Below are 56,877 nucleotides of genomic sequence, written 5' to 3' on the forward strand. Positions count from 1 at the left end.
TGCCGTTTCCACACCGTCTGCCATGGCCCGAACACCTCCGACGGCAGGTCACGCCACGGAATCCCGGTCCGGTATCGATAGATGATCGCTTCGACAACCTGCCGGTTGTTGCAGAACGGACGCCCTTGCCGCCCAACGTTTGACGGCAACAACGGCTCGATCCGCTCCCACTGCGCATCACTGAGCGACTCACACCTAGAACTCATCCACCGATCATCAGCGACCGATCACCCAATCATTAGGAGACACGCCCTAGCTCGAGGTGGCCGTGAACTGCATGGCCACGCTGACCGCTGACATGCGAGCGCCGATGGGTGCGGTCGGACTGACCTTGATTTGGATGCACAAGTTCTCACTCGCCGAAGCCGCGAGCGGCCGTGCGGTGCTGATGATGTTCACCGGTGCCCCGGTCGAGAGCGCCTGGCTGCTGATCTGAGTGCCGCTGGTGCAGGTCTGGCTCCCGGCCGAGCCGGACACCGAACCGCCGGCATAGGCGGTAAGGGTCATGTTCTGTGCGAGAATCGCGGCGCTTGCGGAGCCGTACGTGGCCGTTCCGGCATCGGCAGTCGTCGCGTTGGCGACGTAGGTGAAGTTCACCATGCCGGTGTTCTGCACCGGGAGCATGCCGGCGACGCTGCCGCCCTGCGCCAGGTTGAGCTGGTTGAGGGCGGTGAACGCGTACGTCGGCCGGTTGCCGTTCAGCTTCATCTCGATGGATCCGGTGGAGAAGACGCCGGTGGCGGCGTTGACCGAGGTCGACCACTGGGCAAGGGTGCCGGCGGCACCGAGGCCGAGGATCATGCCGAGCGAGGCGAGGGCACGCAGCCGGATCCAGCCGGTCCGCGACAGCCGAAGCTGCTGTCGGCTGGGCAGTTTGGTCTTGGGGTGTGACGACATCGCGCTGCTCTTCTTCATTGGGCGTGACTTCTCTGCTGGTTCGAATACGCCGGGCGGTGGGCGCCTGCGTGTTGGGCGACGGGGTGATGGGCGACGGGGTGGTTGATGACGGGAATCGGCGCGGTGGTCTCCGCATCGCCGGGCCACGCGGCCCAGGGCGCGGGTTCCCGATGCATCGGTGCCTGCTGGACCGCTGTGCCGGCCAGCGGCACCCGGTACGGCGAGGCCGTGGCGTGTGGCGGCGGGCCCGTGGGGGCCGGGTAGCCGGTCGGCGCGGGCGGGATCACCGGCGGTTGTTGCGACGGAGGCAGCACGCGGGGGCCGATGGCCGTCGCCGGCTGCGGTTCCACGGGCGGTGCCGAGGCCGCGTCCGGTGCGGCAGGCTGCTCCTCGCGCCCACGCCGGACCCGGTCGCGGGCGGACGTGCCGAACGCGTACAGGCCATAAAGCACCAGGGCGCCGGCCCCGAGCTTGATGACCAACGACTTGTCCTTGCCGTTCAGCGCGGAGTTCACCCGGCCGAGGTACGGCACCGCGTACCAGAGCCGGCCGCGCACGTTGTCGGGATGCAGCGTCCACGGGTCGCGCGACGGGTTGTTGTCGCCCCGGGTTTTGATCTGCATCTGGCCGTCGGCTGTGTAGGTGATCTCGTCGATGCGATGGGTGACGATCTCCGGGGCGTCGGGTCGGTTGAAGGTGATGACCTCACCGGCACGAAGTTCCTTGGGGTCCACCGGCTTCGAGACGACGAGCGTCCCCGGCGGGTACTTGGGCTCCATCGACCCGGTGAGGATCGTGTACGCCGTCGCACCGCCCAGGCGAGGAGCCACCACCACAGCCATCAGCACGGCGAATGCAGCCATGAACAGTGCTGCCGATCCGATCGTGCGGGCCCACCACCAGACGCTGGTCTCGTCGTCTGCGTTGGTGGCCGCCGCGCGCGCATCGGTCGACGCGCGCGCGGCGGGGGTCTGGGTGGTGGTCATCGTCATGCCTGCGCTGCGCCGAACGTGAACGTGTAGGTGCCGTTCTGATTGGCCGCGATGTTGGACGGCGCGGTCGCCGCGATGCACAGCACCTCGGAAGCACCCGCGGCGAGCTGACGTGCGGTCGTGCTGGCGCTGGTGATCGAGCCGTTGAACAGCTCGGTGCCCGGAGTGCCGGTCGGCGTGCAGGCGCCGGTGCTGGAGACGACCGCCACCCGCAGGTTCAGCGGCGGCGGGGTGGTGCCGGCGGTCGCTGCGACCGTGTTGAGCTGGTAGGTCACCTTGACGGTGCCGGTGTTGAAGACCTGGAGCGGAACCTGCACGCTCGTGCCGGACGTCATGTCCGCGGCGGCCAGCGACGACAGGTCGAGCTGCGTGGTCCCGCCGGAATCGGCGGAGATGGCCAGTCGGCCCGTCTTGACGGTGGTGGCTGCGCCCGGGGTGCTGGAGGCGGTCCAGAGGGCGCCGGTCTGCAGGACGGAGAACAATGCCCCGACCAGCAGAACCAGCGCCCCTGCGAGCGCCCACTTGTGAGTGGACTTCACGGGTTTCCTTTACGGACTGGTGGAGATCAGTTCTGCGTGAGCGTCAGAGCGAGACCGCTGACATTGACCGACTGGTCCTGCGAACCGGTGGCCGACTGGTCGAACGACAGCACGCCGCCCGCGGTGACCTGCTGGTTGTTGTTGGCCTCGGTCAGGTTGGTCAGGGTGCCGCCGATGGCATCCGGGGTGAAGGTCAGGCCGGCCGGCAGGCCGCTGGCGCCCGCGTTGGTGACCGCCGCGGTGGCCTTCAGGTTGGTGCCCTTGATGCCCAGGGTGTACGTGCCGGACAGGTGCACCGCATCGCCGGGTGAGAGGGTCATGGTGGCCGGGTCGAACGCACCGGTGCCGCCGGCCGACCAGGTCCAGGCCGGGGCCGAGGTCGCGGTGACGGTCAGGTGACCCGACTGGGCGGTGCCGCCGCCGGTCGAGGGCGACGAGGCCGACCAGGCCGCCATAGATCCGGCGCCGCCGGCCAGGATGAGTGCTGCTGCGCCGCAGGCGACTGCGCCCTTGGTGGACTTCTTCATGTGGTTTTCCTTACTTTGGTGGTAGCCCCGCATGCGGAGCAGGAGAGTGCCGCCCGGCCACTAGGGACGGCGCGGGGCGACCGCACGCGCGGTCATTCGGCTGTGGTGGGTCCTAGGCCGGCCCACCACAGCCGAAGTTTGAAATGTGTTGCCGGAGTTGGCGTTTAGTGAACGTTGCCCTGAACGGTCGGGCTGTGCAGCTCGCCGGCGAAGGTGCCGCCCGCCTGTACCTTCAGGCCGGCCTGGGTGCCACCTAGGCTGCTCGTGTCGAGACTGCCCGTGTTGCAGCCGCCGCCGAGGCTGCCGAGGCCCAGACCGCCGAGGCTGCCGCTGCTGCTTCCGGTGCAATCACCGCCGGTGCTGCCGCCCTCGGCCGGATCGGTCGGCGCGACCTCTTCCAGTGCCAGCGACCAGTCCGGGGCGATGTCGAAGCCCTGAGCGGTCTCCGACTGCGGAATGCCGATGTAGAGCTTGACGTCGACCGCCTGGTCCTTGGTGAGCCGCTTGGTCTGATTGATCAGGATGCCGGGGTCGCCCACGCCGCTCTGTACGGTCGCGGTATTGCCCGCGTTGGTGTTGAGCGTGGCGTGGAAGGTGGCCGAGCCGTCCGGCGTCACCGACCAGTTGCCCGCGTACACCTGAAGCTTGGCCGCGGTGTCGCAGTTGTTGCGGGCCTTGAACTCGGCCTGCAGGTCGTTGATGTCGCCGGGAACCGGGACGACGTTGTTCCAGGTGATCACCGAACTGGTGCCCCAGGTAGTGCCGCCGTCCTGCGAGTATTGGAGGCAGTTGTCCGGAAGGTTGTCGCCGACGGCCGCGTTCGCCGTGCCGGCGCCGAGTCCGACGATTGCTGCCGCGGCGCCGCCCGTGATAGCGAGGACTGCGGCGCCTGTGGAAATTCGTGAGATCAAAGCCATGGCGAAGATCATGGGGCGGCGGTCGTGAGACCGTCTGTACCCCGAACTGGGGACAGAAATACGACCCAATAGGTACATTAGGCCACCTGTGAGTTAAGAATTTCTAACAATTTTGGCCATCTTTCGCGCCTGCGCGCTCTGTCTCAAGTGGGTCATCTGACCCATTCGGTTGACGGCCTGACCTGTGGTTTCGTCGCGTTGACGCGCCGCGAAGTATCTGACATATGAGCCGCATCTCAATCGCATATTCGAGTGATTCAAGTCACTTAAATTCCCTCGAACGACTGGGGCTCCTGACCTAGTTCTGTGATGTAAATCATATCGTTCTGGACCCTCTATGTTCCACTGGCTGGAACAAGGCTCGCAGGTCGATAGTTGTACACATCGAGAACTTGAGCGCATCAGACTCAATTTGGTTGACATTCGAACCGGGTGGCATACAGACTTGAGCGAGTGCGGCTGAGGTCTTGAACCTGGACATCAACGAGACGGTTGGTCGATACCGCCGTCGGACACAAGGAGAAACACATGGCTCGTGCAGTAGGAATCGACTTGGGCACCACCAACTCGGCCATCGCCGTGCTGGAGGGTGGCGAACCGGCGGTCATCGCGAACGCCGAGGGCGCCCGGACCACCCCGTCGATCGTCGCCTTCGCCCGCAATGGCGAGGTGCTGGTCGGTCAGCCCGCGAAGAACCAGGCGGTCACCAACGTCGACCGCACCATCCGCTCCGTCAAGCGCCACATCGGCGAGGGCGACTGGAGCGTCTCGATCGACGACAAGAACTACACCCCGCAGGAGATCAGCGCCCGCACGCTGATGAAGCTCAAGCGCGATGCCGAGTCGTACCTCGGTGAGGACGTGACCGATGCGGTCATCACCGTCCCCGCGTACTTCAACGACGCCCAGCGTCAGGCCACCAAGGAAGCCGGCCAGATCGCCGGCCTCAACGTGCTGCGTATCGTCAACGAGCCGACCGCGGCCGCGCTGGCCTACGGCTTGGACAAGGGCGAGAAGGAACAGACCATCCTGGTCTTCGACCTCGGTGGCGGCACCTTCGACGTCTCCCTGCTCGAGATCGGCGACGGCGTCGTCGAGGTCCGTGCGACCTCCGGCGACAACCACCTCGGCGGCGACGACTGGGATCAGCGCATCGTCGACTGGCTCGTCGACAAGTTCAAGGCGGCCAACGGCATCGACCTGACCAAGGACAAGATGGCGATGCAGCGGCTGCGGGAAGCGGCCGAGAAGGCGAAGATCGAGCTGTCCTCGGGACAGAGCACCTCGATCAACCTGCCGTACATCACGGTGGACGCCGACAAGAACCCGCTCTTCCTGGAAGAGAACCTGTCGCGCAGCGAGTTCCAGAAGATCACCTCGGACCTGCTCGAGCGCACCCGTGCGCCGTTCCAGGCCGTGATCAAGGACGCCGGCATCTCCGTCAGCGACATCGATCATGTTGTGCTGGTGGGTGGTTCGACCCGTATGCCGGCCGTCACCGAGCTGGTCAAGGAGCTCACCGGCGGCAAGGAGCCCAACAAGGGCGTCAACCCCGATGAGGTCGTGGCCGTCGGTGCCGCACTGCAGGCCGGTGTGCTGCGCGGTGACGTCAAGGACGTGCTGCTGCTGGATGTCACCCCGCTGAGCCTCGGTATCGAGACCAAGGGCGGCGTGATGCACAAGCTGATCGAGCGCAACACCACCATCCCGACCAAGCGGTCGGAGACCTACACCACGGCCGAGGACAACCAGCCGTCGGTGATGATCCAGGTCTATCAGGGTGAGCGCGAGATCGCGGCGCACAACAAGCTGCTCGGCAGCTTCGAGCTGGCCGGCATCGCCCCGGCTCCGCAGGGTGTCCCGCAGATCGAGGTGACCTTCGACATCGACGCCAACGGCATCGTGCACGTCACCGCGAAGGACAAGGGCACCGGCAAGGAGAACACCATCCGGATCCAGGACGGCTCGGGCTTGAGCAAGGACGAGATCGACCGGATGATCAAGGATGCCGAGGCGCACGCCGCCGAGGACAAGGCGCGTCGCGAGGAGGCCGAGACCCGCAACCAGGCCGAGTCGTTGGTCCACACCACCGAGAAGTTCCTCAAGGACAACGAGGACAAGGTGCCGGCCGACGGCAAGGCGAAGGTGGAGGCGGCGATCGCGGACACCAAGAAGGCGCTCGAGGGCACCGACCTGGCCGCGGTGAAGTCGGCGGTCGAGAAGCTTGCCACCGAGTCGCAGGAGCTGGGCCAGGCGCTGTACGCAGCGGCCGCGGCCGAGAACCCGGGTGCGGCCGAGGGCGGTGCCCAGGCCGGTGACAACGACGTCGTCGACGCCGAGGTCGTGGACGAGGGAAGTGACGAGGCAGCCAAGTGACTTCACCGCATGAGGACGAGCAGGAGCCGGTAACCGTTTCGGATCGGCGCCGGATCGACCCCGAGAGCGGAGACGTTCGCGAGGACGCAGCAGGGGAGGCCGGGGTGCAGACCCCGGCCGGCCCGGCCGCTGACGGAGCTTCGGTACCGGCGGATCAGGTCGATCAGCTCGCCGAGCTGACGTCGGATCTGCAGCGCCTGCAGGCCGACTTCGCCAACTACCGGCGGCGCGCCGAGAAGGAGCGCCTCGGTTCGGTGGAGTTCGGCAAGGCGTCCGTCGCCGAGCAGCTGCTGCCGATCCTGGACGATCTGGACCGCGCACGTCAGCACGGCGACCTCGAGGAGGGGCCGTTGCGGGCGATCGCCGACAAGCTCATCGACACCCTCTCGGGTGTGGGGCTGCGCGAATTCGGTGCGCCGGGCGAACCGTTCGACCCGGCGTTGCACGAGGCGGTGCAGCACGACGGCGACGGGGCCAATCCTGTGATCGGCACGGTGTACCGCAAGGGCTATCGGGTCGGCGAGCGGGTGCTGCGGCACGCGATGGTGGTCGTCATCGACGCCGCCGGATCCGGAACCGAAGCGTCTGTGCCCCCTGCAGAATCACAGCCAGAATCAAACAACAACTGAGTACGAAGAAGGAGGTGACGCCCAGTGGCACCACAACGTGAGTGGCTCGAACACGACTACTACAAGGAGCTGGGCGTTACTCGCGAAGCTTCGTCGGACGAGATCAAGAAGGCGTACCGCCGGCTGGCACGCGAACTGCACCCGGATGCCAACCCGGGTGACACCGCGGCCGAGGAGCGCTTCAAGCGGGTATCGGAGGCGCATAGCGTCCTGTCCGATCCGGCCAAGCGCAAGGAGTACGACGAAACCCGAAACATGTTCGGCGGCGGTGGTTTCCGGGCCGGTAACGGCGCTGGGGCGGCCGGCGGACGGTTCGGGGGCGGCGGCTTCAGCGGCGGCGGTGCCGGTGGTGCGGAGTTCAACATCAACGACCTGTTCGGTGATGGTGCCGCGGCCGCCAGCGGCGGCGCCGGGCTCGGCGACCTCTTCGGCGGGCTGTTCAACCGGCAGCCCCGGTCGGGCGGGACCCGCCCGCGCCGCGGCAACGATCTCGAGACCGAGACGACGCTCTCATTCCGAGATGCCGTCCAGGGTGTGACGATGCCGATCACCCTGACCAGCCCGTCGCCGTGCACCACGTGTCACGGCAGCGGCGCCAAGCCGGGGACGAGTCCGCGAGTCTGCCCGACCTGCAACGGTTCTGGAGCGGTCAGCCGCAACCAGGGTGCGTTCGGGTTCAGCGAGCCCTGCCCCGATTGCCTCGGGACCGGGTCCAAGATCGACGACCCGTGCCCCGACTGCAACGGCAACGGCGTGATGGTGCGGACCCGCACGATCAACGTCCGCATCCCGCCGGGCATTGAGGACGGCGGCCGGATCCGGCTCGCCGGACAGGGCGAGGCGGGACTGCGCGGGGCGCCCTCGGGCGACCTGTACGTCTCGGTCAAGGTCAACACCGACAAGCTGTTCACCCGGAGCGGCCATGACCTGAAAGTCACGCTGCCGGTGAGCTTCTCGGAGCTGGTGCTGGGGACCACGGTGTCCGTGCCGACGCTCGACGGGACCGTCGGGGTCAAGATCCCGGCAGGTACCGCCGACGGCCGGACCCTGCGGGTTCGCGGCCGCGGTGCGCCCAAGCGCGCCGGCGGTGCCGGCGACCTGCTGGTGACCGTCAAGGTCGCCGTGCCGACGGGGCTGGACGAGGCGTCGACCGAGGCGCTGCGCAAGTACGCGGCCGCCGAGAAGGCGTCGGGATACGACCCGCGAGCGGATTGGGGCCGGTGATGTCCGGGAAGCAGGATTCGGAACCGACGGGCCGGGCGGGAGCCTCAGCCCCGCGGGCGTCGGGTTCTGCGCAGCGGACGTTCATGATCTCGGTCGCCGCGGAGCTGTCCGGCATGCATGCGCAGACGCTGCGGACCTATGACCGGCTCGGGCTGGTCACCCCGCAGCGCGCCGCGGGCGGCGGGCGCCGGTACTCCCAGCGCGACGTCGACCTGCTGCGCGAGGTGCAGCGCCTCTCGCAGGACGAGGGCGTCAACCTCGCTGGCGTGAAACGCATCATCGAACTGACCAACCAGGTCGATGCGCTGCAATCACGGATCACCGAACTCGAGCACGAGCTGTCGGCGCGGCGCAACGCCGCCCGCGGATCGGCTCTGGTCCCGGTCGAGCGCACCAGCGCCCTGGTCGTCTGGCAGCCGCGTAAGCGCAAGGGCGACTGAGAACCGACAAGCGAGTAACGACAGAGCCCGGGCCGGCAGTGATATTCACTGCCGGCCCGGGCTTTTCGTCGTTCCGATGTCGGTCGATCCGATATCAGTAGGGGTCGTGCTGGATGAAACTGCCGCGAACGCCGGCCAGGATCAGGCCCTGCTTGGTGCGTTCGATCATCTTCGGCGAGCCGGCAAGCAGCACCTGATGATTGGACCAATCGCCGGTGTTGAGCACCGCGTCGACCAGTTGCCCGTGAATCCGGCGGAACCGGTAGCGGTCCAGATCGGCCAACCCCTCCAGCCACCACGGGTCGGTCTCCTGTTCGGAGACGAGTGTGACCCGCAGCCACGGATTGACCGCGGCGATGCGCGCGAGCGTGGGGGTGTCGAAGAGCTCGCCGGGATAGCGAGTGCCGTAGTACAGGTGCACCCGCGGGCCGTCGCCGCGTTTGGACAACTCCAGGATCAGCGCCCGCAGGGGCGCGATTCCGGTGCCGCCGGCCACCATCAGGACGTCCCGCCGACTGTTCGGGATCGGGTTGCCGGCGTAATCGACGTCATCGGTGGTCTGCACCGACATAGAGCCGTGGCTCTGCGACAGGGTCCACACATCGCCGACCGCGGTCTGGCCGACGATGGACGTGCTGACCGCGCCGGCGTCAACGGCTCGAACATGGAATTCCAGCTCCCGCTGCGGGTTCGCCGGGGTGGAGGGGGACAGCAGGCGCCAGACGCGCGGAATCTGCGGCACCTGTACCTCCAGCGATTGTCCGGCGCGGTAGGTCAGCGGTCGGTCGGCGAGCAGCTGAACCACCGCCTGACCCCGCGAAACCGGGTATTTGGCAACGACTTTCGCATGCCAGACCGCCGGCCCGGGCGCCGACTGCGCTGCACCGCTCATCACGCCGGTGGTGAGCATCAGCGCGTGGGTCACCACGGCTTCGATCTCTTCGTCCCACGCCGGGCCCAGCGCCCGCGCGATCGCGCCCATCAATGCGGTGTAGAAGTATCGGTAGTGCACGTCGATGACGCCGAACTTGCGGTGATCGCGACCCAACTGGCTGAGGAAGTCCAGCAACGCGGTGTGGTCGGGCTGCTCGGCGATCGACCGGAAGACGAAACGCAGCGCGCGCACCAGCACCTCGCGCTGATGCGTCATCGACGCCGGGAACAGATCGCGCAGTCCGGGATCGATGGACCAGAGCCGGAAGTAGACATCGCTGGCGAAGCCGTCGGGGTCGGCGTCCATCGCGGAAATCACGCGCAGCAGGGGGTGCTGATCGTGACTGCCCACGGCCGCAGACCTCCTATCTCGCCCGGTAAAGGCTAGCGCGTCAATGCCCCGATGACAGCTCTGCCTGACGCAATTCCGCCAGCCGCGCATGCACCAGCGGCACCGTCGAGGCACCCTCGCCGCTCGCCGCGGCCACGCGCTTCATCGATCCGGAGCGCACATCGCCGGCCGCGAAGATGCCGGGCACCGTCGTCTCCAGTGGCGCGGGCGGGCAGCCATCGACCCAGCGATCGGCGGGCACCTCGCGCCCGGTGAGCACGAATCCGTGCCCGTCACGCAGCACTTCGGCGGGGATCCAGTCGCAGTGCGGTGCGGCGCCGATCAGCAGGAACAGCCCGTCGGCTGGCACCTGTTCGGCGTGCCGAGTGGCGGTGTCGCACAGCGTCAGCCACTCCAGCCGACCGTCGCCGCCGGCGTCGATCACCTCGGTGCCCGGGCGGACCACGATCCGCGGGTTGGCGTCGATCTCCCGTACCAGATAGTCCGACATGGTCTCGGCGAGACTGTTGCGCCGGATCACGATGGTGACCGAGTCGGCGAACCGCGCCAGATGCACGGCAGCCTGGCCCGCGGAGTTGCCGCCGCCGACGACGAACGTGTGGCGCCCGCGCATCTCGCGGGCCGCGCTGGAGGCGGCGCCGTAGTAGACGCCGGAGCCGACCAGATTCTCGACCGCCGGGACCGGCAGCCGGCGATAGGCGACGCCGGTGGAGATCACGATGGTGCGGGCGCAGATCCGGGCGGTGCCGGCCACCACGTGGTGATGATCGAACTCGGGTCCGGACACCTCGACCGCCGTCGCGCCGCGTCCGGTGTAGAAGCGGGCGCCGAAGCGGCTCGCCTGCACGCGCGCCCGCTGCGCCAGCCGCATGCCGGAGACACCGCGGGGGAAACCGAGGTAATTCCGGATCATCGAACTGGTGCCGGCCTGGCCGCCGATCGCCTCCGACTCGATCACGATCGTCGAAAGCCCCTCGGAGGCGCCGTAGACCGCCGCCGCCAGACCGGCGGGACCGGCGCCCACCACCACCAGGTCGGCCACGTCGGTGTCGGGAATGTCGTCCGGGCTGCCGTACCACTGCTCGGCGACCTCGGCGACGGTCGGCGCGAACATCACCCGGCGCCCGCGCCAGGCGACGATCGGGTAGCGGATGTCGTCCGTCGACTCGAGCTCGAGCGACTCGATCAGTGCCCGGCCCGCCCTGCTGTCCGGGGTCGACGTCTTGGTCGGGACGCCCATGCGGTCCAGGAAGTCGCGGATCGCGGCCGTCGATGCGCGCGTCGGCGCGACCAGATGGACGGCGACGACCTCCGGCGTGGCGACCGACCAGCCCCAGTCCGACAGGTAGTCGACGATCGCGGCGTGAAACTCCTCGTCGCGCAGACCCTGGGGAATCGACACGTAGCTGTCGAGCTGGCCCTCGGCGAGCGCCTCCTGCATCACCGGCAGTACCGAGGAGAACTGCGCCATCGGGATCGCGGCGAGCCGTCGGGCGGTCGGCACGATGCGGTGCACCTTGTGCAGCAGCTGCCGGCCGGTGCAGTCGGCGATATCCGCCTCGGCGATCACCAGGGCGATGGGGACATGCTGCGTGACAAGCGTTTTGATGGTGTGGATGGTGTCGTCTGCATCGGCGGTGTCGACCACGGTGTAGTCGCGGCCGTAGCGGGAACGGATCTCGTCGACCAGGACGTTCCGGTGCTCCGGGGTGACCGCGACGATGATCGCCGGGCTCGGTCGGTCGATGCCCTCTTCGTGGCCTGGTGCCATCAGCGGTCCTTGTTGCTGCGGGCCGTCGTCGAATGCAAGGCGAGTCCGGCGCGCAACGCGCCCGCGGCCTCGATCATCGCGTCGCGTCCGGGCAGGCCGAACCGAGTGGCGCTCGCAAAACCGTGAATCAGACTGGGATGGCGCCGAATAACCACCGGCACACCGGCTTCGGCGAGGGCCCGGCCGAATGCCTCGCCCTCGTCGCGCAGCATGTCGAAGCCGGCCGTCGCGATATAGGACGGTGGAAAGTCGGCGAGATCCGGTGCCAGAGCCGGCGATATCCGCGGGTCGGTCACATCGACGCCGGGCATGTACATCGACATGAACCAGTCGATGACCTCGTGACTGAGGATGAGCCCGTCGGCGACCGAGGTATACGACGGATACACGCGGGTGCGGTCGGTCGCCGGATAGAACATCACCGTGTACGCCGGCTTGTGCTCGGCCAGCGCGCCGAGGACGGCGGTGATGTTGCCGCCGGCGCTGTCGCCGGAGACCGCGATCCGGTCGGGCGCGATGCCGAAGGCCTCGGCATGCTCGCGCACATGGTCGTAGGCGGCCATCGCGTCGTCGATTGCGGCAGGGAATGGATGTTCGGGCGCCATCCGGTAGTCGACCGAGATCACCTGCACGCCCGCGTAGGCCGCGAAATGCCGGTTGACCGTGTCGTGCGACTTCGGGCTGCCGAGCGCGAATCCGCCGCCGTGGAAATACAGCAGGACCGCCGGATCGTCGAGCGGCTGGCGCGGCACGTACTGCAGTGCCGGAATCGGCCCCGCGGGCCCCGGGATATCGATGCGTCCGACGGTCGCGACCGACGGGCGGCTGCCGAGGACCGCGGCGGCGGACAGCGATCGCCGGGCCTGGCGCACGGCCTTCATCGGATCCGCGAGGTCCAGACGGTCGGTGAGCGGGTACCGCGTCGCCCACTGCATCCGGCGATCGAGCGTCTGGCCGTCCCACCTTACTCGGCTCATCAGATTGCCAATCCGACTCGGAGTGCACCCGCCGCTTCCACCACGGCCTCCTTGCCGCCCAACCCTTTTCGGGTGAAGCTGGCGAATCCGTGGATGAACCGCGGGTAGTGGCGTTTGACCACGGGCACCCCGGCTGCGGCGAGCCGGTCGGCGAACGCCTGGCCCTCGTCGCGCAGCGGGTCGAAACCGGCCGTGGCCACATAGCTCGGCGGCATGCCCGCGACGTCGTCGGCATGCAGCGGCGAGACTCGCGGATCGGTGCGGTCGACATCGGCGGGCGCGTAGTGATCGGCGAACCAGCGCATCATGCCGTTGGTCAGGAAGTAGCCATTGGCGAACTCGCGACGCGACGGATGCTCCTCGGCGATATCGGTGACCGGGTAGAACATCAGCGCGAAGGCCGGCTTCACCTCGCGGTCCCGGGTCGCCAATGCGACTGCCGCGGTGAGGTTGCCGCCTGCGCTGTCGCCGCCGAGGGCGATCCGGGCGGTATCGATCCCCAGCGAATCGGCGTGCGCGACAACATGGTCGAACGCGGCGACGGCATCGTCGAACGCGGCCGGGAACGGGTGCTCGGGCGCCATGCGATAGTCGATCGACAGCACCTGGACGCCGGCGTGCAAGGCCAGCAGGCGGCAGGTCGAGTCGGCCGACTCGGGTGCGCCGACCACCCAGCCGCCGCCGTGGAAGTAGATGAGGATCGGCATGCGATCGGGCGCGGGCAGCACCTCGGGCGTGTAGTGCAGGGCGCGGATCGTGCCGCCGGGGCCGGCGAACTCGACCTCACGCACCGGCACCGCGGGCCGCACACCGGCGGCGGCACTGGCCCGCTTGATCGAGCGGCGTGCCAGGTCGGTGCGCGTCATCAGCACCTGTTCGTTGCGTGTGAGGGTGGCTCCGGCGGCGATCGCCCGCATCGGCAGGGTGGGCTTGGGCATGGGGACAGCCTAGGCGGCACCACCCGAGCGGTCACTCAGTTCGCGGTCATCGGCGACGAACCACAGTTGCCGTCCGCGATTGGATTCCAGGACGTAGTCGCGCAGGGCGGTGCTGCGGGCCAGGTAGGGCGTGATGTCACCGACGATGGCCACCCGCATCCGGTAGTTGAGCAGCTTCTGCGTGAACAGCCCGGCGACCTTGGTGCTCAGGTCGAAGAAGTCCGGATCGAGCCGGCCGACCGGGATCGCGATCATCTCGGCACCCGTGCCGTAGGTGGAACCGAGCAGATCGGTGGCGTCGGCCTCGGTGCGCAGCAGCGGGCCGTCGGCCGGTACGTGGTGCACGACGATGCTCATGGGTCGAACGCTACTGCCGCGCAACGGTGTTCGTCGAGCGAATATCGGCCGACGCGAAAGCCGGTTTCGCGCATCATTGTCCGTCATTGCGGGCAGACTGTCAGCCATGACGAAGCAGCGGTTGGCAGTGGTGTTGGGCGGCGGGGGTTCCGCCGGAATCGGCTGGATGTCAGGCGTCATCCGGGGACTCGCGGCGTCCGGGGTCGACCTGTCGGGCGCCGACCAGATCATCGGCACGTCGGCCGGCTCGGTGGTCGGCACCTGGCTGGCGGCCGGTGTCGACATGGCCGACCACGCCGAGTCGCCACCGGTCGCGGCCGCCGCATCGGGGCATGACGTGGGCTGGATGCAGAAGGTCTTCGAGATCATGACGCGCTATCCGGACGATCCGACCGAGGCCCGCCGCCAGCTGGGCGCGTTCGCCCGGTCGGCCGAGGTGATGAGCGAAGCCACGCAGCTGGAACGGATCGGATCGCGGCTGCCGTCCCCGGACTGGCCGAGCGCGCCGGACGGTCCGCTGCAGATCACCGCGGTCGACTGCGAATCGGGCGGCCTGTCCGTCTTCGACGCCGCGAGCGGGGTGCCGCTGGTGCGCGCGATCGCGGCCAGCTGCGCGGTGCCCGGCGTCTACCCGCCGGTGACGATCGGCGAGTCGGTGTACATGGACGGCGGCATGCGGTCCGGCACGAACGCCGACCTGGCCCGCCCGTCCGAGGCCGTGGTGGTGCTGCAGCCGCTCGCCCATCTGACCCCGAGCGAGAACTTGCAGAACGAGCTGGCCCGGGTCGACGCCGACCGGCAGATCGTCGTCGGTCCCGATGCCGATTCGATCGCCGCATTCGGTACCGATCCGCTGCGTGCGGAATCGTGGGGGCCGTCCCACCAGGCCGGCCGGGCGCAGGGCGCAGCCCTGGCGGCACAGTGGACGCAATCCTGATCGGGCTGGCTAGCCGCTGCACACCGGCCGGATGACGTCGATCCCGCCGGTGGTGGGGGACGTGAGGAAGACGCAGGTGCTCAGGCCGGCCCCGGTGATGGCCGCCCGAACCCGTTGCCACTGCCCGGTCGTGAGCGCGGGAGTCCGGGAGAGCACGAAGCCCGATACGCGGTACGGATCGGTGACGACCGCCCACGAATAGTCCGTGGCGAGTCCGACGACCACGTAGTTGGTGGGTCCGTGCAATTGCTCCTGCGTCGGCACACCCGGAAAGCTCACATGCAGCTGTGCGTGCGTCGTCGCGTCGTTGACGGTGGCTGTTCCGGTGATCGTGTTGGGGGTGTTGGACCACGTCGTGCATCGATTGCGCACCGAGATGTTGCCGTGCGGGTCCAGTGCGTAGTGCGCCTGCGTGTCGCGCGCGCACACCAGATTGAAATACGCTGGGACAGCTGCCAATTGATGCCAGGTGCCGAGATATCTCGGTAGCTGGAGGGCCGCGACCGGGGCCGGCGGCTGCGCTGTGGCCGCCGGTGCGGTGATCGCTCCGATTGCCGCGACGACCGCCAATGCGGCCGCCAGGGAGATGCCGTGTGCGAACTTCTTCATGGGAACCATCCGTTCTCGATGAGGCCCGGCGGGCCGGACCATGCCGTCGATACCTGTCTTGGGTGGTTCGATGCAGCAGGTGGGGTCGGATGGGTGACCTCGACTACGGCGTCACGCCGATCGCGGACGCGCAGTATCGCCAGACTTCGTCGCGCTGGGCTTCGGTGAACCGCGTCGCCTGACGGTAATGCGTTGGCCGGGAGCGTCGGTCGTGCCAGAACAGGCCGGACGGCGGAGGCGGCGATGTCGCGGTCAGCCACACCGCCGTGTCGGCCGCCTGATCCGCGTTCCGCAGGAACGCCCGGGTCATGGTCCGGAAACGGGGAAGCGACTGGGCCAGGCCGGGAGTGTCCGCCCAGCCCGGGTGCATGGTCGCGACGACGCATCCGTCCTCGGACCAACGTTCGCCGAGCACCGGGGTCAGTGCGACCTGAATGCGCTTGGTGCGGGCGTACGCGGTGGCGGCCCGGTATCGGCCGAGGCGATACTCGGGATCCGCCCGCGGAAGCGGCTGGGTGTACATGCCGCCGGACGACATGAACACGACCCTGGAACTCGTGGCCGCCGCCAGCAGCGGCCGCGCGAGTTCGGTCATCAGGATGGGCCCCAGAACATGCGTCGCGAGCGTGAGCTCATGCCCGTCGCGCGTCTGAGAACGCGTCGGCGGCATGACGCCCGCGTTGTGCACGATCGCGTCGATTCGTGGTGTCCGGGCGGCGATTCGAGCGACGAAATCCCGTACCTCCGCGCGACCGGACACATCGCAGCGCTCGACGACGAGGTCGGCGTCTGGTTGACCGGCAAGGAGCTCGCGCCGCGCCGATTCGCCGCGCTCCTCGTCCCGTACCGCCATCACGACCGTCGCGCCCAGTTGCGCCAACGATCCGGCGATCGCCTTGCCGATCCCCGAATTGGCGCCGGTGACAACCGTTGTGGCGCCCACGAGCGCGTCGGGTGGCGGGTCGTCGTCGGGCCAGAGGCGGCTGCGAAATGCGAAACCCAGACTCGAGTACCCGGGCGCGATGGTCCGGTCGAGCACATCATCAACCACTGCGGCGGCACGGTGTCCGGTCACGTCAGGTCAACCCGACCGTGATGACCGGCTGCCCGGTCGGTCGGGACGAGCCGGCACCGGGCTCGACGGTGACGGTGACGGACGTCGCCGTGTCGAGCTTCGGGATGACCTCGCCGCCCGGCGGGGGCATGGTGGTCGCACCCATCGTGCCGGCCAGGCGCGGTTCCCGATCCGGCTGCATGAACCACATCTGATAGACGTGACCGGGTGGCGGCGGCGGGATATTGGTCATCGACACCACGAGGGCGTTCGATTGCGCGGATGCCGCAACGGTGATCGTTCCGCCGGCCACGTCGGCCACCACGGTGCGCCGGTCCGGGCTGGACATGACCTGTGCGACTGACGGCGCGCTCGGTGTGTGGTCGGTGAATTGCCCAGTGGCGACCGCGATTCCGAACACGATGAGCACGGCCGCGGCCGCGGCCAGCAGCACGCGGGGCAGCGTGAACCGAGATCGCTGCGCCCGTCGGCCGGCCAGCTCGTCGCCGGTGTCTTTCGAGTCGCCGTCATCGACGGCGGCCAGGACGTTCACCCGAAGACGGCGCGGCGGTGCCAGAGTGTCCCGGTATCCGACGCGGGACATCGTTTCGTGGGTATCGGCGACGATGCGTCGAAACGCGTGAACCGTCGCGGAGTCCGCGGAACCGAGGCGGCCGACGATCTCGCGCCGTTCGGTCTCCGAGACGGCGTCGAGGGCATATGGGTACGCGAGATCCAGGAGGTCGTCGGCGTTGCGGCTCTCGGTGTCGTTGTCAGGCATCGGTATTCACCCCGAGACAGTTCTTCAGTCGGATCAGGCCGTCCCGGATCCGGGATTTGATCGTGGGCAGCGGCACGTCGAGATGCTCGGCCACCTCTCGGTAGGTGTGCCCGCTGTAGTAGGCCAGTCCGATCACCTCTCGTTGGGTGACCGTCAGACTGTCGAGGCAGTCGATGACCTGTTGTTCGTCGAGGTTCTGGGCAACCTGTTCGGCGACGGCGTCGTGCTCACGGCCGAGGTTCGCGCTGGCATATGCGTGGTGCCGGTCCGCTGCTGATTGCTCCGACCGGACACGGTCGACGCTGCGACGATGCGCCAGCGTCAACAGCCAGCCCATGGGGCTGCCGTGGGCCGGGTCGTATTTCTCGGCCGCCGATGTCCACACCTGCAGATACACCTCCTGCGCCACCTCCTCGGCCATCGTGGAATTGCGCAGGATCCGCGATGCCAGGCCGAACACCCGGCCGCACGTGTCGTCGTAGAACTGCACGAAGGCATCACGATCGCCGTCGGCGATCGCGCCCAGCGAACTGATCAGTCGGGATGTCAGCGGGTCGGGGTCGCGGTGGTGGCCCGGGACCGCACACGCCACGTACTCCTCGTCGGTGTCGGATGGCTTGTCGGTGCGCTCAGAAAAATTCAATCTTCTTCCCTCCTCACCGATCCAGCACGAAGTGGTGCACATCGAGATAGCCGGACGCGAATCCCGCTTCTGAGTATGCGAGGTAGAGGCGCCACATCCGCCGGAATACCCGATCGAAACCGAGCGCTTCGGCGCCGCTTGCATGAGCGGTGAAGCGCTGCGACCACAGCCGCAGGGTGTGCGCGTAGTCCGGTCCGAAGCTTCGGACATCGTGGATGTGCAAAGACGTGTGTCGGGTGGTCATCTCCTGCAGGAGTTCCACCGACGGCAGAAACCCGCCCGGGAAGATGTATTTGTGCACCCAGGTGTAGCTGTCGCGACTCGCGAGCATCCGATCGTGCGGCATCGTGATGGCCTGCAGCGCGATGCGGCCGTTCGGACGCAGCAGCCGGTCGAGAGTTCGTAGATAGGTCGGCAGATGGTGGTACCCGACCGCCTCGATCATTTCGACCGAGACGATCGCGTCGTACTGATCGCGCACGTCGCGGTAGTCCTGGAGTTCGACGGTGATCTGCTGCGAAAGCCCCGCCGCCGCGATGCGCTCACGGGCCAGCAGCTGTTGTTCGCGGGACAGCGTGATCGTGTGGACATGTGCGCCGCGCCGAGCCGCCCGGATCGCCAATTCGCCCCAGCCGGTTCCGATCTCCAGCAATCTGGACCCTGCGGTCACCCCGGCGGCATCGAGGAGTTCGTCGAACTTTCGGCCCTGGGCGTTGCCCAGATCATTCCACTCCGGCCGGCGCGCGACGCGGTCGAAGAGCGCCGACGAATAGGTCATCGTGTCGTCCAGGAACAGACTGAAGAACTCATTCGACAGGTCATAGTGGTGACTCACGTTGGCGCGTGCGCCCGCGCGGGTTCCGCGTTGGCTGCGGGGCTTGCGCGGGAGGCATATCGCGCGCAGATGTTGCAGTGGCGCCGGGACCACCGTGGCGATTCGAGTCGCCAGCAGAGTGAGGACGCCCGCCAGGTCGGGAGCCGACCAGTCACCCGCCATGTAGGCCTCACCGAAACCGATGAGTCCGCTGTCGGCGACCCGCGCGAAGAAGTCGTCCGAGCGGTGGATGAGCATCCGTGGCCCGGCGGCGTCGGACATCGAACCTGCGCCGAGGACCGATCCATCCGGAAACTCGACGCGGACCGGCAGCTCACGGACCATGCGACGGAAAAGCGCGGCCGCGACGGGGCGGCCCATGGTGGCACGAAGGCCGCATGGAACCGTGGCAACCGCGGTCCACCGCGTCGACGCATTCGCGTTGTGGTGGGCCAATCGAGCGTCGTCGGTCGTCATCGGAGGTTCTCCTGAGGTAGCGAACGTGGTTGAAGGGGGAGACGGCGGAGCCACAGACGGATTCCCTGCCAACGGATTCGCAGCGCGACAAGCATGGGGGCGATCGGCATGCGCAGCACGGTCCGCGCCACTGTCCAGTTGTCGGCCGGCGTGGATCGGCCGGTCATGCTCGCCGTGAAAAGGGTTACCCCGGAGGGGTTTTCGAGCGTTATCACCAGACCGAGCCGATCGCTCGGTTCCGGCAGGTGCAACCGGTACGTTCCGGAGACCGCGTTGAACGGGGACACGTAGAACGCCTTGGCGACCGTCGCGTTTCCCTTGCTGTCGGGGAGCACCAGGTACCGGTGACGTTCGCCATAGGTGTTGTGGACCTCGGCGACCACGCAGACGAGCGTGCCCGCGCCGTCGTGGCACCAGTACACCGTCAGCGGGTTGAACACGACACCGAGAACCCGGGGGTTGGTGAGCATCCGGACCCGGCCGCCGCGGAGATCGATCCCTTCCGACGCCAGGTAGCCGTCGATGTTGGTCCGCAGGCTCGCGGTCGGATCGCCGAGATGGTCGGCCGTACGGAACCGCGCGAACGGCCGCAACAACGGCGGCAGCTCCGGCAGCGCATCGAGGTCGACCAGCCAGCTGTAGCCGCGATAGCAGAATTCGTGCCGAATGGGGTGGTGGCGGACGTGGCGGATCCGGGTCCGCACGATCGCCGGCGCGGTCATGACTTGCTCCGCGCGTACGACGGCACCGACGCCGGGGCAAGCCACGAACCGCCGAGCCGGGCGGCTGCAACCGCGCCGGACAAGGCGCCGTCTTCGTGAAAGCCCCAGCCGTGATAGGCGCCCGCGAACACGATCCGTTCATCGCCGAGCTCGGGGAGACGCTGCTGAGCCGCCACGAAATCGGGTGAGTACTGCGGATGTTCGTAGACCATCGACTCGATCACGGCATCCGGGTCGACGCGATCCCCGTCGCCGAGGGTGACGACGAAGTGCCGGTCGGTGTGGCCGCTCAACCTCTGCAGTCGGTTCAGGTCGTAGCTCACCAGCACCCGGTCGGGCCGGCTGCTGCAGCCCGGAAGGCGATAGTTCCAGGACGCGCGCGCCCCGGACCGCCGCGGCAGCACCGACGTGTCGGTGTGCAGGATCGTGCTGTTGGTCGAATAGTCCAGTGCCCCAAGAATTTCGCGCTCGGCAGCGCTGGGTTCCGCAAGAAGGCGCAGGGCGTCCGCCGGATGCGTCGCCACCACGGCGGCATCGAAGAACCGGATTCGATCGGCGTCGTCGCGCACGGCGACACCGTCCGCCGTGCGCGTCACCGTCCGCACCGGCACACCGGGATGCACCGCGTGCAGATGGGCGGCGATCGCGGTCACGTACTGCGCCGAGCCCCCGGAGACCGTGCGCCAGGTCGGGGAGCCGAACACGGTGAGCATCCCGTGGTGTTCGAGGAAGGTGAGCAGATAGCGAACCGGATAGTTCAGCGCATCGTTCGGCGGACACGACCACACGGCAGCGACCAGCGGAACCATGAAGTGGTTGGTGAAATAGGCGGTGAATCGGCCATCGGTCAAGAAGTCTCCGAGCGTCCGGAGCGCGCTCGTGTCGGAGGCGGGATCACGGGCGAGCTCGGCACGTGCCAGGCGATGGAACCGCGGAACCTCGGCAAGCATGCGCAGGTACCGACGGCGGACGACCGAACGAGGCTCGGCGAACAGCCCGCGCAGCCCCTTGGCGCCGGCGTATTCCAGACCGCAGCCGTCGCAGCGCACCGACATCGACATGTCGGACTCCTGCGTGACGACGCCGAGTTCGTCGAACAGCCGCATCAGCGTCGGATAGGTGCGGTCGTTGTGCACGATAAACCCGGAATCCACACCGAGGGTGGGTGATTCGCTCGATCGTGCGGTGACACGGTGCGTGTGGGCGTGTCCGCCGAGACGCGGCTGCGCCTCGAACAGCGTCACCTCCGCGTGTCGTGCCAGCACCCAGGCTGCCGTCAGGCCGGAGACTCCGCTGCCGATCACCGCGATCCGTCGCTGCGGCGGCTGGTTCGTCTCGGTCATGCACGGTATTCGCCGCCGGCCGAGCCCTGGATGGGTGTGACCTGCGACATAGCGATGGCCCGGCCGCGTTGACGGCCGGGCCATCGGAACCGATGACGAAAAGCCGGGTGAATGGCAGGTCCTAGCCGGCCGGCGGCATCAACACGGTGTCGACCAGGTACACCGTGGCGTTGGCGGTGTGGACTCCGCCGCAGATGACCGAGGCGTCGTTCACCTTGAGGTTGTCGCCGCTGCCGGTGACCGTGACGGTTCCGCCTTCGACCGTCTTGTGTGTGCCGTCGACCTGCGAAGGGCTGAGCTGACCAGGCACGACGTGGTAGGTGAGAATCTTCGTCAGCTCGGCCGAGTTGGTCTTCAGACCATCGATGGTCGCTTTGTCGATCTTCGCGAATGCGTCGTCGACCGGGGCGAACACCGTGAACTGGCCGCCGTTGAGCGTATCGACCAGGTTGACCTGCGGGTTGAGCTTGCCGGAGACCGCGGAGGTGAGCGTGGTCAGCATCGGGTTGTTCGATGCGGCCACCGCCACCGGCGATGTCGACATGCCGGTCACCGAACCCGGCCCCGTCGGGACCTTGGCCGCGTAGGCCGCGCAACCCGGTCCGACCAGATCGGCGGCGGGATTCGCAGACATCCCGGTCATGGCCGAGGAGCTCATGGCTGTTGAATTCATCTGCGAGCTGGACGATGCGGATGAGTCCGAGGAATTGGATGAACAAGCTGACATGCCCACCACGGTCGCCGCCGCCAGGGCGATAACGGCCGCGGACCTGGACTGGATCTTTCTCATGAGATAACTCCCTTGTTGTCGACCGCGGACCCCTCACCGGTCAGCGCTGTCGGGAGGTATTCGGTGTCGGCGCGCAGCGGGATGGGTGTCGGTGCGAAACCGGGTGCAACAGCGCGGCTTTTCGCAGATGCACCAAGCCGCGACCGTCTCCGGTCCGAATACCTTGCATGCTCACGTTGGTGCTGATCGGCTTGGTCGGCGGAATGATCACGGGAATCTCGCCGTGCATACTTCCGGTGCTGCCGGTGGTCTTCTTCGCGGGGACGCAGAACGCCCCATCTGACCGGGCGGACGTGCGGGTCGACGGCGATCGCGGTGGCGGCGATCGCAGTGGGTCTGTCAGCAGCAGGCTTCGAAAGATATACGACCGACTGCATCCCTACCGCGTGATAGCCGGTCTGGTGCTGAGCTTTTCGGTGGTGACCCTGGTCGGCTCCGCGGTGTTGTCGCTACTGCATCTGCCGCAGGACTCCGTGCGATGGGCAGGCCTTGTGGTGCTGACGCTCATTGGATTGGGCCTGATATTCCCCCGGGTCGAGGAGTTGCTCGAGCGTCCGTTCTCGCGGTTGCCGCAGTGGTCCGTCGGCGGCGGCAAGAGTGGTTTCGGTCTCGGTCTGGCCCTGGGGGTGCTCTATGTGCCCTGCGCCGGACCGGTGCTGGCCGCGATCGTCGTCGCCGGCGCCACGGGGCACCTCGGATTGCCCACGATCGTGTTGACGCTGTCGTTCGCCGGCGGAGTCGCGTTGCCGTTGCTCATCTTCACCTTCGCCGGACAACGGGTCGCCGGTCGGATCAATGCCTTTCGCCGCCGCCAACGAGGCCTTCGCGTCGCCGGCGGCCTGGTCATGATCGCGTTGGCGGTCGGGCTGGTTCTCAACCTTCCCGCTGTCCTGCAGCGGGCCATTCCCGACTACACGAATTCTTTGCAGGCCGCGGTGGGGGACCCGGCGAAACTGCAGGGCCGACTGGATCTCGGCGGGATAGTGACAGACCAGAACCGGGAACTGTCGAACTGCACCGATGGGGCCGCCGACCTCCAGAGTTGTGGCACGGCACCGCAATTGAGTGGGATCTCCGGCTGGCTGAACACTCCCGACAACGGCCCGCTGGATCTGCGCGCGCTGCACGGCAAGGTGGTCCTGATCGACTTCTGGGCGTACTCCTGCATCAACTGCCAGCGCGCGATTCCGCATGAGGTCGACTGGTACCGGACCTATCACGATGCGGGACTGGAGGTCATCGGCGTCCATACGCCGGAATACGCGTTCGAGCGGGTGCCTTCAAATGTGGCGTCGGCCGCCAAGAGTCTGCACATCACGTACCCGATTGCCCTCGATACGAACTACTCGACATGGACCGCGTATCGCAACAGCTATTGGCCGGCCGAGTATTTGATCGATGCAACCGGGACGGTGCGCCACATCAAGTTCGGCGAGGGTGACTACGCCGGCACCGAGCGGCTCGTCCGGGAGCTGTTGACGGTCGCCCGTCCGGGGGTCGCCTTGCCTGCTTCGACCGACGGCAAGGACACGACGCCCACGACGAGTACTACGCCCGAGACGTATCTCGCAGCCGGAAAGGTCGTCAACTACGGCGGCGCCGGCGCGTACGACGCAGGGACATCCGTGTTCTCGGTCCCGGCGACGCTGGCCGCCGATTCATTCGCACTCGACGGCCGCTGGACTGTGGATTATCAAGGAGCGACCGCGGTCGGCCCGGACTCGACGATCGCATTGAATTACCACGCCAAGAATGTGTACCTCGTGGTCGGCGGCACCGGAACCATCAGCGTGACGCAAGGCGGTTCCACCCGCCGGATCGCCATCACCGGTCCGCCCACGCTGCATCAGATCCTCGCATCGCCGAATAGCGAGAAAGGGCAGGTCGACGTCGGATTGAGCCAGGGCCTGCAAGCGTTCTCGTTCACCTACGGCTAGCGGAGCGAAGTCTTCGGGCGGAATCTTCAAAAAGTTGGAGTTGAGCGGAATAGACTCAACCTTGGCGACGTTGGACATATCGATGGTGCCGACCAGGCACTACGACAAGACTTGTATCCAACGACTTCGAGGAGGGAATAGTGGATAGCTTCAACCCGACCACCAAGACGCAGGCCGCGCTGCAGACCGCAGTGCAGTCGGCCGCCACTGCCGGCAATCCCGACGTGCGCCCGGCGCACGTCTTGGTCGCCCTGCTGGATCAGACCGACGGAATCGCCGCGCCGCTGCTCAAGGCGGTCGGGGTCGACCCGGCGAATATCCGGCACCAGGCGCATGAGCTGGTGGAGCGGATGCCGACCGTCACGTCGGCCAGCGGCCAGCCCCAGCTGAGCCGTGACACGATCGCTGCCGTCACCAAGGCGCAACAGCTCGCGACCGAGCTCGGCGACGAGTACGTCTCCACCGAGCATCTCGTCGTCGGCCTCGCGGAGGGCGACGGCGAGGTCGCCAAGCTGCTCGCCGGCGCGGGTGCCAACCCGCAGGCGCTGCGCGATGCGTTCGTCAACGTGCGCGGCAGCGCCCGCGTCACCTCGCCGGACCCGGAATCGAGCTACCAGGCCCTGGAGAAGTACTCCACGGACCTGACGGCAGCCGCCCGCGAGGGCAAGCTCGATCCCGTCATCGGCCGCGACACCGAAATCCGCCGTGTCGTACAGGTTTTGAGCCGACGCACCAAGAACAACCCGGTGCTGATCGGCGAGCCCGGTGTCGGCAAGACCGCCATCGTCGAGGGGCTGGCCCAGCGCGTCGTCGCGGGTGACGTCCCGGAGTCGTTGCGCGGCAAGTCCGTCATCTCCCTGGACCTGGGATCGATGGTGGCCGGCGCCAAGTACCGCGGCGAGTTCGAGGAGCGGTTGAAGGCCGTCCTGGAAGAGATCAAGAACTCTGCGGGACAGATCATCACGTTCATCGATGAGCTCCACACGATCGTCGGCGCCGGTGCCACCGGTGACTCGGCGATGGACGCGGGCAACATGATCAAGCCGTTGCTGGCCCGTGGCGAGCTGCGGCTGGTCGGTGCGACCACGCTCGACGAATACCGGCAGTACATCGAGAAGGACGCCGCGCTGGAACGACGTTTCCAGCAGGTGTTCGTCGGCGAGCCGTCGGTCGAGGACGCCATCGGCATCCTGCGCGGGCTCAAGGAGCGCTACGAGGTGCACCACGGCGTGCGCATCACCGACTCCGCGCTGGTGTCGGCGGCCACACTGTCGGATCGGTACATCACCAACCGCTTCCTGCCGGACAAGGCGATCGACCTGGTCGACGAGGCCGCGTCCCGGCTGCGGATGGAGATCGATTCGCGCCCAGTCGAAATCGACGAGGTCGAGCGGATCGTCCGCCGACTGGAGGTCGAGGAGGTCGCGCTCACCAAGGAGAGCGACGAGGCGTCCAAGGACAGGCTGGCGAAGCTGCGCAGCGAGTTGGCCGATCAGCGCGAGAAGCTGAGCGAGCTGCAGGCCCGCTGGCAGAGCGAGAAGAACGCCATCGATTCGGTGCGCGATCTGCGCGAGCAGCTCGAAGGGCTGCGGCTGCAGGAGGAGCACGCCGAGCGCGACGGCGATCTCGGCAAGGCGGCGGAGCTGCGCTACGGCCAGATCCCGGCGCTGGAGAAGCAGATCGCCGAGGCCGTCGAGAAGTCGGCGCCGGCCGGTGACGACGTGATGCTCAAAGAGGAGGTCGGCCCGGACGATGTCGCCGAGGTGGTGTCGTCGTGGACCGGTATCCCCGCGGGCAAGATGCTCGAGGGCGAGACCGAGAAGCTGCTCCGGATGGAGGACGAGCTCGGTTCTCGCGTCATCGGGCAGAAGGATGCGGTGCAGGCGGTCTCGGATGCGGTGCGCCGCGCCCGGGCCGGTGTCGCCGACCCGAACCGGCCGCTCGGATCGTTCCTGTTTCTCGGCCCGACCGGTGTCGGCAAGACCGAGCTCGCCAAGGCGCTCGCCGAATTCCTGTTCGACGACGACCGCGCCATGGTCCGGATCGACATGAGTGAGTACGGCGAGAAGCACAGCGTCGCACGGCTTGTCGGCGCGCCTCCGGGGTACGTCGGCTACGAGACCGGCGGTCAGCTCACCGAGGCGGTGCGGCGACGCCCGTACACGGTCGTGCTGTTCGACGAGGTCGAGAAGGCCCACCCCGACGTGTTCGACGTGCTGCTGCAGGTGCTCGACGAGGGCCGATTGACCGACGGTCAGGGGCGCACGGTCGACTTCCGCAACACCATCCTGATCCTGACGTCCAACCTGGGAGCGGGCGGCGACAAGGAGCAGGTGATGGCCGCGGTCCGGCACGCGTTCAAGCCGGAGTTCATCAACCGGCTCGACGACGTGGTCATCTTCGATGCCCTGACGCCGGATGAGCTGGTCGAGATCGTCGACATCCAGCTGCAGCAGCTGGGCAAGCGACTGGCCCAGCGCCGACTGACGCTCGACGTGTCGGACGCGGCGAAGAAGTGGTTGTCCGAGCGCGGATTCGACCCGCTGTACGGTGCCCGTCCGCTGCGGCGGCTGGTGCAGCAGGCCATCGGCGACACGCTCGCCAAGGCGCTGCTCGCCGGCAAGATCCGCGACGGCGACACCGTGCATGTCGAGGTCGCGCCGGACGGGGAATCGCTGACCGTCAGCTGAACCGACTGGGAGCGTGACAAATACGAGGTGCCGTGGACGATACGTCCACGGCACCTCTGTATGTTCACGTTCCCAGTCGTGGATCCAAACAAGGGGCTGATGCGTCAACACCGGTATGACTGGTGTCTATCCGGTGCGGGAGCTCAAAGCGCGGGGGTTCACCGACGCGCGTATCCGAAAACTGGAACGTTCCGGCGACCTGACTCGACTGCGAACCGGCTGGTACGCCGAGAACGCCGCCGATCCGGCCGTGCGTCAAGCGGTCGCAGCCGGCGGAGTGCTGTCATGCGTCTCGGCGTTGCGCCACCACGGAATCTGGCTGCCGCCCGCCGACGGGCGGGTCCACGTCAGACTGCCGCTGCGTGATCGATGCGACGACAGATCTTGTCGGGGGTACGGCCAGATGCCGCCGCTTTCCGGCGCGGTCGATCCGCTGTTGGTTGCGTATAACTGCGCCGCGCGTTGCCTCGACGACGAAGGATTCGTGGCGGTTTCGGACTCGATCTTGTACAAGACCGACTATGGGCTTGCTGATCTGCGCGGTGCAGTCGCTGCCGGCCCACGCAGGCTGATGGATCTGTTGGAGTACTGCGATGGTCGAGCGATGTCGGGTACGGAATCGATCGCGCGGGTCAGGTTTCGCGGAGCGGGCCTCAAGGTGAAGGTGCAGTTCTACATCCGCGGCGTGGGATACGTGGATCTGCTGATCGGCGACCGGCTGATCGTCGAATGCGACAGCAGGGAGTTTCACACATCGGCGAGCAACTATCAGACCGACCGGACCCGGGACCGAAAGTCGTTGGCCGACGGCTACATCACCATCCGGGTGACCTATGAGGACGTCATGTTTCGTTGGGACGAGGTGCTCCGGGACGTCCTGGTCCTGGTGAAGCGCCGAGCGCACCGGGGGCGACGACTGGGAGCGTGACAAATACGAGGTGCCGTGAACGTATTGTCCGCGGCACCTCGGTATGTTCACGTTCCCAGTAACTCGGCGAGATGAACCACAGCGGCCGGGCGGATATCGGGGTCGGTGGCGGCCAGATGCTCGACCGCGACCTGGCAGCTGAACCCGTCCGCGAGCACCGGCACGCCGGGGTTCGCGCGCAGCAGCGGCGCCAGCGAATGCTCGGCGACCTGCATGCTCACCTCGTAGTGGTCTTTCTCGAAACCGAAGTTGCCGGCCACGCCGCAGCAGCCCTCGGCATTCGCCACCGTTCCGATGCCCAACCGGGACAGCACCTTTCCGCGCTGCAGCGGGTTTCCGGCGTATTCGTGACAGTGTGTCTGCGTCACCACCCGATCGGTCACCGATCCCGGCGACCAGCCGGCATCCAGCCGCTGCCCGACGGCCTCGGTGAAGGTCTGCACCCGCGCCGCCACCCGCCGGGCGTCGTCGGTGTCGAGCAACCGCGGCAGGTCGTCCGCGAGTGCCGAGGCGCAACTCGGCTCGGGGACCACGATCGGCCGGTCGGTGCCGTCGTCCAACAACGACACCGTGCGCCGCAGTACCTTTCGGGCACGATCGAGTTGTCCGGTGGAGATCCAGGTGAGCCCGCAGCAGCCGCCGACCGCACCGCCGACGTCGCCCAGTACCTCTGCGGCCGCGGTCAATACCTGCGGACGGAATCCCCGCGTGAAGGTGTCGGCGAACAGCACCGCGGTGCCACTCGACAGTGGCGGTAGGCCGTGGAGCGCGGCCCGGACCGCCGACCGGGACGCGAACCGGGGGAGGGTCCGCCGCGAGTCGAGGCCCGCCATCGACAACGCCCACCTGCCGCCGACCGCGTTCGCCGCGCCGGGAGCCAGCCCGGCTCCCTTGAGCCACAACGGAAGCCAACCGAGTGAATAGTGCGACCGCGGTCGTCGGTGGTCGCCGTAGTACCGGTGCAGGAACTCCGATTTCATCGAGGCCATGTCGACGCCGGTCGGGCAGTCGGTGGCACAGGCCTTGCACGACAGGCACAGATCCAGAGCCTCCCGGGCATCGTCGGCGGCACGATCGACGACCGGCAACCGCATCATCTCCTGCAGCACCCGGGCCCGCGCCCGCGTCGAATCCTTCTCGTCCCGGGTCGCGCGGTAGCTCGGGCACATCACCCCGCCCGACGAGGTCCGGCAGCGTCCGACGCCGATGCAGGCGCGAGCGCTCGCGGAGAGCGGGTCGTCCGCGTGCGAATCGGCAAGTGCCAGATCGACATCCAGCGGAGGCGGGTTGACGATGCTGCCGGGGTTGAGTACCCCGCGCGGATCCCACAGCGTCTTGAACTCGATGAAGGCGCGGATCATCTCGGGCGAGTACATGATCGGCAGCAGTTCCGACCGCGCCCGACCGTCGCCGTGTTCGCCGCTCACCGAGCCGCCATACCGGACGACCAGATGCGCTGCCGCAAGACAGAATTCGCGCATGATCCGGCGGCCGGCCGCGGTCGCCTGGTCGAAGGTGATCCGGATATGCATGCAGCCGGCACCGAAATGGCCGTACATCACCCCGGTGAGATCGTGTGCGTCGAGGAGTGCACGCAGGTCGCGCAGGTAGTCGGCCAGCTGCGCCGGCGGCACCGCCGAATCCTCCCAGCCCGGCCAGCTCTCGTAGGCCGCCCGCCCCGTGGCGTCGACGGGCCGCGACGAGAGTCCCGCGCCGTCCTCGCGCACGCGCCACAGCGCCCGGCGCGGCGCGTCATCGGTCACCACGGTCGAGTCGACAAGCCGACCGTTCTGCTGCAGCCGCGCTACCAACTCTGTCGCGGTATCCGGGTCGTCGAGCTCGACGAACAACCACGCCGACCCGTCCGGCAGCCCGGACACCGCATCCCGGCCGCGGCGGTATCGCATCGTGGCGACGATGGTGTCGTCGATGCCCTCGACCGCGGCGGGTTCCAGCGGGAGGATGTCGGGCACGTCGGTGGCCGCCGCGACGACGTCGCGATAGCCGAGGCAGACCAGCGCCCCGGTCGGCCGGACCGGCACCAGCAGCAGTTCCGCCGACACCACGATGGCGCAGGTCCCTTCCGACCCGACCAGTGCCCGTGCGACGTCGAATCCGTTCTCCGGCAACAGCCGTGCCAGGTGATAGCCGGACACCTGACGGCCGAATCGTTCGAGCTCGGTCCGCAGCGCCGCCAGGTGCGCCGTGGCCAGTTCGTGCAGCCGCGTCGATAGCTCGGCGGCTCGGGCGACCGCGGGTCCGTCCGATTGATCGGCGGCGCGGATGCCGTCGCGGGTCGCGGTCAGGCGCAGCCCGTCGATGGTGACGATGTGCAGCGCGTGCACGTGATCGCTGGTCCGGCCGTAGCGCACCGAATGGTTGCCGCAGGCGTCGTTGCCGACCGCGCCGCCGACGGTCGCACGATTCTGGCTGGACGGGTCGGGCGCGAAGGTCAGCCGGCCACCGGATTGCGCCAGTGCCGCGGCGCGAACGTCGGTGAGCACCGCACCGGCCTGAGCGGTGATCATGTCTCCGTCGACCGGGCCCACGCGATTCAGATGCCGGGACATGTCGAGCACCACCCCGGCGCCGATCGCGTTGCCGCCCATTCCGGTCCCGCCGCCGCGCGTGGTCAGCGGGACGCCGTGCTCGTGGCACCAGCGCGCGACCGTCGCGACCTCGGATTCGCTGCGCGGGAAGACGACCGCCCGCGGCCGGATCCGATAGTTGGAGGCGTCGTAGGAGTATTCGGTCAGGCGTCGAGAGGACCCGTCGACCTCGACGTCGAGGCCGCGCAGCGTGTCGACCACGCGGGAATCGACGGCTTCCGACACTGCAGACACACGTACCTTTCACAGCCCTGTCTCAGACTACGATCGTAGCGTCGTGGTGTCGGATGGCCTGCCCTTATGCGGTCGACGACGGGGTCTGAACTCGGATGATGTGCCGTAGGAGGTGGGGTGCGCGATGAAGAGCGACCGTTCCCCACTGTTCGTCACCATGTTGTGCGTCGCCGGACTTCTCGTCGCGGGCGCCGGCATCGCCTATTGCATCAGCTGGGGCGGCCGGGCCGACGATAAGACGCCGCCCGCGACGCAACCGGTCGCGCAGACGACGGTCAACACGGATCCCTCCGATCCGGGCGTGGACGCGGTCGGCAACACTCCGCCCGGTGTCGTCACCAAGCGGTCGCAGATGATCCTGGGCACCATCAAGCAGGTCGACCAGCTGGGGATCGTGGTCGGACTGACCGACGGATCCACCCGCCTGGCGAATCTCAATTCGCGCACGCAGATCAAGTCCCCGGCGGGCGGGACCGTCGGAGCCCTGCAGGAGGGCGAGACCGTCATCATTCACGGGTTCGAGTCGGGCGGTCTGTTCACCGCCGACCTCATCATCGCCGGTCGAGTACCGGCCGTCGCGAACTGAACGGGGCGGGTTCCCGCCGTGGGCAACCGAAGCTGACTAGGCTAGATGCCGATGACTGCACTCTATTTCGTGATCGCCGTCCTGGCGCTGATCGGTGCCGGCTACCTGCTGTGGCTGGATCGACAGCGCAATACCGGCGCGCGCAGCCCCCGTGCACTCTGGGGCGATGAGCACAACTTCCGCTACCGGGCGGCAGATCCCAAGTTGCGCACACAGTTTCACCGCGCAGTGATGGACGTGCCCGAGCACACCACCGTGCACGATGTCGCCTACGGCAGCTACTTCGGCGAGGAAGCGGCCGTCTTCGACCTCGGCGACGAGTACACGCTCGCGGCGATCCGGCGCACCACCGGTTCGGATGTGGTGATCGATCTCCGCGAGGAGAGCGCGCTGGCGCCGGCCGAGGACGACGTCGAGCTGCTGGGGGCGATGGGACGACGGGTGATCTTCGCCTCACACCTGGACGTCGCGCGCCGGGTCTGCGATCGCCGGATGGCGGCGCTGGCCGCCGACGCGCCGGCATATCTCGAGGTCATGTGGAACGAGGGCTCGTGGACCGTCGCCGCGATGCATCAGACCAATGACCGCGAGCGCCTGGATATCGCGCTCGAGACCGTGCGCAAGCTGACCGATCTGCTGCGGGTGCTGCCGCCGCGGGTCGACCCGCAGCCGGCACCGGACCCGCGCGACCCGTCGGCTCCGATGGGTCAGCGCCGCACCATGGCCGACCAGCGCACCGGGGATCTCAAGACCGACCGGCCGCGCACCTCCACGCCGCCGACGACGGCGCGACCCGCACAGCCGCGTCCGACGGTCGGCAAGCCGCCGATCATGGATTCCGGCCAGCAGATGCGGCCGGGTATGGGCGGCCCGCGTGCGGACGACTTCCGCAGCGATCGCGAGTCGGAGTTCCGGGAGGCGGGCTATCGCGAAACCGGTTATCGCGGACGTGATTTCCGTGATCCCGAGTTCCGTCGGCCCGACTACCGCGAGGATGACGATCAGTGAGCAACCCGATCGACCAGGCTGACCGGGAGCGATTGGCGGAGCTGGTCCGCGAGCTGGCCGTGGTCCACGGCAAGGTGACACTGTCGTCCGGCAAGGAGGCGGACTACTACGTCGACCTGCGCCGCGCGACGTTGCATCACGAGGCCTCGCGACTGATCGGCAAGCTGCTGCGGCAGCTGACGGCCGACTGGGACTACGCCGCGGTCGGCGGTCTGACGCTCGGTGCCGACCCGGTGGCCACGTCGATCATGCATGCCGACGGCCGCGAGATCGACGCGTTCGTGGTCCGCAAGGCGGCGAAAGCCCATGGGATGCAACGCCAGATCGAAGGTCCCGACATCGTCGGCAAGCGTGTGCTGATCGTCGAGGACACCACGACCACCGGCAATTCGCCGCTGACGGCGGTCCGGGCGGCCCGCGAGATCGGCGCCACCGTGATCGGCGTCGCCACCGTCGTCGACCGGGCGACCGGAGCCGACGAGGTGATCGCCGCCGAGGGCGTCGAGTATCGCTCGCTGCTGTCCCTGGCCGACCTGCACCTGTGACCGAGCCGGGGCCGACCGAATGGACGGCCGGCGCCTCTGACCCGACACACGGGGTCGGTCCGCATCCGCGGCCCTGGCCGGATGATCCGCGCTACGACCGTGAGCTGCTGGCCGACGGCGACCGGCGCAATGTCGTCGACGCCTACCGGTACTGGACCCGCGAAGCGATCGTCGCCGACATCGACGCCCGCCGGCACCCGTTTCATGTGGCGATCGAGAACTTCGCCCACGACGCCAACATCGGCACGGTGGTGCGGACGGCAAATGCGTTCGCGGCGCAGGCGGTGCATATCGTCGGCCGACGACGCTGGAACCGGCGCGGGGCCATGGTCACCGACCGCTACCAGCACATCGAGCACCACGAGTCCGTGGCGGCCCTGCTGACCTGGGCTCATCAGCACGGCCTCGCCGTGGTCGCCGTCGACAACACCCCGGGTTCGGTGCCGCTGGAAACCGCCGACCTGCCGCGCGAGTGCGTACTGCTCTTCGGCCAGGAGGGGCCGGGTGTGAGCCCCGATGCGCAGGCGCGGGCCGATCTCACGGTGTCCATCGCCCAGTTCGGCTCGACGCGCAGTATCAATGCCGGCGTCGCGGCCGGAATCGCCATGCACGCGTGGATCCGGCGGCACGCCGATCTGTCCCGCGCCTGGTGAACGACCCGGTCAGTCGCCCGCGGCGTTGATGTCGTCGGACACCACCGCCTCGACATCGGGTACCTCGGACAGGGCCACTGCCAGCTCATTGACAGACGCCGGGCCGTGGACATGGAGCGTGACGATGATCGTGGTGGACGGTTTGCCGCGCTCGGTCGAGACTTCCTCGATCACGAAATCCTGGGCGGTGGCGATCTGCAGGATGGTGCGGAGCAGGCCGCGGCCATCGGGGTAGCGCACGCGAACAACGGATGTGGCGGACGACGAACGCGGCAGCCGTCGGGTGAGCAGCGGGAACGCGAGCGCGACGATGAAATAGATGCCGGTCGTGACGGCGGCGATGATCGGCAGCCCGGCGCCGGCGGCCGCCCCGATGGCCGCGGTGACCCAGACACCCGCGGCGGTGGTCAGCCCGCGCACCGAACCGCGACGGACAAAGATGAGCCCGGCGCCGAGGAATCCCACGCCGCTGACGATCTGGGCGGCGACCCGTGATGGGTCGAGGACGATTCGATCACTGACCAGCACATCCATGAATCCGTATTTGCTGACCAGGACGAACAACGCAGATCCGACGCCGACGAGCGTGTACGTTCGCAGCCCGGCACTCTTCTGCTGCATCTCGCGCTCGAGCCCGATGGCGGCGGACAGCAGCAGCGCCAAACCCAACTCGCCGACCTGTTTCCAGCCTTCGCCGGTGGGCAGCTGATCGGATGCAATGGAATGCGCCACAGCCATCTCCACAGGCTACGGCGGCCCGGCGGCGCCTTCACACTCAGCAACCCCACAGCCGGGTGTGGGTACGCTGCTCGGGTGATTGACACTGCGCTTGCGTCGGCCACCCATGCCGCGACCACCCAGGCGGGGCTGCTGCCTGGATTCATGGACCCGATCAAACTGCTCGGCTACTTCGGTACCTGGGCCCTGGTGGGACTGCTGGTCTGCATCTTCGTCGAGTCCGGCGTGATCTGGCCGATCCTGCCGGGCGACTCGTTGCTGTTCGTCGCCGGGATGGTGGTCGCCGGTACCGCCCACAACGATGACATCAAGAATTTCGCCAGCCTCTGGGAGCTGATGATCTACATCCCGATCGTCGCCATCGCCGGTGGTCAAGTCGGCTATTGGATCGGCAAGTACGCGGGCACCTCGATGTTCTCCGACGACAGCCGCTTCCTGAAGAAGCGCTACCTCGATGAGGCGCACGAGTTCTTCGAGAAGCGCGGCCCGATCACGATCTTCCTGGCCCGTTTCGTGCCGATCGTCCGGACGCTGGCGCCGCTGGTGGCCGGTGCCGCGGGCATGAAGTACCGGGTCTTCGTCATCTACAACGTCGTCGGCGCGCTGGTGTGGAGTTGGCTGCTGGTCTTGCTCGGCTACTGGCTGGGTCGCATCGACATCGTGCAGAAGCTCATCGAGCCGATCTTCATCCTGATCGTGCTGGTGTCGGTGCTGCCGATGGTGTGGGAGTGGTGGAAGAGGCGCCGCGCCGCGCAGGCCCCGTCCCCGGCCGAGTAGCAGCGCTTTCCTTCCTTTGACCACCGGGCGGGTCGTTGCCTGCGACTTGCCATACTGGGTCTACCGAGACAGAAACACTGGAGGGAAAATCCATGCCCATCGCCACCCCGGAGCAGTACGCGCAGATGCTCGACCGCGCCAAACAGGACGGTTTCGCATTCCCCGCGATCAACTGCACCTCGTCCGAGACGATCAACGCGGCGCTGAAGGGTTTCGCTGACGCGGGTAGCGACGGCATCATCCAGTTCTCCACCGGTGGCGCCGAGTTCGGCTCCGGCCTGAACGTCAAGGACATGGTCACGGGTGCGGTGGCGCTGGCCGAGTTCGCGCACGTGGTCGCCGACAAGTACGGCATCACGGTGGCGCTGCACACCGACCACTGCCCGAAGGACAAGCTCGACGGATACGTCCGTCCGCTGATCGAGATCTCGCAGGAGCGCGTGAACGCCGGCAAGAACCCGCTGTTCCAGTCGCACATGTGGGATGGCAGCGCGGTGCCGCTGGACGAGAACCTCACCATCGCAAAGGAATTGCTGGCGAAGGCGGCCGCGGCCAAGATCATCCTCGAGGTCGAGATCGGCGTCGTCGGCGGCGAAGAGGACGGCGTCGAGAACGAGATCAACGACAAGCTGTTCACCTCGATCGAGGACTTCGAGAAGACCATCGACGCGCTGGGCGCGAGCGATTCGGGCAGCCGCTACCTGCTGGCCGCCACCTTCGGCAACGTCCACGGCGTCTACAAGCCGGGCAACGTGAAGCTGCGCCCGGAGGTGCTGCGCGACGGCCAGGCCGCCGCCGCCAAGAAGCTCGGCCTGGGCGAGGGCGCCATGCCGTTCGACTTCGTCTTCCACGGCGGTTCGGGCTCGCTCAAGAGCGAGATCGACGAGTCGCTGAGCTACGGCGTCATCAAGATGAACGTCGACACCGACACCCAGTACGCCTTCACCCGCCCGATCGCGGGCCACATGTTCAGCAACTACGACGGTGTGCTGAAGGTCGACGGCGAGGTGGGCAACAAGAAGGCCTACGACCCGCGCAGCTACCTGAAGAAGGCCGAGACGTCGATGGCCGAGCGCGTCGTCGAGGCCTGCAACGACCTCAAGTCGGCAGGCCGCTCGATCAGCGCCTGATCGTCCACCGCATATAAGAAACCGCCCTCGGTCGCCGTAGCGACCGAGGGCGGTTCTTTCGTCTGCGCCCGGGTTACGGGGTGTTGCACACCTTCCAGCTGCCGTCGACCTTGTGCAGGTTCATCGTGACGGGCTGGGAGGCCTGCGGCGTCGCCGACTTGAACTGCATGATCTGCACCTTGGCGGCGTCGCCATCGATCTGCACGGCCTTCACGTCGCCGAAGCCGATCAGCTGGTTGTTGTCGCGCTGGGTCTGGTAGATCTGCGAGAACTGGTCGGCGGTCATGCCCTCGTAGAACTTGGCCTTCTCACCGCAGGTGACGTCCTGCAGCGTCCCCAGATCGCCGTTGGCGAGCGCCTTGCCGAAACTCGACGCGGCCGACGCGGCCTTGTCCGACTGGCTCGACGGGCTGCGACTGACCAGCACGGCGATCACGACGGCAGCGATCGCGACGATGATCGCGGCGACGGACAGCAGCGCCACGAGCTTGCCGCGGCCCTTCTTCTGCGCGCCGGGTGCCGCATCCGGTGTCTGCACATCGCCGCCGGGTGCCGGAATGCGCTGCGGCTCCGCGGTATTGGCGCGCCAGCCGACGTTCGACGGCGAGGGGAGCGGCTCATTGGGCGCCGGGGGCGCCGGCTTGCTGCCCTTGGTGGCGGTCTTGATCTTCTCGGTCTTGGCATCGTCGGCGGGCGACGCGGGCTTCTTCGCCGTGTCGGCTGCCGTGTCGGCGCCGACCTTGTCAGCGGGCTTCTTGTCCGCGGTCTTGGCGGCCGCGCCGGCAGCTCCAGCTGCCGCCACGGCGGCTACCGAGATCTTGGCGGTCTTGGCGTCGTCGCCCTTGGGCTGGTCGTCGGCCTTGTCGCTCTTGTCGCTGTCCGCCTTGTTGCTGTCCGCCTTGTTGCTGTCCGCCTTGTTGCTGTCCGCGTCGGGCTTGTCGCCGGCGGCCGCCTCGTCTTCCGTCTTGTCGTCGGACTCGGTGTCGTCATCGTCGGAGTCGGTCGTGCCCGCGTCGTCGGCTTCCGCGGCCTCCGGCTCGTCGTCCGCGGCCTTGGTTTCGTCGGCTTCGGCTTCGGCTTCCGCGTCGTCGGACTCCGTGTCGTCAGACTCTGCATCGCCGGTGTCGGCCGAGTCCTGCTCGTCGGCATCGGGCTCGGTGGCGGCGACATCGGCAGCACCCGTGGCGGCGGCGCCTGCGCCTGCGGCGCCCGCCGTCTCGCCCTGGTCCTCGGCCTCGTCGGTCGCCTCTTCCGCCTCATCGGCATCGACCTTGTCGGCCTCGGCCTGTGCGTCGTCAGACTCCTCGGTGGCGCCCTCGTCTGCGGCGTCGTCCCCGGGCTCGTCCGCGCTGTCTGTGTCGGCGCTGTCCGCGTCGGCCGCCTCGATCTTGGTATCGCTCGAATCGGCGGCCTCCGTGGCAGTCTCGCCCTCGGCGTCCGCGGTACCCGTCGAATCGGCCGCGTCCGCATCTGCGGCGTCGGTCGCGGCCTCGTCGGTCGGGGTCGGTGCATCCGTGTCGGCGGATTTCGGGCCGGCGGCGTCGGTGACGATCTTCTTGGTGTCGTCGACTGATTCGGTGCCGGCCGTCGGTGCCGGCGTTGTGATCTTCGTCGTGGTGTCGGCAGCCGCATCGTCGGACACATTGCTGCGTCGGTTGCGCAGCGACGTGATCGCCTTGGCCACGACAGACTTGCCCTCATCAGTGGGGTGAGACATCGACCCAGTTCTCGCCTTCTGTAGTTCCCCGGCCCACCCCTGTTCGGCAGGTGGCATCGGTCGCCCAGCTTATCGAATACGGCTCGGGCGGGCACAATTGCAAGCATGACTTCATTCGGTGACCTCCTGGGCCCGCAGCCCACCCTCTTGACCGGCGACGACGAGGCCGAACTGGCCTTGGAAAACGGGGTCGATCCGACGACCGTCGCCGCCGACCATCCGGCCGCGTCGGTCGCCTGGGCATACCTCGCGGAAGCGGCGATCGAGGCGAATCAGCCGGTCGCGGCCTATGCCTACGCCCGCACCGGCTACCACCGCGGGCTCGATCAGCTGCGCCGTCACGGCTGGAAGGGGTTCGGCCCGGTGCCGTGGAGCCACGAGCCGAACCGCGGCTTCCTGCGCTGCGTCGGCGTGCTGGCGCGGGCCGCGCAGACGATCGGCGAGGAAGACGAATACCTGCGCTGTGTGGATCTGTTGAACGACAGCGATCCGACCGTGCTCGCGGAGCTGGGCCTGTCCTGACCGCTGCGGTCGTCGGTCGCTCCGGATATTGCGATACATGCGCATCTATGCATAAATAGAGGCATGGGCCACTCGCACAGCCACGGGCATTCGCACACGGGCGCGTCGGGGGCGAACCGTCGGTTGTGGCCGATGGTGCTCGGCGCACTCATCATCAGCTCGTTCTTCGTGGTCGAGCTGGTGGTCGCGCTGCTGGTGAATTCGCTGGCGCTGCTGGCCGACGCCGGACACATGCTGACCGATGTGGTCGCGCTCCTGATGGGGCTCGGCGCGCTGCTGCTGGCGCGGCACGGCGCCGCCGACGGCGGGAAGGCCGGCGTCAAGACGTTCGGCTGGCATCGCGCCGAGGTGATGACGGCCGTGGTCAATGCCGCGCTGCTGTTCGGTGTCGCGGGATACGTTCTCTACGAAGCGATTCAACGGATCGGCACCGACCCCGACACCCCCGGCCTGCCGTTGGTGATCGTCGCGATCATCGGGCTCGCGGCCAACCTCGTGGTGATGCTGCTGCTGCGCGGCGACGCTCAGGAGAGCATCGCGGTCCGCGGCGCCTACATGGAGGTGTTGGCCGACGCGGTCGGCAGCGTCGGAGTGCTCATCGCCGGCATCGTGACGCTGACGACTGGCTGGCGGTACGCCGACCTGACGGTCGCGGTGCTGGTGGCGCTGTGGGTGGTTCCGCGCGCGGGCCGGCTCGCGTTGGATGCGCTACGGATCCTGGTGCAGCAGGCGCCGGCGCATATCGACGTCGCCGGGCTGCGCGATCAGCTGACCGCCCTCGACGTCGTCGACGAGGTGCACGACCTGCACGTCTGGACGCTGACCACCGGCATGGATGTGGCCACGGTGCATGTCACCAGCCGCGCCGACAACGCGACCGTGTTGGTCGCCGCCCAGCGGGTGCTTGACGCGCACGGGCTGCACCACGCGACCATTCAGGTCGACACCCCCGAGATGCGCGACCAATGCCACGAGGAGCTGACCTGGTAGTTGCTCCGGCCCAATGAACCGTGGGCTGCGTTGTCGGTCGGCCCGCATAGGACCGCACTATCGCGGGCCTTCCTCCGCCTTGCCCACGGCCGATTGGATCCGCAGCAACTGCGTTAGCCGATCAGTTTCCAGTCGATGTGGTGCCTGTAGAAGGTCGCTCGAGCGACGCTGCGGCCATCGCGGATTCCGTTGCGCACCACGGTGATCGACTCGCCGCCGGACTGCACCGCGCGGGCCGCCGTCCAGCCGCCGCCGAACCAGCGCGCGCGCCGGGTGCGCAGGCCGGGCTCTGAGGTCGTTGGCTCGACCGTGATCACCGCGTCGCCGGTCATCCCGTCGTAGATGGTGGCGTCGTCGGCGGTGGTGACGCCGGGGCCGACGAAGACGTGGTCGCCCTCGCCGATCAGCACCTGCCCGGTGTCGTCACGGACCAGGGGCAGTGATCGCGCTGGCGCGGCGGCGTCGGCGGCAATGGCGCCGGCTCGCTTACCGTGGGGAATTCCGAGGATCCGCGTCCCGGCTGTCCGGATCGGCGACACGAATGCGACCGGGACATCCAGTCGTTCGGTCGCCATCAACCGGCCCAGGACCAGGGCGAGGAACGCGTCGGGGTTGCTGTCGGACGCCACGACCACCAGGCGGTTGCAGTCTTCCGCCAGGTGGGTGGCGATCGCCTCCTTCACCGAACCCCGGTCTGACGCCACGATCTGTTCGGGCGCCAACTCGGGCCACTGATGATCGGATTGTTCTGCCAGTACCAACATTGCGTCCGCTTCCCATCCGTCGGGGCCGGGTCCAGTAGGGTTATCCCACGGTCATGGCACTGGACTGCTGCCGTGAGCCGGAAGGAGTATCAGAATGCCTGCGATCGTACTGATCGGCGCCCAATGGGGCGATGAAGGTAAGGGAAAGGCCACCGATCTGCTCGGTGAGCGGCTGCAGTGGGTGGTGCGCTACCAGGGCGGTAACAACGCCGGTCACACCGTCGTGCTGCCGGACGGCGAGACCTTCGCCCTGCATCTGATCCCGTCCGGCATCCTGACCCCCGGGGTGAAGAACGTCATCGGCAACGGCGTGGTGGTCGATCCCGGCGTCCTGCTGACCGAGCTCGGCGGGCTCGAGGACCGCGGCGTCGACACGACCGGCTTGATGATCTCGGCCGATGCCCACCTGCTGATGCCGTACCACGTCGCGATCGACAAGGTGACCGAAAGGTTCTTGGGCAACAAGAAGATCGGCACCACCGGTCGCGGCATCGGCCCGTGCTACATGGACAAGATCGCGCGCGTCGGCGTGCGCGTGCAGGACGTTCTCGACGAGGGCATCCTCGCCCAAAAGGTCGAGGCCGCACTGGAAATCAAGAACCAGATGCTGGTCAAGATCTACAACCGGCAGGCATTGGAGCCGGCCAAGGTCGTCGACGAGGTGCTCGAACAGGCCGAGGGCTTCAAGCACCGCATCGCCGATACGCGGCTGCTGCTCAACAAGGCCCTGGAGGCCGGCGAGACCGTGCTGCTGGAAGGCTCGCAGGGCACGTTGCTCGATGTCGACCACGGCACGTATCCCTTTGTGACGTCATCGAATCCGACCGCCGGCGGGGCGGCCGTGGGGTCCGGCATCGGTCCGACTCAGATCACCACCGTGCTCGGCATCCTGAAGGCGTACACCACGCGCGTCGGGTCCGGCCCGTTCCCGACCGAACTCTTCGACGAGCACGGCGAGTACCTGGCCAAGCAGGGCGGCGAGGTCGGCGTCACCACCGGGCGCGCCCGGCGCACCGGCTGGTTCGACGCCGTGATCGCCCGGTACGCGACCCGCGTCAACGGCATCACCGACTACTTCCTGACCAAGCTCGACGTGTTGTCGTCGCTCGACACCGTGCCGATCTGCGTCGGCTACGAGGTGGACGGCGAGCGGCTGCATGAGATGCCGATGACCCAGTCGCAGATCCATCACGCCAAGCCGATCTACGAAGAGATGCCCGGCTGGTGGGAGGACATCTCCGGGGCACGCACCTTCGACGATCTTCCGAAGAACGCCCGGGACTATGTGCTGCGTCTGGAAGACCTTGCCGGAGCACATATTTCCTGCATCGGAGTCGGTCCGGGTCGCGATCAGACGATCGTACGCCGCGACATCCTGGGCTAACGCATGCGAATTCTCCGTCGCGACTACGACTTCGGGTCCATCCTGCTCGGGTCGCTCGGGGAGAGCGAACGGGTGCGCCGCATCCGCCTGCAGATCCTGATCTCGCTGGGAGTGCTGATTCCCAACGCGATCGGCGCCGGTCTGGCCATACTGATCACGACGGTCGGCATTCGGAAGCCGTCGATGTTCCAAGAGCATCTATGGTGGATCAATTTTCTTGTGCTCCCGCTCTATGTGGGTGCGGCCTTCGTCGTCGGCCTGATCTACGGCACGGCCAAGGTCATGCGGCAGCTGAAATGGGTACGACTACAGCAGGTTCCGACCGTTGCCGATGGCCGGTACGTGATGCGTATCCCGATGGTGCTCGCGCGGTTGCAGCTGTTCTTCTGGCTGATCGCGGTCGCGCTCTTCACCACGCTCTACGGTGTGCAGGACTGGAACATGACCGCGAAGGTCGGGTTCGCGACCGGGATCAGCGCCATTGTCGTGTCGGTGTTCTCGTACCTGCTCGTCGAGTTCGCGTTGCGGCCCTTGGCGGCTCAGGTGCTGGAGGTCAACGGCCCGTCCGTGAGCCGCCGGTCAGGGCTGCGGGTGCGGACGGCGGTGACGTGGGCCGTCGGCACCGGGCTACCGCTGATCGGCGTCATTCTCACCGCCGCGCTGTCGTACGCCGGGCCGCGGATGTCGCGTAGCGACCTGGCGATCGCGGTGCTCGGGCTGGCGGGTATCGCGTTGGGTACCAGCCTGATCCTGACGATGCTCAACGCCGGTTCGATCGTCGACCCGATCCGCTCGGTGAAGTCAGGGATGAAGCGGGTCAGCCAGGGCGACAACAAGGTTCACGTCGTCGTGTACGACGGCAGCGAGCTGGGCGAATTGCAGCAGGGGTTCAACTCCATGGTCGAGGGCCTGGCCGAACGCGAACGCATGCGGGACCTCTTCGGCCGTCATGTGGGCCGCGAGGTGGCCGAGGCCGCGCTGGAGCAGAAGATGGAACTCGGCGGATCCGAGCGGCTGGTCGCGGTGATCTTCGTCGACGTCATCGGCTCGACGACGTTGGCGCAGCAGCGATCTCCGGTCGAGGTGGTGGCGATCCTCAACCGTTTCTTCGCCGTGGTGGTGAGCGCCATCAGCCGGAATGGCGGGCTGGTCAACAAGTTCGAGGGCGACGCCGTCCTGGCGATCTTCGGCGCGCCGATCACCGTCCCCGACGCGGCCGGGTCGGCGCTGGCCGCATCGCGCGAGATCGCCGACGAACTCCGCGTGAAGGTGCCGGAGCTGCAGGCCGGGGTCGGCGTGGCGTACGGCCCCGCGGTCGCCGGAAACGTCGGCGCCATCGAGAGATTCGAATACACCGTGATCGGCGATCCGGTCAACGAGGGCGCCCGACTCAGTGAGGCGGCGAAGGTCGATCCGAGCCGACCGATGGCGTCCGGCCGCGCCATCACGGCCGCGGCGCCGGAGGAGTCGCGGTTCTGGGAACGCATCGACACCATCACGCTGCGCGGCCGGACCGATGCCACCGAGGTGTACGGCCCGCGGCGGGCCTGACCGATCCACCTTTCGATCCTGGGAGAAGCAATGGATATAGATGTCGACGTGAACCAGTCCCAGGCTGTCTACGACCACTATCGCGAGCACCAGCAGAACGTTCGCAAGGCGCGGTTGATGTACGGGGTGCTGGCGGCGAGATACCGTCCGCGAGTGCGCCATATCGGCGATGGGCGGGCCCAGCTCCGGTCGGCTATCCGGCAAGGGGCGTCGCTGCTGGTCGTCGCCAACCATGTCCGGCTGTCCGATCCGCTGGTCCTCGCCGCGGCCGGATTCCGCTCGCCGCTGCGCGCCCGGATCGGACACATCCGTGTGCTGGCGAAGGACGAGTTGTTCGCCGAGCCGGAGCAGCGCCGCAAGATCGATGCCCTCGGTGGCATTCCGGTGTTCCGCCGCACCGATCATGGGATGCGGGTGGCGTTGACGGCGGGGCAGCAGATGATCGATACGTGCACCTACCGGATGGCCCGCGGCGACAGCATTGCCATCTTTCCGGAGGGCACCTGCAACCTCGACGACCCGTTGCATGTCCAGAAGCTCAACAGCGGTGTCGGGCATATCGCTCGACGGGCCGGTGAACGGGGCGCGGATGTCGTTGCCGTCATGGCGGGAATCGCCTACCCGGACGACTCCCCGCGCCGTGCCATGGTGGTCCTCGGTGAGCCGTTTGCCATCTCGGAGCTGGAATCGACGACACCCGCCGGCATCACCCGCGTCGTCCAGACCGAACTGCAGGCCGCCGTCGACGAAGCGCAGCGCCGAAAGTAGACGCCGCGGCTGTCAGACAGTGGCGACCCCGCTGCAGGTCGGTCCAGGCAGGTCGGGGATCAATCCGTGATTCGTCGCCGTGATGGTGACCCGGATCTGCCCGTGGCCGGTGAGTCCGGTGATCTGATACCCGGAGTCGTCACCCAGTCCGTGGGTCCAGTGACGCTGGAACGTCTGCGTCCGATTGGTGGCCAACTCGGTGACCGTGACAGTGGTGTCCGTCGTGTACGGAAACAGGCTCTTGCTGTCGCTCCCGATGGAGAACTGTCCCGGCCATGGGCTGTCTGTCGTCACGGTCGCACCGCCATAAAACGGTATGTCGAGAATGTTGGGATTCAGTCCGTAGCACTGCATCGCGATGTATTCGGATCGAGACTCTGCTTGTGCGGGCGTGCTGAACAGCAACGACAATGTCGCGGCGCTCACGACGATCCCGGCCGCGGTGGCAACGGTTTTCGCCTGCATGACACTCCTTTCCCCGGTTCGACGTGGCTGGCTAGTGCGCCTGGATCAGCTCGTAGTAGTTGAAGCCGTGTCCCATGCCGTCGCAGTACACGGCGCCGTGGAAGCCGGTCTTGCACGACGATCCGCCGCGCTCGACCTGGAAGCCGGCGGTCGCGCCCGATCCCACGGGATGGCCGACCTTGTCGATCGGCGGGTTGCCCTGCGGCAGCGTGTGCGGCGTGCCGATGCCGAGCCCGGGATGCGCTGGGGCCCAGGGCACATCGATCAACACCTCGCGCACGTTGAACGGGATGTAGAGCGATCCCGAGCCGAAAGCGATGCTCATCGGTGCCGGTGTGGTCAGATCGCAGCCGACCACGCCGTTGTCGGCGATGGAGCAGTTCAACGATCCGGCGGAGAAGTAGACAGGACCGGGTGCCGCAGCAGCGGGCGTAAGGCTGGCCGCTCCGGTCGCGATGGTGAAAAGCGCCGCGGCGCCTGCTGCCATTTGTGTGAGTACTCGCATACGTCGTCCTCGCGTCAGCCCGACCCACTGGCCACACTAGATCATTAGCACGTCAAATGAAATGGTTCGGTGAAATACGTTACGGAACAGCAGGTTTACCGTGATTCTCAGACCTGAACCCAACCGAGGGTTCGGGACACCGCATCCTGCCATTTCGCGTATCCCGCCTCGCGATGCTCGCTCGTCCACTGCGGCGACCAGCGTTTGGACTCCTGCCACTGCGCGGCGAGTTCGTCGGTCGTCGACCAGTAGCCGACCGCCAGGCCGGCCGCGTAGGCCGCACCCAGGGCCGTGGTCTCCGCGACGACCGGTCGGCTCACGTCGATGCCGAGCACGTCGGCCTGGGTCTGCATGCACAGCTCGTTGGCGGTGACCCCGCCGTCGACCTTGAGAACCTCAAGTCGCACACCGGAATCCTTGGTCATCGCGTCGGCGACGTCGCGACTCTGATAGCAAATCGACTCCAGCGTAGCCCGCGCGATGTGGCCGTTGTTGTTGAACCGCGACAGCCCGACGATCGCGCCGCGGGCGTCCGATCGCCAGTAGGGGGCGAACAGGCCGGAGAATGCCGGCACGAAGTACACTCCGCCGTTGTCGGGCACCTCGCGGGCTAGTGACTCACTCTGTGCCGCACCGGAAATGATGCCGAGCTGGTCGCGCAGCCATTGCACGGCCGAGCCGGTCACCGCGATCGATCCCTCCAGGGCGTAGACGGCCGGCCGGTCGCCGAACTGGTAGCAGACGGTGGTCAGCAGCCCGTTCTGCGAACGCACGATCTGCTCACCGGTGTTGAGCAGCAAGAAGTTTCCGGTGCCGTAGGTGTTCTTGGCCTCGCCGGCCTTCAGGCACACCTGGCCGACCATCGCGGCCTGCTGGTCGCCGAGTGCCGCCGCAATGGGTATCTCGCCGGCGAATGGCCCGGTGACAGTGGTGTGGCCGTACGGATCTCGCGGCGCCGACGGCCGGATCTCGGGGAGCATCGCGTGCGGCAGATCGAACAACGCGAGCAGCTCGTCGTCCCATTGCAGCGTCTCCAGATTCATCAGCATGGTGCGGCTGGCATTGGTCACGTCGGTGACGTGCACGCCGCCGTCCGGGCCGCCGGTCAGATTCCAGATGAGCCAGGTGTCGACGGTGCCGAACAGTACGTGTCCGAGTTCGGCCGCGGCGCGTACGCCCTCGACGTTGTCGAGGATCCACTTCGCCTTGCCCGCACTGAAATACGTCGCGGGCGGGATCCCGGCCTTGTGTCGGATGACATCGCCGCCCGGCCCGGCGTCCAGCGCGGCGGCGATCGCGTCGGTGCGGGTGTCCTGCCAGACGATCGCGTTGTAGACGGGCCGGCCGGTGTACCGGTCCCACAGCACGGTCGTCTCGCGCTGGTTGGTGATGCCGATGGCCGCAAGATCATTCGCGGTGAGGCCGGTCTTGCGCAGCGCCGTCTGCACGACCGAGGAGGTGCGGTCCCAGATCTCCACGGGGTCGTGCTCGACCCATCCGGCCTGCGGCATCACCTGCTGATGTTCGAGCTGATGCCGTCCGACCTCGTTACCCGCGTGGTCGAAGATCATGAAGCGAGTACTGGTGGTGCCCTGGTCGATCGCGCCGACGTAACTCATCTACTCCTGGTCCTCTCGTTCGAGACGGTCGGTCAATACGCCTTCGGTGAGGTCGAGCTGGCGCAGCGCGCGGCGCAGCACCTCGTCGTCGATGAGACCGGCGTCGCGGTCACTGATCAGAGATTCACGTTGCACGCGAAGCACTTCCAGACGCATCCGGCGATAGGCGCCGGTGGGACTCTCGCCGATCTGGCCGGGCCCGCGGCCCAACTGCTCCCAGGCCTGCGACTTCCGGGCGCGCACCCAGTTCCCCAGGGCCTCGGCCTGCTCACGACGCGGATCGCCTTCGGGCAGCTGCTGCACCAGTTCCTTGAGGCGTGCCATCGCCTTTCGTCCGGCCCGGTCCTGGGCGCCGGCCATGGCGACGAGATCGCTCTGCCGCTCGTTCCCCTCCACCCCGAGCAGTCGGATCACCCACGGCAGCGTCGTGCCCTGCAGCAGCAGGGTGCCGACGACGACGGCGAACGTGATGAAGATGATCTCGTCGCGGGCAGGAAACGGCTCGTCCGAGTCGGTGGTCAAGGGGATGGCGAAGGCGGCGGCCAGGCTGACCACGCCGCGCATGCCGGCCCAGCCGACGACGAAGGTGTTGCGCCACAATGGCGGCTGCGCCTCGGGATCGCGCAGCCGGCGCAATCCCCAGCTGGTCATCGCGAAGAGCCGCACCCACAGTAGGCGCACCACGATCACGGTGCCGAGTACCGCGATGGTCGCCCACACCAGGGTCGGCACCTGATCCTTGTTGAGGTTGCGGACCACCGAGGGCAGCTGCAGACCGATGAGCAGGAAGACGAACGACTCGAGCACCACCTCGAGCGACTTCCAGACCGCGTTGTCCTGCAACCGTGTCGCGTAGCCCTCGCGTACCGACCGCTGCCCGAGGAACAGTCCGGCGGTGACCACGGCGATCACGCCGGAGGTGTGCGCCTCCTCGCCGAGCCAGTAGATGCCGAACGGGGCCAAGAGCCCCATCGCCGTCTCCATCTGCGGATCGTCAAGCCAGTTACGAAGTTTGGAGACAGCCAGGCCGACCCCCAGACCGATCGCGGTGCCGCCGACGGCCGCGAGAGCGAAGGTGCCGATGCCCTCCCAGATCGACGTGACGCCGCCGACCGCGGCGCCGAGCGCGATGCGGTATGCCGTGAGCGCGGTCGCGTCGTTGAGGAGGCTCTCGCCGGAGAGCAGCGTCATGATCTGCCGCGGCAGCCCGAGGCGGCGGCCGATCGCCTGCGCGGCGACGGCATCTGGCGGTGCGACGATCGCCCCGAGTACGAATGCCGCACCCAGCGGCAGTTCGGGGACCACCCAGTACGCAACGAAACCGACGACCACGGTGCTGGCCAGCGGGAGCAGCACAGCGAGCGAGCTGACCGCGGCGACATTGCGTCGCAGCGCCAGGTAGGAGCTGTCCAGCGCGGCCGCGTACAGCAGCGGCGGCAGCACGATGAACAGCACGAAGTCGGGGTCCAGGGTGGTGGACGGCAGTCCGGGGATCCAGGCGATGCCCAGGCCGACGAGCACCAGCAGCAGCGGTGCGGGAGCGCCGTACCGGCGCGCGGGTGCGGCGGTGATCAGCGCGATCACCGCCGCCATCAGCAGGCCTGTGTTCACCCAGACGGTCCTTCCTCGACGACGCTGCCGCCCTATCGTTGCATCAGCGGCCGGTCCGAACCCGCAGTGACGGGGGATTCAGGTGACGCCGGCGCGACGGTGCACCACAATGGAATGCAATGAGACTCATCAAGCGATCGGTCATGCACCGCAACATGAAACCCATCGACGACGCGCCGTCGTCGACCGACTGCGCCGAACTCGCGGCTGCGACCGAGCCGGCGGTGGACCCGGACGTCGACGAGTCGGTCTGCCAGGGCTGCGCCGAATTGGGCGAATTCCACTGGGCTCATCTGCGCAAATGCCTTAGCTGCGGCTATATCGGCTGCTGCGACTCCAGCCCGCACCGGCATGCGACTGCGCACTATCACCAGTCGGGTCATCCGGTGATGCGGTCGGCCGAGCCGGGGGAGTCCTGGCGCTGGTGCTACGTGCATGCGCAGCTCGGCTGATCGCCCCGCGTCCGGCGCTGGTCGAACGAACGTTGACCGAATGAACCCCAACCGAATGACTCGGGCCGGTGGCATGCGTTGCTATCGCGTCGCGACCGATAGCCTGGTCGGGTGAACAGTCCTGACGAAGCCGGCGCCGTCGACGAGTCCGGTCCCGGCGCGGTCGTGAACATTCCGAAGGTCATCGGAACCCCGCTGACCCCGCAGGCGACCACCGTGATGCTGTTGGGCGCAGGCGAATTGGGCAAGGAAGTGATCATCGCCTTCCAGCGCCTCGGCGTCGAGGTGATCGCGGTCGACCGATACGCGGATGCGCCCGGACATCAGGTCGCCCACCGGTCCTATGTGATCGACATGATGGATCCGGCCGCGCTGCTGGGCCTGATCGAGCGGGAACGGCCGATGTTCGTCGTGCCGGAGATCGAGGCCATCGCCACCTCGGCGCTGGCGCAGGCGCAGGCCCGGGGCTATTGCGAGGTGGTGCCGACCGCGCGGGCGGTCGCATTGACGATGAACCGCGAGGGGATCCGCCGGCTGGCCGACGAGGAACTCGGCCTGCCGACGTCGCCGTATGCATTCGCCGGGACCGTCGACGAGGTCCGCCGGGCCGCGGACAAGATCGGCTACCCGTGCGTGGTGAAGCCGATCATGTCCTCGTCCGGCAAGGGGCAGTCGGTGCTGGCGGGCCCCGACGACGTCGACGCGGCCTGGGCGGCAGCGCAATCCGGCGGGCGCGTCGCGTCCGATCGCGTGATCGTCGAAGGATTCATCGACTTCGATTACGAGATCACGCTGCTGGCCGTCCGGTCCTACGACCGCGCCTCGAACGAGCTGATCACGCAGTTCTGCTCGCCGATCGGCCATCTGCAGGAGGGTGGCGACTACATCGAGTCGTGGCAGCCGCACCTGATGAGCGAACATGCGCTGGGTGCCGCGATGTCCGTGGCGGCGCGCGTCGCGGTCGGGCTCGGCGACGGAAAGCTCGGCGGGCGTGGCATTTTCGGCGTCGAGATGTTCGTCAAGAACGATGACGTCTACTTCTCCGAGGTGAGCCCGCGGCCGCATGACACCGGCCTGGTCACCATGGCCACGCAGCGGCTCAGCGAATTCGAGATGCATGCGCGGGCCATCCTCGGGCTGCCGGTCGACGTGACCCTGGCATCTCCGGGCGCGTCGGCGGTCATCTACGGCGGGCTGGACGAGCCGGCCATCGGCTTCGCGGATGTGGCTGCCGCGCTGGAGGTCCCGGAGACCGATATCCGACTGTTCGGCAAGCCGGTCAGTCATCGCCGCCGGCGGATGGGCGTGGTGACCGCGACCGCGGACGACGTCGACACCGCCCGCAGCCGGGCCAGTGAGGCCGCCGCGCGGGTGCGGCCGGTGAGCACGCGCCGACCGGCTCGGCCGGACGGCGCCGCCGATCCGGCCGAGGCCGACGACGCGCCGCCGCCCACGAACGAGAACCCGGCCGCCCCGCCCGTCCCCCCGGCCGAGGCCGGCGATGAGGCCGCCGCGACCGAGGTGATCGAGACGGCAGCCGACACCGAGGTGATCGAGGCTCCGGAGGCGACGGAGGTGATCGCGACGGCCCCGGCGACCGACGCCGCAGAGCCCGCCGCCGCGACGGAGGTGATCGAGACTGCCGCGGTGACCGAGGCGATCGCGACGGCGTCCGATGGGGCCCCTAAGTCGGGCCCGACACCGAAGCCGGAGCCGAAATCGGCCCCGAAACAGGCTCCGGCGGGGAGAAATTCCGACCCGACTCCCACACCCCGGCCGCATATCCGAAAATTGCCGCCTACCTCGTCGAATACGACGGCCGATTGACGCATATCGGTAACGCTCGGGCGTCGGTATCGCCGTTATTTCTCTGGATTTGCTAACGCAAGCCACACATTTACGCGATCTTCCTAACAGAGTCCGCCCGGGAGATACCCAGTCGGCCTCGTGGACCTAGGAGGGCCTGACATGAAGCAGAAGTTCGCTCGGGGGTTGATTGCAGCGGCCGCAGTAGTCGGCATCGGCGCCGGAACGGCTTTGGCAGCGGCACCCGCTTCGGCTGCTGCGCCTGCAGACCTGCGCATGATCGGTGGCGTGAACTGCCAGTTCGGCGCCCCGGGTGTGCCATGGCAGAACGCCTGGACGATGACGCGCTGGATGACGGTGCAGAACGTCGGCGGCACCACGATGCCCGGTGTATGGATGCAGGAAGTCAGTGGCCAGCAGAAGTACATCGGCGACCTCAAGCCGGGCGAGGTGGCCTGGGCCCAGCAGATCAAGACCGTGCAGTTCGGCTGCTTCCCGGCGTCGATCTCCGGCTACACCTGGGGCGCCTACACCGAGGACCTGACCAACAACTACGGCTTCTGGTACAACATCAACTCTTTCTGACCAGCAGTTCGTCGGCTGCCGCGGTTCGCTGAACTCGGCGGTCGACACCAATACCGCCGCACGCACGCGCGGATAACGACGAATGGCTCTCGATCCGATCGGGGGCCATTCGTCGTTTGTCGGTAATGGGAATCTCGCGAAATTCGCCAATAGTTTGCGAAAGCACCTACTTTCCATGCACGATCCCAAGCGGGCGGGGAAAACTGGGAACCAACTGAGGAGTTGCTATGAACAAGAAGCTGACTCGTGGGCTGGCCGCAGTGGTAGCCGCGTGCGGGATCGGGGCGGCCAGCGTTGTCGCCGCCGCGCCCGCGCAGGCCGACGCTCCGGCCGACCTGGCCCTCCTGGGCGGCGTGGATTGCAGTTTCGGCAAGCCGGGAGTGCCGTGGAAGGACGCCTGGAGCATGCACCGCTGGATGGTCGTCAAGAACATCGGCGGCACCACGATGCCGGGGGTCACGCTGCAGGAGATCAATGGTCCGACGCTGAACGTCGGTGACCTGAAGCCGGGCGAGACCTCGAAGCCCATCGAGACGACGTGGTTCGGCTGCTTCCCGAGCTCGATCGCCGGCTACACCTGGGGCGCCAACGCCGAGCCGATCATGAACAACTACGGCTTCTGGTGGAACCTCCGCAAGGTGGATCAGCCCGCCAAGCCGTAGCGCTTGCCCGCCGGGCTAGATCTTGTCCGGCTCCGAGGCCGCGAGCATGTCATGGCGTTCGACGACTTTGATGCGCTCGCGGCCCTCGGCGGCGCCCAGCGACCGCTCATGCTCGTCGAGTCGGTACCAGCCGTCCCAGGTGGTGAACGGGTGGTTCTTCGATTCGAGCAGCGTGATGATCGAGTCCTCGTGCGGCTCCGCCGGATCGAGCAGGGCGCCGTTCACCATGTCCTCGACCAGGCATTCGATGGTCTCGTTGGCGTCGCCCTTGGTGTGGCCGATCAGGCCGACCGGACCGCGCTTGATCCAGCCGGTCGTGTACAGACCGCGCTGGTGTTCACCGTTGTCGAAGACGCGTCCGGCCTCGTTGGGGATGACACCCGCCTGGTCGTCGAACGGGATCTCGGGCAGGTTGTCCGACAGGTAGCCGACCGCGCGGTAGACCGCGGTGACGTCCCAGTCGGTGAACTTGCCGGTGCCCTTGACGTTGCCGGTGCCGTCGAGCTCGGTGCGCTCGGTGCGCAGGCCCACGACCTCGCTGTTCTCGCCGAGGATCTCGACGGGGCTCTCGAAGAAGTGCAGGAAGAGCTTGTGGATCGCGCCGGCCTTCGGGTCCTCGCGGATCGCGTAGTTCTCGATGATCGTGGCGACCTGGTCGGTGATCTTCGACGTCCGCCGGGCCACGGCCGAACCCTCGTCGTACTCGATGTCCTCGGGTGCGACGACGACCTCGATGTTGGGCGAGTGGTCGAGCTCCTTGAGCTCGAGCGGCGTGAACTTCGCCTGCGCCGGGCCGCGACGGCCGAACACATGCACCTCGAGCGCTTTGTTGGCCTTCAGACCCTCGTAGACGTTGGCCGGAATCTCGGTCGGCAGCAGCTCGTCGCCGGTCTTGGCGAGCACGCGCGCCACGTCCAGGGCGACATTGCCGACGCCGATGACGGCGACCTTCTCCTCCTCCAGCGGCCAGGTGCGCGAGAAGTCGGGGTGGCCGTCGTACCAGGCGACGAACTGTGCGGCGCCGTAGCTGCGCTTCAGGTCGATGCCAGGGATCTCCATGACGCGGTCATCGGTGGCGCCGGTGGAGAAGATGATGCCGTCGTAGCGGGCCTTGAGGTCCTCGAGGGTGACGTCGGTGCCGTAGTCGACGTTGCCGATGAGGCGTACCTGCGACTTGTCGAGCACCTTGTGCAGGGCGGTGATGATGCCCTTGATGCGCGGGTGGTCGGGTGCGACGCCGTAGCGGATCAGGCCGAACGGGGCCGGCATGCGCTCGAACAGGTCGATGCTGACGCCACGCCCCGCGTTCAGGGTGTCGGACTTCATCAGGGCATCGGCGGCATAGATGCCGGCGGGGCCGGCTCCGACGATTGCTACTCGAAGCGGACGGGTGTCAGTCATGGCGCGCTTTTACCTCGGATCGACTGTGTAAGTGTGGGCTCGCCGCGCCCGCGAGAGGTGACCTGCTCGCCGCGCATGCGTGACCCGTAACCCCATTACGGTATGCGCCGGTGACGTCATGCACCAAACGCGGGCACCCCGACTGTGGCCTGGTTAACTGCGCGACTTAGGTGACGCTAACCCGCCGTGGGCGCGGGGTAGCCCCGCGTGACCAATACACTGCGGGCATGTCGAAAGAGCCGTCCGCGACCGATCAGCCCGAAGCCGTGGAGCCGGAGCGCCCATTTCTGTCCGCCGCCTGGCCGTTCCTGGTCGCGGTGGCCATCATCATCGTCGCGCTGCTGGCGATCGTGATCATGCACGTCGTCAAGCCGGGCAGCGAGCGACTCACCGACAGCGCGAAGATCACCCGCACGCTCAACGACTACTACTCATCGATCTCCGAAGTGAAGTACGACCGGTACCGCTCGACCTTCTGCCCGCAGGACACCCAGCTGTCGTCGTTCCCGACGGCGCAGCAGTTCACGGACAAGTACCAGGCAATTCGCGACAAGAACGGCCAGATCAAGATGGAGGACCCGAGCGAGGTCACCGTCAACGGCGACGTCGCCACGGCCAACTCGCACTGGGCGTACACCAGCGGCGACACGAGCAATCACACCGACGCCATGAAATTTTTCAAGGACGGCGACGATTGGAACATCTGCAACAGCATCCAGCCGGGACAGAAATGAGTCCGAGTTCATGAGCTACGCCGGAAACCTCACGCCGGAGCAGGCCTGGGAGATCTTGACGTCGGATCCGTCGTCGGTACTGGTCGATTGCCGTACCAACGCCGAATGGAACTACGTCGGGGTGCCGGAACTGTCATCCATCGGCAAGCGCACCGTCTTCATCGAATGGATCAGCTATCCGGACGGTGCGGCCAATCCGAACTTCGTCCAGGAGCTGCGCGCCGCCGGCGTCACGGACGATCAGCGGGTGCTGTTCATCTGCCGCAGCGGGCACCGATCGATCGGTGCCGCGCAGGCCGCCACCGCGGACGGTGTCGCACAGGCGTACAACATTCTTGACGGGTTCGAGGGCGACCTGGACGCCGACGGGCACCGCGGTGCGGCCGGCTGGCGGGCGCTGGGTCTGCCCTGGCGACAGGGCTAGCCCGAACGGGTCGAGGGTCCGCCGGACCTTCCCATGAGGAGTAGAGAACAGTGAGTTACGAACTGCCCGAGGGCCTTTCGCCCGAGACGTTGGGCGTGCGCGGCGGGCTGCTGCGGACGAATTTCGAGGAGACCAGCGAGGCGCTGTTCCTCAACTCGGGCTACGTCTACGAGTCGGCCGAGGCCGCCGAGCGCGCTTTCACGGGCGAAGACGTCCGTTTCGTCTATTCGCGCTACGGCAATCCGACCGTCGCGATGTTCGAGGAGCGGATGCGGCTGCTCGAAGGCGCCGAGGCGTGCTTCGCGACATCGACCGGCATGTCCGCGGTGTTCGTGGCGCTGGGTGCGCTCCTCGTTGCCGGCGACCGGCTGGTCGCCGCGCGCAGCCTGTTCGGTTCCTGCTTCGTGATCTGCAACGAGATCCTGCCGCGCTGGGGCATCGAGACCGAATTCGTCGACGGCGAGGATCTGGAGCAGTGGGAGCGGGCGCTGAGCAAGCCCGCTGCCGCGGTGTTCTTCGAGACGCCGTCGAACCCGATGCAGACCCTCGTCGATATCGAGAAGGTCAGCGAACTCGCCCACGCCGCGGGCGCAAAAGTGGTGCTGGACAACGTCTTCGCCACCCCGCTGCTGCAGCAGGGCCTGCCGCTCGGCGCCGACGTGGTCGTCTATTCGGGGACCAAGCACATCGACGGCCAGGGCCGGGTCATGGGCGGCGCGATCCTGGGCGAGCAGGACTACATCGACGGCCCGGTGAAGCAGCTGATGCGGCATACCGGCCCGGCGATCAGCCCGTTCAACGCGTGGACGCTGGTGAAGGGGCTGGAGACGCTGCGCCTGCGGGTCGACGCCTCCACCGCGTCGGCGCTGCGGCTCGCGCAGTTCCTGGAGGCCGATGAGCGGGTGCGCTGGGTGAAGTACCCGTTCCTGCAGTCGCATCCGCAGTACGAGCTGGCGCGGCAGCAGATGAGCGGGGGCGGCACCGTCATCACCTTCGAGCTGAACGACCGCGACGGCGTCGCCGGCAAGGAGCGCGCCTTCGAGGTGCTCAACAAGCTGCGCGTCATCGACATCTCCAACAATCTGGGCGATGCGAAGTCGCTGATCACGCATCCCGCCACCACGACGCACCGGGCGATGGGGCCGGAGGGCCGGGCGGCGATCGGACTCTCGGATGCGGCGGTCCGGCTGTCGGTCGGCCTCGAGGGAATCGATGATTTGCTGAACGACCTCGACGGAGCTCTGTAGAACCAGAAACGATTCGCATACCGCCCCGACCGATAGGCGCCCACGATGATTCAGTCGATAGTGGATTGGATCGTTCATGTGGTCAGCTCGACGCCGCCCTGGGTGGTGTACCTGCTGGTGTGGGGGATCGTCTACAGCGAGGCCGCGTTCCTGGTCGGGCTGATCCTGCCGGGTGAGACGGCGCTGCTGGCCGGCGCGGTCGCCTGTGCGCTGGGACCGACCAACATCGGCTGGCTTATCTTCGGCGCCTGCGTGGCCGCGATCGCCGGCGACTTCACCGGCTACCAGCTGGGGCGCCGCGCCAGCCACCACGTCACCGAGACCCGCATCGGCAGATGGATCGGCCAAGACCGCTGGGACAAGGCCGAACACGCGATGCGCCGGGGCGGCGCGACCGCGGTGATGACGGCGCGCTGGATCGGCTATGTCCGATCGCTGACCCCGTTCTTAGCCGGACTCAGTAACATGCACACGCGCACGTACCTGCTGGGCAACGTGGTCGGCGGCATCACCTACGTGGTCACGGTCGGCACGCTGGGCTATGTGCTCGGCGCGAGTCTCGGCGCGAAGATTCTGCTGTACGGCGCATTCGGTATCGGGGCGCTCGCGATCGTGGTCTTCGGGCTGCGCTGGTGGGTGCACACCACCCGGCGGCGCACCGGCTGAGGAACTCTCGCCGAGGATGCCGGCGAACTCATCAGGACTAATTGGTCAGACCACTTGACAACCTGACCGCTGCCGACCACGATCGCTCCTATGCAGTTCGAAACGGTGGTGCGGCAATCGGTGCCGCAGGCGGTGTCCGACCAGATCGCGTCGCGGGTGGTCAGCGGCGAATTGCCGCCCGGCGGGTCGCTGCCCAGCGAACGCGAACTGGCCGAGGCGCTGGGGGTCTCGCGACCGGCGGTGCGGGAGGCGATCAAGCGCCTCGACGCGGTCGGCGTGGTCGATGTCCGGCAGGGCGGCAGCACCACGGTGCGCGATATCCGCCGCGACGGCGGCCTCGACCTGCTGCCGATCCTGCTGATGCGCGGCGGACGGGTCGATCCGGCGGTCGTGCGGTCGGTGGTGGAGGCGCGGTCCCAGCTGGGGCCGATCGTCGCGGGGGTCGCCGCCCAGCGCATCGGCGACCAGCATCTCGAGCGGCTCGATCAGCAGGTGACCGCGCTGGCCGAGGCCGCCGATCCGGTGGCCGCCCAGCGAATCGCGTTGGCGTACTGGGACATCGTCGTCGACGGGGCTGATTCGATCGTCTATCGGCTGCTGTACAACACGCTGCGCGCCGGCTACGAACCCGCGTTGGATGCGCTGGCGGCGATGATGGCCGACGAGGTCGGCGCGGTCGACAACTATCGAAACCTGTTGCACGCGTTGCGGTCCGGCGACGTCGCGGGCGCGGAGGCGGCCGCCGCCGCCCTGCTCGCGCCCAGCACCGAGACCCTGCTCGCGGCGTGCCGAGCGATGGAGGATTCTCATGACTGACACGACCCGCGCGATGGATGCCGCGCCCCGACCCCGTTCGGCCGCGATGCGCCGCGGCGCCACGCTCCGGGTGGCGCTGGCGGAGTTCCTGCGGCATCCGACGCCATGGATGATCGGCGCCGTCGCGGTGGGGGCCTGGGTGGCGCGGTTCATCGTCGACGGCTGGAGCTGGCGCGATCCGGTGGTGGTCGGCGTCCTGCTCGCAGTGTCACCGCTGATCGAGTGGCTGATCCATGTCTTCATCCTGCACTGGCGTCCGCGGCGACTGGGTCGGGTGAAAGTGGATACCCTGCTCGCCAGCAAACACCGTGCGC

Annotated in this window: 57 protein-coding genes (1 of these 57 only partly in view); 29 read left to right on the forward strand and 28 right to left on the reverse strand. The window is 67.5% G+C overall.

Annotated features, from left to right (window positions below; all coding sequences use genetic code 11):
- From G341_RS23395 to G341_RS20935, 6 genes are all read right to left on the reverse strand, one after another.
- A partial coding sequence (locus tag G341_RS23395) for a transposase (protein ID WP_155826767.1) occupies positions 1-206 on the reverse strand: 206 nt, incomplete at its 3' end.
- 46 nt (positions 207-252) lie between these two features.
- Positions 253-915 carry a hypothetical protein gene (locus G341_RS0104225; protein ID WP_018177865.1) on the reverse strand — a complete coding sequence of 221 codons (663 nt, stop codon included), beginning with the start codon at positions 913-915 and terminating at the stop codon, positions 253-255.
- A complete protein-coding gene (locus tag G341_RS22900; RefSeq protein WP_155826768.1) occupies positions 912-1,883 on the reverse strand; it encodes a signal peptidase I in 972 nt (323 codons plus the stop codon). The genes G341_RS0104225 and G341_RS22900 overlap by 4 nt, the downstream gene beginning before the upstream one ends.
- Positions 1,884-1,885: 2 nt before the next feature.
- Positions 1,886-2,428 (reverse strand): hypothetical protein, encoded by a 543-nt coding sequence (locus G341_RS0104235; protein ID WP_018177867.1) that lies wholly within the window; start codon positions 2,426-2,428, stop codon positions 1,886-1,888.
- Positions 2,429-2,454: 26 nt separating this feature from the next.
- The gene (locus G341_RS22905) at positions 2,455-2,955 is read right to left on the reverse strand and encodes an alternate-type signal peptide domain-containing protein (RefSeq protein WP_018177868.1); all 501 of its coding nucleotides are present in this window, start codon (positions 2,953-2,955) and stop codon (positions 2,455-2,457) included.
- Between the two features lie 164 nt (positions 2,956-3,119).
- Complete coding sequence (locus tag G341_RS20935; RefSeq protein ID WP_155826769.1) at positions 3,120-3,872, reverse strand: hypothetical protein; 753 nt, start codon at positions 3,870-3,872, stop codon at positions 3,120-3,122.
- Positions 3,873-4,400: 528 nt separating this feature from the next.
- On the opposite strand from G341_RS20935, the gene dnaK reads away from it, so the two are divergent.
- From dnaK to G341_RS0104265, 4 genes are all read left to right on the forward strand, one after another.
- Positions 4,401-6,248 (forward strand): molecular chaperone DnaK, encoded by a 1,848-nt coding sequence (gene dnaK, locus G341_RS0104250; protein WP_026303235.1) that lies wholly within the window; start codon positions 4,401-4,403, stop codon positions 6,246-6,248.
- The gene (gene grpE / locus G341_RS0104255; RefSeq protein ID WP_018177871.1) at positions 6,245-6,877 is read left to right on the forward strand and encodes a nucleotide exchange factor GrpE; all 633 of its coding nucleotides are present in this window, start codon (positions 6,245-6,247) and stop codon (positions 6,875-6,877) included. The genes dnaK and grpE overlap by 4 nt, the downstream gene beginning before the upstream one ends.
- 24 nt (positions 6,878-6,901) lie before the next feature.
- A complete protein-coding gene (gene dnaJ / locus G341_RS0104260) occupies positions 6,902-8,101 on the forward strand; it encodes a molecular chaperone DnaJ (RefSeq protein ID WP_018177872.1) in 1,200 nt (399 codons plus the stop codon).
- A gap of 83 nt (positions 8,102-8,184) precedes the next feature.
- Entirely contained in the window at positions 8,185-8,541 is a 357-nt protein-coding gene (locus G341_RS0104265; RefSeq protein ID WP_245556908.1) for a heat shock protein transcriptional repressor HspR, read from the forward strand.
- Between the two features lie 94 nt (positions 8,542-8,635).
- Here G341_RS0104265 and G341_RS0104270 read toward each other — a convergent pair whose 3' ends face one another.
- From G341_RS0104270 to G341_RS0104290, 5 genes are read right to left on the reverse strand one after another with little or no spacing between them, the layout of a single operon-like run.
- Positions 8,636-9,826 (reverse strand): globin domain-containing protein, encoded by a 1,191-nt coding sequence (locus tag G341_RS0104270; protein WP_018177874.1) that lies wholly within the window; start codon positions 9,824-9,826, stop codon positions 8,636-8,638.
- Positions 9,827-9,866: 40 nt separating this feature from the next.
- Complete coding sequence (locus tag G341_RS0104275) at positions 9,867-11,597, reverse strand: NAD(P)/FAD-dependent oxidoreductase (RefSeq protein ID WP_018177875.1); 1,731 nt, start codon at positions 11,595-11,597, stop codon at positions 9,867-9,869.
- A complete protein-coding gene (locus tag G341_RS20940; protein ID WP_155826770.1) occupies positions 11,597-12,574 on the reverse strand; it encodes an alpha/beta hydrolase in 978 nt (325 codons plus the stop codon). Before G341_RS20940 ends, G341_RS0104275 begins: the two co-directional genes overlap by 1 nt.
- On the reverse strand, positions 12,574-13,512 hold the full coding sequence (locus G341_RS20945) for an alpha/beta hydrolase (RefSeq protein ID WP_018177877.1): 939 nt from the start codon (positions 13,510-13,512) through the stop codon (positions 12,574-12,576). Before G341_RS20945 ends, G341_RS20940 begins: the two co-directional genes overlap by 1 nt.
- A gap of 9 nt (positions 13,513-13,521) precedes the next feature.
- Positions 13,522-13,869, reverse strand: coding sequence for a DUF4180 domain-containing protein (locus G341_RS0104290; RefSeq protein ID WP_018177878.1), 348 nt, complete (start codon positions 13,867-13,869; stop codon positions 13,522-13,524).
- Positions 13,870-13,975: 106 nt separating this feature from the next.
- On the opposite strand from G341_RS0104290, the gene G341_RS0104295 reads away from it, so the two are divergent.
- On the forward strand, positions 13,976-14,806 hold the full coding sequence (locus G341_RS0104295) for a patatin-like phospholipase family protein (protein ID WP_018177879.1): 831 nt from the start codon (positions 13,976-13,978) through the stop codon (positions 14,804-14,806).
- 9 nt (positions 14,807-14,815) lie between these two features.
- On the opposite strand, the gene G341_RS0104300 is transcribed toward G341_RS0104295, so the two are convergent.
- From G341_RS0104300 to G341_RS0104335, 8 genes are all read right to left on the reverse strand, one after another.
- Positions 14,816-15,415, reverse strand: a complete 600-nt coding sequence (locus G341_RS0104300) for a lipocalin family protein (RefSeq protein ID WP_018177880.1) — start codon at positions 15,413-15,415, stop codon at positions 14,816-14,818.
- A 103-nt stretch (positions 15,416-15,518) separates the two neighbouring features.
- The gene (locus G341_RS0104305) at positions 15,519-16,490 is read right to left on the reverse strand and encodes an SDR family NAD(P)-dependent oxidoreductase (RefSeq protein ID WP_018177881.1); all 972 of its coding nucleotides are present in this window, start codon (positions 16,488-16,490) and stop codon (positions 15,519-15,521) included.
- A 1-nt stretch (position 16,491) separates the two neighbouring features.
- Positions 16,492-17,250, reverse strand: a complete 759-nt coding sequence (locus G341_RS0104310) for an anti-sigma factor (protein WP_018177882.1) — start codon at positions 17,248-17,250, stop codon at positions 16,492-16,494.
- A complete protein-coding gene (gene sigK / locus G341_RS0104315) occupies positions 17,243-17,893 on the reverse strand; it encodes an ECF RNA polymerase sigma factor SigK (RefSeq protein ID WP_018177883.1) in 651 nt (216 codons plus the stop codon). The genes G341_RS0104310 and sigK overlap by 8 nt, the downstream gene beginning before the upstream one ends.
- A gap of 13 nt (positions 17,894-17,906) precedes the next feature.
- Positions 17,907-19,184 (reverse strand): SAM-dependent methyltransferase, encoded by a 1,278-nt coding sequence (locus G341_RS0104320; RefSeq protein WP_018177884.1) that lies wholly within the window; start codon positions 19,182-19,184, stop codon positions 17,907-17,909.
- Entirely contained in the window at positions 19,181-19,906 is a 726-nt protein-coding gene (locus tag G341_RS0104325; protein ID WP_018177885.1) for a DUF1365 domain-containing protein, read from the reverse strand. Before G341_RS0104325 ends, G341_RS0104320 begins: the two co-directional genes overlap by 4 nt.
- Entirely contained in the window at positions 19,903-21,249 is a 1,347-nt protein-coding gene (locus G341_RS0104330) for an NAD(P)/FAD-dependent oxidoreductase (protein WP_018177886.1), read from the reverse strand. Before G341_RS0104330 ends, G341_RS0104325 begins: the two co-directional genes overlap by 4 nt.
- A gap of 121 nt (positions 21,250-21,370) precedes the next feature.
- Positions 21,371-22,039 carry a fasciclin domain-containing protein gene (locus tag G341_RS0104335; RefSeq protein WP_026303238.1) on the reverse strand — a complete coding sequence of 223 codons (669 nt, stop codon included), beginning with the start codon at positions 22,037-22,039 and terminating at the stop codon, positions 21,371-21,373.
- Positions 22,040-22,206: 167 nt separating this feature from the next.
- On the opposite strand from G341_RS0104335, the gene G341_RS0104340 reads away from it, so the two are divergent.
- The 3 genes from G341_RS0104340 to G341_RS0104350 all read left to right on the forward strand — a co-directional run bounded on the left by G341_RS0104340 (position 22,207) and on the right by G341_RS0104350 (position 27,594).
- Positions 22,207-23,976 (forward strand): cytochrome c biogenesis protein DipZ, encoded by a 1,770-nt coding sequence (locus G341_RS0104340; RefSeq protein ID WP_018177889.1) that lies wholly within the window; start codon positions 22,207-22,209, stop codon positions 23,974-23,976.
- A 140-nt stretch (positions 23,977-24,116) separates the two neighbouring features.
- Positions 24,117-26,666 carry an ATP-dependent chaperone ClpB gene (clpB, locus tag G341_RS0104345; protein ID WP_018177890.1) on the forward strand — a complete coding sequence of 850 codons (2,550 nt, stop codon included), beginning with the start codon at positions 24,117-24,119 and terminating at the stop codon, positions 26,664-26,666.
- Between the two features lie 115 nt (positions 26,667-26,781).
- Positions 26,782-27,594, forward strand: a complete 813-nt coding sequence (locus G341_RS0104350; RefSeq protein WP_018177891.1) for a PDDEXK family nuclease — start codon at positions 26,782-26,784, stop codon at positions 27,592-27,594.
- Between the two features lie 47 nt (positions 27,595-27,641).
- Here G341_RS0104350 and G341_RS0104355 read toward each other — a convergent pair whose 3' ends face one another.
- Positions 27,642-30,437 (reverse strand): FAD-binding and (Fe-S)-binding domain-containing protein, encoded by a 2,796-nt coding sequence (locus G341_RS0104355; protein ID WP_026303239.1) that lies wholly within the window; start codon positions 30,435-30,437, stop codon positions 27,642-27,644.
- Between the two features lie 124 nt (positions 30,438-30,561).
- Here G341_RS0104355 and G341_RS0104360 point away from each other — a divergent pair, with 124 nt between their 5' ends.
- Genes G341_RS0104360 through G341_RS0104375 form a run of 4 tightly spaced genes read left to right on the forward strand, consistent with a single transcriptional unit; the run spans position 30,562 to position 33,229 of the window.
- Positions 30,562-31,023, forward strand: coding sequence for a hypothetical protein (locus G341_RS0104360; RefSeq protein WP_018177893.1), 462 nt, complete (start codon positions 30,562-30,564; stop codon positions 31,021-31,023).
- A gap of 51 nt (positions 31,024-31,074) precedes the next feature.
- A complete protein-coding gene (locus tag G341_RS20950) occupies positions 31,075-32,031 on the forward strand; it encodes a type III secretion system chaperone family protein (protein ID WP_155826772.1) in 957 nt (318 codons plus the stop codon).
- Positions 32,028-32,576, forward strand: a complete 549-nt coding sequence (gene pyrE / locus G341_RS0104370) for an orotate phosphoribosyltransferase (protein ID WP_018177895.1) — start codon at positions 32,028-32,030, stop codon at positions 32,574-32,576. Before G341_RS20950 ends, pyrE begins: the two co-directional genes overlap by 4 nt.
- The gene (locus G341_RS0104375) at positions 32,573-33,229 is read left to right on the forward strand and encodes a TrmH family RNA methyltransferase (RefSeq protein ID WP_018177896.1); all 657 of its coding nucleotides are present in this window, start codon (positions 32,573-32,575) and stop codon (positions 33,227-33,229) included. The genes pyrE and G341_RS0104375 overlap by 4 nt, the downstream gene beginning before the upstream one ends.
- 9 nt (positions 33,230-33,238) lie before the next feature.
- On the opposite strand, the gene G341_RS0104380 is transcribed toward G341_RS0104375, so the two are convergent.
- Complete coding sequence (locus tag G341_RS0104380; RefSeq protein WP_043450612.1) at positions 33,239-33,967, reverse strand: MgtC/SapB family protein; 729 nt, start codon at positions 33,965-33,967, stop codon at positions 33,239-33,241.
- Between the two features lie 75 nt (positions 33,968-34,042).
- On the opposite strand from G341_RS0104380, the gene G341_RS0104385 reads away from it, so the two are divergent.
- Both G341_RS0104385 and fbaA read left to right on the forward strand, forming a co-directional pair.
- On the forward strand, positions 34,043-34,744 hold the full coding sequence (locus G341_RS0104385) for a VTT domain-containing protein (RefSeq protein WP_018177898.1): 702 nt from the start codon (positions 34,043-34,045) through the stop codon (positions 34,742-34,744).
- 92 nt (positions 34,745-34,836) lie between these two features.
- Entirely contained in the window at positions 34,837-35,874 is a 1,038-nt protein-coding gene (fbaA, locus tag G341_RS0104390; RefSeq protein ID WP_018177899.1) for a class II fructose-bisphosphate aldolase, read from the forward strand.
- Between the two features lie 73 nt (positions 35,875-35,947).
- On the opposite strand, the gene G341_RS0104395 is transcribed toward fbaA, so the two are convergent.
- Positions 35,948-37,591, reverse strand: coding sequence for an Rv0361 family membrane protein (locus tag G341_RS0104395; RefSeq protein WP_155826773.1), 1,644 nt, complete (start codon positions 37,589-37,591; stop codon positions 35,948-35,950).
- A gap of 105 nt (positions 37,592-37,696) precedes the next feature.
- Between G341_RS0104395 and G341_RS0104400 the strand changes: the two genes are divergently transcribed.
- Together G341_RS0104400 and G341_RS0104405 are read left to right on the forward strand one after the other, a co-directional pair.
- Complete coding sequence (locus tag G341_RS0104400) at positions 37,697-38,113, forward strand: DUF3151 domain-containing protein (protein ID WP_018177901.1); 417 nt, start codon at positions 37,697-37,699, stop codon at positions 38,111-38,113.
- Between the two features lie 63 nt (positions 38,114-38,176).
- Positions 38,177-39,103, forward strand: a complete 927-nt coding sequence (locus tag G341_RS0104405; RefSeq protein ID WP_026303241.1) for a cation diffusion facilitator family transporter — start codon at positions 38,177-38,179, stop codon at positions 39,101-39,103.
- A gap of 113 nt (positions 39,104-39,216) precedes the next feature.
- Here the strand turns inward: G341_RS0104405 and G341_RS0104410 are convergent, their stop codons facing one another.
- Complete coding sequence (locus tag G341_RS0104410) at positions 39,217-39,867, reverse strand: hypothetical protein (RefSeq protein ID WP_018177903.1); 651 nt, start codon at positions 39,865-39,867, stop codon at positions 39,217-39,219.
- 94 nt (positions 39,868-39,961) lie between these two features.
- Here G341_RS0104410 and G341_RS0104415 point away from each other — a divergent pair, with 94 nt between their 5' ends.
- Genes G341_RS0104415 through G341_RS0104425 form a run of 3 tightly spaced genes read left to right on the forward strand, consistent with a single transcriptional unit; the run spans position 39,962 to position 43,570 of the window.
- Positions 39,962-41,251, forward strand: a complete 1,290-nt coding sequence (locus G341_RS0104415; protein WP_018177904.1) for an adenylosuccinate synthase — start codon at positions 39,962-39,964, stop codon at positions 41,249-41,251.
- Between the two features lie 3 nt (positions 41,252-41,254).
- Entirely contained in the window at positions 41,255-42,802 is a 1,548-nt protein-coding gene (locus G341_RS0104420) for an adenylate/guanylate cyclase domain-containing protein (protein WP_018177905.1), read from the forward strand.
- A 30-nt stretch (positions 42,803-42,832) separates the two neighbouring features.
- A complete protein-coding gene (locus G341_RS0104425) occupies positions 42,833-43,570 on the forward strand; it encodes a 1-acyl-sn-glycerol-3-phosphate acyltransferase (protein ID WP_018177906.1) in 738 nt (245 codons plus the stop codon).
- Positions 43,571-43,582: 12 nt separating this feature from the next.
- Here the strand turns inward: G341_RS0104425 and G341_RS0104430 are convergent, their stop codons facing one another.
- The 4 genes from G341_RS0104430 to G341_RS0104445 all read right to left on the reverse strand — a co-directional run bounded on the left by G341_RS0104430 (position 43,583) and on the right by G341_RS0104445 (position 47,770).
- Entirely contained in the window at positions 43,583-44,035 is a 453-nt protein-coding gene (locus tag G341_RS0104430; RefSeq protein ID WP_018177907.1) for a hypothetical protein, read from the reverse strand.
- A gap of 31 nt (positions 44,036-44,066) precedes the next feature.
- Positions 44,067-44,522 carry a hypothetical protein gene (locus G341_RS23400; RefSeq protein WP_043450578.1) on the reverse strand — a complete coding sequence of 152 codons (456 nt, stop codon included), beginning with the start codon at positions 44,520-44,522 and terminating at the stop codon, positions 44,067-44,069.
- A gap of 125 nt (positions 44,523-44,647) precedes the next feature.
- Entirely contained in the window at positions 44,648-46,159 is a 1,512-nt protein-coding gene (gene glpK, locus G341_RS0104440) for a glycerol kinase GlpK (RefSeq protein WP_018177909.1), read from the reverse strand.
- Positions 46,160-47,770, reverse strand: coding sequence for a Na+/H+ antiporter (locus tag G341_RS0104445; RefSeq protein WP_018177910.1), 1,611 nt, complete (start codon positions 47,768-47,770; stop codon positions 46,160-46,162).
- Positions 47,771-47,889: 119 nt separating this feature from the next.
- On the opposite strand from G341_RS0104445, the gene G341_RS0104450 reads away from it, so the two are divergent.
- From G341_RS0104450 to G341_RS0104465, 4 genes are all read left to right on the forward strand, one after another.
- Entirely contained in the window at positions 47,890-48,222 is a 333-nt protein-coding gene (locus G341_RS0104450; protein WP_018177911.1) for a UBP-type zinc finger domain-containing protein, read from the forward strand.
- A gap of 111 nt (positions 48,223-48,333) precedes the next feature.
- Entirely contained in the window at positions 48,334-50,049 is a 1,716-nt protein-coding gene (gene purT, locus G341_RS20955) for a formate-dependent phosphoribosylglycinamide formyltransferase (RefSeq protein ID WP_425402063.1), read from the forward strand.
- Positions 50,050-50,190: 141 nt separating this feature from the next.
- The gene (locus tag G341_RS0104460) at positions 50,191-50,613 is read left to right on the forward strand and encodes a hypothetical protein (protein ID WP_026303244.1); all 423 of its coding nucleotides are present in this window, start codon (positions 50,191-50,193) and stop codon (positions 50,611-50,613) included.
- Positions 50,614-50,840: 227 nt separating this feature from the next.
- Positions 50,841-51,275, forward strand: coding sequence for a hypothetical protein (locus G341_RS0104465; RefSeq protein ID WP_018177913.1), 435 nt, complete (start codon positions 50,841-50,843; stop codon positions 51,273-51,275).
- Positions 51,276-51,290: 15 nt separating this feature from the next.
- On the opposite strand, the gene G341_RS0104470 is transcribed toward G341_RS0104465, so the two are convergent.
- On the reverse strand, positions 51,291-52,676 hold the full coding sequence (locus tag G341_RS0104470; RefSeq protein WP_018177914.1) for an FAD-dependent oxidoreductase: 1,386 nt from the start codon (positions 52,674-52,676) through the stop codon (positions 51,291-51,293).
- 227 nt (positions 52,677-52,903) lie between these two features.
- Here G341_RS0104470 and G341_RS0104475 point away from each other — a divergent pair, with 227 nt between their 5' ends.
- From G341_RS0104475 to G341_RS0104500, 6 genes are all read left to right on the forward strand, one after another.
- Entirely contained in the window at positions 52,904-53,410 is a 507-nt protein-coding gene (locus G341_RS0104475) for an Rv0361 family membrane protein (protein ID WP_018177915.1), read from the forward strand.
- Between the two features lie 10 nt (positions 53,411-53,420).
- Positions 53,421-53,834: a rhodanese-like domain-containing protein gene (locus tag G341_RS0104480; protein WP_018177916.1), complete on the forward strand. Its 414-nt coding sequence runs from the start codon at positions 53,421-53,423 to the stop codon at positions 53,832-53,834.
- 50 nt (positions 53,835-53,884) lie between these two features.
- Entirely contained in the window at positions 53,885-55,081 is a 1,197-nt protein-coding gene (locus G341_RS0104485; protein WP_026303245.1) for an O-succinylhomoserine sulfhydrylase, read from the forward strand.
- A 45-nt stretch (positions 55,082-55,126) separates the two neighbouring features.
- Positions 55,127-55,747 (forward strand): DedA family protein, encoded by a 621-nt coding sequence (locus G341_RS0104490; RefSeq protein WP_018177918.1) that lies wholly within the window; start codon positions 55,127-55,129, stop codon positions 55,745-55,747.
- Between the two features lie 90 nt (positions 55,748-55,837).
- Positions 55,838-56,563 (forward strand): FadR/GntR family transcriptional regulator, encoded by a 726-nt coding sequence (locus G341_RS0104495; protein WP_018177919.1) that lies wholly within the window; start codon positions 55,838-55,840, stop codon positions 56,561-56,563.
- Positions 56,556-56,877, forward strand: the 5' end (the start) of a protein-coding gene (locus tag G341_RS0104500; protein ID WP_018177920.1) for a sterol desaturase family protein. It continues 377 nt past the right edge of the window; only the first 322 of its 699 coding nucleotides appear in the window; the start codon lies at positions 56,556-56,558; its stop codon lies off the right edge, out of view. Before G341_RS0104495 ends, G341_RS0104500 begins: the two co-directional genes overlap by 8 nt.

Origin of the sequence: Jongsikchunia kroppenstedtii DSM 45133 (assembly GCF_000380485.1) — a bacterium.
In the GTDB taxonomy this organism is placed as follows: domain Bacteria; phylum Actinomycetota; class Actinomycetes; order Mycobacteriales; family Mycobacteriaceae; genus Jongsikchunia; species Jongsikchunia kroppenstedtii.

Coding starts and splice junctions, on each gene's coding strand:
- G341_RS0104340 (WP_018177889.1), top strand. CDS start 22,207: ATGCTCACGTTGGTGCTGATCGGCTTGGTCGGCGGAATGATCACGGGA.
- G341_RS0104360 (WP_018177893.1), top strand. CDS start 30,562: ATGAAGAGCGACCGTTCCCCACTGTTCGTCACCATGTTGTGCGTCGCC.
- G341_RS0104475 (WP_018177915.1), top strand. CDS start 52,904: ATGTCGAAAGAGCCGTCCGCGACCGATCAGCCCGAAGCCGTGGAGCCG.
- G341_RS0104430 (WP_018177907.1), bottom strand. CDS start 44,035: ATGCAGGCGAAAACCGTTGCCACCGCGGCCGGGATCGTCGTGAGCGCC.
- G341_RS0104335 (WP_026303238.1), bottom strand. CDS start 22,039: ATGAGAAAGATCCAGTCCAGGTCCGCGGCCGTTATCGCCCTGGCGGCG.
- G341_RS0104415 (WP_018177904.1), top strand. CDS start 39,962: ATGCCTGCGATCGTACTGATCGGCGCCCAATGGGGCGATGAAGGTAAG.
- G341_RS0104460 (WP_026303244.1), top strand. CDS start 50,191: ATGAAGCAGAAGTTCGCTCGGGGGTTGATTGCAGCGGCCGCAGTAGTC.
- G341_RS20935 (WP_155826769.1), bottom strand. CDS start 3,872: ATGGCTTTGATCTCACGAATTTCCACAGGCGCCGCAGTCCTCGCTATC.
- G341_RS0104225 (WP_018177865.1), bottom strand. CDS start 915: ATGAAGAAGAGCAGCGCGATGTCGTCACACCCCAAGACCAAACTGCCC.
- G341_RS0104450 (WP_018177911.1), top strand. CDS start 47,890: ATGAGACTCATCAAGCGATCGGTCATGCACCGCAACATGAAACCCATC.
- G341_RS0104400 (WP_018177901.1), top strand. CDS start 37,697: ATGACTTCATTCGGTGACCTCCTGGGCCCGCAGCCCACCCTCTTGACC.
- G341_RS0104410 (WP_018177903.1), bottom strand. CDS start 39,867: ATGTTGGTACTGGCAGAACAATCCGATCATCAGTGGCCCGAGTTGGCG.
- G341_RS23400 (WP_043450578.1), bottom strand. CDS start 44,522: ATGGCAGCAGGCGCCGCGGCGCTTTTCACCATCGCGACCGGAGCGGCC.
- G341_RS0104295 (WP_018177879.1), top strand. CDS start 13,976: ATGACGAAGCAGCGGTTGGCAGTGGTGTTGGGCGGCGGGGGTTCCGCC.
- G341_RS0104290 (WP_018177878.1), bottom strand. CDS start 13,869: ATGAGCATCGTCGTGCACCACGTACCGGCCGACGGCCCGCTGCTGCGC.
- G341_RS0104310 (WP_018177882.1), bottom strand. CDS start 17,250: ATGCCTGACAACGACACCGAGAGCCGCAACGCCGACGACCTCCTGGAT.
- G341_RS0104330 (WP_018177886.1), bottom strand. CDS start 21,249: ATGACCGAGACGAACCAGCCGCCGCAGCGACGGATCGCGGTGATCGGC.
- G341_RS0104405 (WP_026303241.1), top strand. CDS start 38,177: ATGGGCCACTCGCACAGCCACGGGCATTCGCACACGGGCGCGTCGGGG.
- G341_RS0104465 (WP_018177913.1), top strand. CDS start 50,841: ATGAACAAGAAGCTGACTCGTGGGCTGGCCGCAGTGGTAGCCGCGTGC.
- G341_RS0104425 (WP_018177906.1), top strand. CDS start 42,833: ATGGATATAGATGTCGACGTGAACCAGTCCCAGGCTGTCTACGACCAC.
- G341_RS22900 (WP_155826768.1), bottom strand. CDS start 1,883: ATGACCACCACCCAGACCCCCGCCGCGCGCGCGTCGACCGATGCGCGC.
- G341_RS0104495 (WP_018177919.1), top strand. CDS start 55,838: ATGCAGTTCGAAACGGTGGTGCGGCAATCGGTGCCGCAGGCGGTGTCC.
- G341_RS0104480 (WP_018177916.1), top strand. CDS start 53,421: ATGAGCTACGCCGGAAACCTCACGCCGGAGCAGGCCTGGGAGATCTTG.
- G341_RS0104275 (WP_018177875.1), bottom strand. CDS start 11,597: ATGGCACCAGGCCACGAAGAGGGCATCGACCGACCGAGCCCGGCGATC.
- fbaA (WP_018177899.1), top strand. CDS start 34,837: ATGCCCATCGCCACCCCGGAGCAGTACGCGCAGATGCTCGACCGCGCC.
- G341_RS22905 (WP_018177868.1), bottom strand. CDS start 2,955: ATGAAGAAGTCCACCAAGGGCGCAGTCGCCTGCGGCGCAGCAGCACTC.
- G341_RS0104420 (WP_018177905.1), top strand. CDS start 41,255: ATGCGAATTCTCCGTCGCGACTACGACTTCGGGTCCATCCTGCTCGGG.
- G341_RS0104350 (WP_018177891.1), top strand. CDS start 26,782: ATGACTGGTGTCTATCCGGTGCGGGAGCTCAAAGCGCGGGGGTTCACC.
- G341_RS0104380 (WP_043450612.1), bottom strand. CDS start 33,967: ATGGCTGTGGCGCATTCCATTGCATCCGATCAGCTGCCCACCGGCGAA.
- G341_RS20945 (WP_018177877.1), bottom strand. CDS start 13,512: ATGCCCAAGCCCACCCTGCCGATGCGGGCGATCGCCGCCGGAGCCACC.
- G341_RS0104395 (WP_155826773.1), bottom strand. CDS start 37,591: ATGTCTCACCCCACTGATGAGGGCAAGTCTGTCGTGGCCAAGGCGATC.
- G341_RS0104470 (WP_018177914.1), bottom strand. CDS start 52,676: ATGACTGACACCCGTCCGCTTCGAGTAGCAATCGTCGGAGCCGGCCCC.
- G341_RS0104490 (WP_018177918.1), top strand. CDS start 55,127: ATGATTCAGTCGATAGTGGATTGGATCGTTCATGTGGTCAGCTCGACG.
- G341_RS0104265 (WP_245556908.1), top strand. CDS start 8,185: ATGATCTCGGTCGCCGCGGAGCTGTCCGGCATGCATGCGCAGACGCTG.
- glpK (WP_018177909.1), bottom strand. CDS start 46,159: ATGAGTTACGTCGGCGCGATCGACCAGGGCACCACCAGTACTCGCTTC.
- G341_RS0104300 (WP_018177880.1), bottom strand. CDS start 15,415: ATGAAGAAGTTCGCACACGGCATCTCCCTGGCGGCCGCATTGGCGGTC.
- dnaK (WP_026303235.1), top strand. CDS start 4,401: ATGGCTCGTGCAGTAGGAATCGACTTGGGCACCACCAACTCGGCCATC.
- G341_RS0104325 (WP_018177885.1), bottom strand. CDS start 19,906: ATGACCGCGCCGGCGATCGTGCGGACCCGGATCCGCCACGTCCGCCAC.
- G341_RS20950 (WP_155826772.1), top strand. CDS start 31,075: ATGACTGCACTCTATTTCGTGATCGCCGTCCTGGCGCTGATCGGTGCC.
- G341_RS0104320 (WP_018177884.1), bottom strand. CDS start 19,184: ATGACGACCGACGACGCTCGATTGGCCCACCACAACGCGAATGCGTCG.
- G341_RS20940 (WP_155826770.1), bottom strand. CDS start 12,574: ATGAGCCGAGTAAGGTGGGACGGCCAGACGCTCGATCGCCGGATGCAG.